The sequence below is a fragment of the Alistipes sp. CHKCI003 genome, from assembly GCF_900021155.1.
GTDB classification, from domain to species: domain Bacteria; phylum Bacteroidota; class Bacteroidia; order Bacteroidales; family Rikenellaceae; genus Alistipes; species Alistipes excrementavium.
Genome location: NZ_FCNT01000060.1, coordinates 1 through 57,671, shown reverse-complemented (window position 1 = coordinate 57,671; position 57,671 = coordinate 1). Strand labels below are relative to the sequence as shown.

General features: G+C 58.1%; 45 protein-coding genes (1 of these 45 running past the window's edge). 29 read left to right on the top strand and 16 right to left on the bottom strand.

Features of this window, described 5'->3' with window-relative positions; genetic code table 11:
• From BN3659_RS08430 to BN3659_RS08400, 7 genes are all read right to left on the bottom strand, one after another.
• A protein-coding gene (locus BN3659_RS08430) for an aldose epimerase family protein (protein ID WP_091536171.1) crosses the window boundary here: on the bottom strand, positions 1–35 show its beginning. It extends 1,180 nt beyond the left edge of the window; 35 of the gene's 1,215 nt are visible here — the first part of the coding sequence; the start codon lies at positions 33–35; its stop codon lies off the left edge, out of view.
• Positions 32–1,567, bottom strand: coding sequence for a glutamate--tRNA ligase (gene gltX, locus BN3659_RS08425; RefSeq protein ID WP_091536170.1), 1,536 nt, complete (start codon positions 1,565–1,567; stop codon positions 32–34). The genes BN3659_RS08430 and gltX overlap by 4 nt, the downstream gene beginning before the upstream one ends.
• Positions 1,568–2,142: 575 nt before the next feature.
• A complete protein-coding gene (locus BN3659_RS08420) occupies positions 2,143–2,415 on the bottom strand; it encodes a hypothetical protein (RefSeq protein ID WP_091536168.1) in 273 nt (90 codons plus the stop codon).
• A gap of 18 nt (positions 2,416–2,433) precedes the next feature.
• Positions 2,434–3,162: an SIMPL domain-containing protein gene (locus BN3659_RS08415; RefSeq protein WP_091536166.1), complete on the bottom strand. Its 729-nt coding sequence runs from the start codon at positions 3,160–3,162 to the stop codon at positions 2,434–2,436.
• Between the two features lie 28 nt (positions 3,163–3,190).
• On the bottom strand, positions 3,191–4,291 hold the full coding sequence (gene ychF, locus BN3659_RS08410) for a redox-regulated ATPase YchF (RefSeq protein ID WP_091536165.1): 1,101 nt from the start codon (positions 4,289–4,291) through the stop codon (positions 3,191–3,193).
• A 695-nt stretch (positions 4,292–4,986) separates the two neighbouring features.
• Positions 4,987–5,958, bottom strand: coding sequence for a type I phosphomannose isomerase catalytic subunit (locus BN3659_RS08405; protein ID WP_091536163.1), 972 nt, complete (start codon positions 5,956–5,958; stop codon positions 4,987–4,989).
• A gap of 192 nt (positions 5,959–6,150) precedes the next feature.
• On the bottom strand, positions 6,151–7,314 hold the full coding sequence (locus BN3659_RS08400) for an ROK family protein (RefSeq protein ID WP_091536161.1): 1,164 nt from the start codon (positions 7,312–7,314) through the stop codon (positions 6,151–6,153).
• A 536-nt stretch (positions 7,315–7,850) separates the two neighbouring features.
• Here BN3659_RS08400 and BN3659_RS08390 point away from each other — a divergent pair.
• From BN3659_RS08390 to BN3659_RS08360, 7 genes are all read left to right on the top strand, one after another.
• On the top strand, positions 7,851–9,443 hold the full coding sequence (locus BN3659_RS08390; protein WP_141682542.1) for a hypothetical protein: 1,593 nt from the start codon (positions 7,851–7,853) through the stop codon (positions 9,441–9,443).
• A 10-nt stretch (positions 9,444–9,453) separates the two neighbouring features.
• Positions 9,454–10,182 (top strand): 16S rRNA (cytidine(1402)-2'-O)-methyltransferase, encoded by a 729-nt coding sequence (rsmI, locus tag BN3659_RS08385; RefSeq protein WP_091536156.1) that lies wholly within the window; start codon positions 9,454–9,456, stop codon positions 10,180–10,182.
• A 7-nt stretch (positions 10,183–10,189) separates the two neighbouring features.
• Positions 10,190–11,584 (top strand): DUF389 domain-containing protein, encoded by a 1,395-nt coding sequence (locus BN3659_RS08380; RefSeq protein WP_091536155.1) that lies wholly within the window; start codon positions 10,190–10,192, stop codon positions 11,582–11,584.
• Entirely contained in the window at positions 11,574–12,473 is a 900-nt protein-coding gene (locus BN3659_RS08375; RefSeq protein WP_091536153.1) for a lysophospholipid acyltransferase family protein, read from the top strand. Before BN3659_RS08380 ends, BN3659_RS08375 begins: the two co-directional genes overlap by 11 nt.
• The gene (locus BN3659_RS08370; RefSeq protein WP_091536196.1) at positions 12,470–13,483 is read left to right on the top strand and encodes a glycosyltransferase family 2 protein; all 1,014 of its coding nucleotides are present in this window, start codon (positions 12,470–12,472) and stop codon (positions 13,481–13,483) included. The genes BN3659_RS08375 and BN3659_RS08370 overlap by 4 nt, the downstream gene beginning before the upstream one ends.
• A 72-nt stretch (positions 13,484–13,555) precedes the next feature.
• The gene (locus BN3659_RS08365; RefSeq protein ID WP_091536151.1) at positions 13,556–14,425 is read left to right on the top strand and encodes an AraC family transcriptional regulator; all 870 of its coding nucleotides are present in this window, start codon (positions 13,556–13,558) and stop codon (positions 14,423–14,425) included.
• Between the two features lie 460 nt (positions 14,426–14,885).
• Positions 14,886–15,266 carry a hypothetical protein gene (locus BN3659_RS08360; protein WP_091536150.1) on the top strand — a complete coding sequence of 127 codons (381 nt, stop codon included), beginning with the start codon at positions 14,886–14,888 and terminating at the stop codon, positions 15,264–15,266.
• Positions 15,267–15,514: 248 nt separating this feature from the next.
• Here BN3659_RS08360 and fbp read toward each other — a convergent pair whose 3' ends face one another.
• From fbp to BN3659_RS08340, 3 genes are all read right to left on the bottom strand, one after another.
• Entirely contained in the window at positions 15,515–16,528 is a 1,014-nt protein-coding gene (gene fbp, locus BN3659_RS08355; protein WP_091536148.1) for a class 1 fructose-bisphosphatase, read from the bottom strand.
• 626 nt (positions 16,529–17,154) lie between these two features.
• The gene (locus BN3659_RS08345) at positions 17,155–18,822 is read right to left on the bottom strand and encodes a glutamine--tRNA ligase/YqeY domain fusion protein (protein WP_091536144.1); all 1,668 of its coding nucleotides are present in this window, start codon (positions 18,820–18,822) and stop codon (positions 17,155–17,157) included.
• Positions 18,823–18,873: 51 nt separating this feature from the next.
• On the bottom strand, positions 18,874–19,923 hold the full coding sequence (locus BN3659_RS08340) for a hypothetical protein (protein WP_091536143.1): 1,050 nt from the start codon (positions 19,921–19,923) through the stop codon (positions 18,874–18,876).
• 95 nt (positions 19,924–20,018) lie between these two features.
• Here BN3659_RS08340 and BN3659_RS08335 point away from each other — a divergent pair, with 95 nt between their 5' ends.
• The gene (locus BN3659_RS08335; protein WP_091536141.1) at positions 20,019–20,555 is read left to right on the top strand and encodes a TrmH family RNA methyltransferase; all 537 of its coding nucleotides are present in this window, start codon (positions 20,019–20,021) and stop codon (positions 20,553–20,555) included.
• Positions 20,556–20,591: 36 nt separating this feature from the next.
• The gene (gene panB, locus BN3659_RS08330; RefSeq protein ID WP_091536139.1) at positions 20,592–21,407 is read left to right on the top strand and encodes a 3-methyl-2-oxobutanoate hydroxymethyltransferase; all 816 of its coding nucleotides are present in this window, start codon (positions 20,592–20,594) and stop codon (positions 21,405–21,407) included.
• A gap of 707 nt (positions 21,408–22,114) precedes the next feature.
• Here the strand turns inward: panB and BN3659_RS08325 are convergent.
• Positions 22,115–22,975, bottom strand: coding sequence for a bile acid:sodium symporter family protein (locus tag BN3659_RS08325; protein ID WP_091536138.1), 861 nt, complete (start codon positions 22,973–22,975; stop codon positions 22,115–22,117).
• A gap of 394 nt (positions 22,976–23,369) precedes the next feature.
• On the opposite strand from BN3659_RS08325, the gene guaB reads away from it, so the two are divergent.
• The 13 genes from guaB to BN3659_RS08260 all read left to right on the top strand — a co-directional run bounded on the left by guaB (position 23,370) and on the right by BN3659_RS08260 (position 40,096).
• On the top strand, positions 23,370–24,845 hold the full coding sequence (guaB, locus tag BN3659_RS08320) for an IMP dehydrogenase (protein WP_091536136.1): 1,476 nt from the start codon (positions 23,370–23,372) through the stop codon (positions 24,843–24,845).
• Positions 24,846–25,020: 175 nt separating this feature from the next.
• A complete protein-coding gene (guaA, locus tag BN3659_RS08315; RefSeq protein WP_091536135.1) occupies positions 25,021–26,547 on the top strand; it encodes a glutamine-hydrolyzing GMP synthase in 1,527 nt (508 codons plus the stop codon).
• A 553-nt stretch (positions 26,548–27,100) separates the two neighbouring features.
• On the top strand, positions 27,101–29,944 hold the full coding sequence (locus BN3659_RS08310; RefSeq protein WP_224757808.1) for a TonB-dependent receptor: 2,844 nt from the start codon (positions 27,101–27,103) through the stop codon (positions 29,942–29,944).
• A gap of 215 nt (positions 29,945–30,159) precedes the next feature.
• The gene (locus tag BN3659_RS08305; protein ID WP_191442012.1) at positions 30,160–31,914 is read left to right on the top strand and encodes a hypothetical protein; all 1,755 of its coding nucleotides are present in this window, start codon (positions 30,160–30,162) and stop codon (positions 31,912–31,914) included.
• A gap of 698 nt (positions 31,915–32,612) precedes the next feature.
• Positions 32,613–33,452, top strand: coding sequence for an MBL fold metallo-hydrolase (locus BN3659_RS08300; RefSeq protein ID WP_091536134.1), 840 nt, complete (start codon positions 32,613–32,615; stop codon positions 33,450–33,452).
• Positions 33,453–33,478: 26 nt separating this feature from the next.
• Positions 33,479–34,672: an esterase gene (locus BN3659_RS08295; RefSeq protein WP_091536132.1), complete on the top strand. Its 1,194-nt coding sequence runs from the start codon at positions 33,479–33,481 to the stop codon at positions 34,670–34,672.
• A gap of 487 nt (positions 34,673–35,159) precedes the next feature.
• On the top strand, positions 35,160–36,506 hold the full coding sequence (locus tag BN3659_RS08290; RefSeq protein WP_091536131.1) for a tyrosine-type recombinase/integrase: 1,347 nt from the start codon (positions 35,160–35,162) through the stop codon (positions 36,504–36,506).
• A 193-nt stretch (positions 36,507–36,699) separates the two neighbouring features.
• Positions 36,700–36,990, top strand: a complete 291-nt coding sequence (locus tag BN3659_RS08285; protein ID WP_091536129.1) for a hypothetical protein — start codon at positions 36,700–36,702, stop codon at positions 36,988–36,990.
• 21 nt (positions 36,991–37,011) lie between these two features.
• On the top strand, positions 37,012–37,278 hold the full coding sequence (locus BN3659_RS08280) for a hypothetical protein (protein ID WP_091536127.1): 267 nt from the start codon (positions 37,012–37,014) through the stop codon (positions 37,276–37,278).
• A 40-nt stretch (positions 37,279–37,318) separates the two neighbouring features.
• Positions 37,319–38,236 (top strand): DUF4373 domain-containing protein, encoded by a 918-nt coding sequence (locus tag BN3659_RS08275; RefSeq protein ID WP_171847738.1) that lies wholly within the window; start codon positions 37,319–37,321, stop codon positions 38,234–38,236.
• A gap of 45 nt (positions 38,237–38,281) precedes the next feature.
• Positions 38,282–38,563 carry an HU family DNA-binding protein gene (locus BN3659_RS08270; RefSeq protein WP_091536124.1) on the top strand — a complete coding sequence of 94 codons (282 nt, stop codon included), beginning with the start codon at positions 38,282–38,284 and terminating at the stop codon, positions 38,561–38,563.
• Positions 38,564–38,609: 46 nt separating this feature from the next.
• Entirely contained in the window at positions 38,610–39,461 is an 852-nt protein-coding gene (locus BN3659_RS08265; protein ID WP_091536122.1) for a phosphoadenosine phosphosulfate reductase family protein, read from the top strand.
• Positions 39,458–40,096, top strand: a complete 639-nt coding sequence (locus tag BN3659_RS08260; RefSeq protein ID WP_171847737.1) for a radical SAM protein — start codon at positions 39,458–39,460, stop codon at positions 40,094–40,096. The genes BN3659_RS08265 and BN3659_RS08260 overlap by 4 nt, the downstream gene beginning before the upstream one ends.
• 79 nt (positions 40,097–40,175) lie before the next feature.
• Here BN3659_RS08260 and BN3659_RS08255 read toward each other — a convergent pair whose 3' ends face one another.
• The 4 genes from BN3659_RS08255 to BN3659_RS08240 form a co-directional block, all read right to left on the bottom strand.
• Entirely contained in the window at positions 40,176–40,649 is a 474-nt protein-coding gene (locus BN3659_RS08255) for an AAA family ATPase (RefSeq protein WP_091536121.1), read from the bottom strand.
• Between the two features lie 116 nt (positions 40,650–40,765).
• Complete coding sequence (locus BN3659_RS08250) at positions 40,766–41,281, bottom strand: hypothetical protein (RefSeq protein WP_091536119.1); 516 nt, start codon at positions 41,279–41,281, stop codon at positions 40,766–40,768.
• A gap of 138 nt (positions 41,282–41,419) precedes the next feature.
• Positions 41,420–42,778, bottom strand: a complete 1,359-nt coding sequence (locus tag BN3659_RS08245; RefSeq protein ID WP_141682541.1) for a hypothetical protein — start codon at positions 42,776–42,778, stop codon at positions 41,420–41,422.
• 490 nt (positions 42,779–43,268) lie between these two features.
• Positions 43,269–43,727, bottom strand: coding sequence for a hypothetical protein (locus BN3659_RS08240; protein ID WP_141682540.1), 459 nt, complete (start codon positions 43,725–43,727; stop codon positions 43,269–43,271).
• A 140-nt stretch (positions 43,728–43,867) separates the two neighbouring features.
• On the opposite strand from BN3659_RS08240, the gene BN3659_RS08235 reads away from it, so the two are divergent.
• The 7 genes from BN3659_RS08235 to BN3659_RS08205 all read left to right on the top strand — a co-directional run bounded on the left by BN3659_RS08235 (position 43,868) and on the right by BN3659_RS08205 (position 56,019).
• Positions 43,868–44,137, top strand: coding sequence for a hypothetical protein (locus BN3659_RS08235; protein ID WP_091536114.1), 270 nt, complete (start codon positions 43,868–43,870; stop codon positions 44,135–44,137).
• On the top strand, positions 44,085–44,417 hold the full coding sequence (locus BN3659_RS12875; RefSeq protein ID WP_141682539.1) for a virion core protein, T7 gp14 family: 333 nt from the start codon (positions 44,085–44,087) through the stop codon (positions 44,415–44,417). The genes BN3659_RS08235 and BN3659_RS12875 overlap by 53 nt, the downstream gene beginning before the upstream one ends.
• Before the next feature lie 4 nt (positions 44,418–44,421).
• Entirely contained in the window at positions 44,422–45,507 is a 1,086-nt protein-coding gene (locus BN3659_RS08225) for a hypothetical protein (protein WP_091536111.1), read from the top strand.
• Entirely contained in the window at positions 45,500–47,722 is a 2,223-nt protein-coding gene (locus BN3659_RS08220) for a hypothetical protein (RefSeq protein ID WP_141682538.1), read from the top strand. Before BN3659_RS08225 ends, BN3659_RS08220 begins: the two co-directional genes overlap by 8 nt.
• A gap of 114 nt (positions 47,723–47,836) precedes the next feature.
• Positions 47,837–54,841: a hypothetical protein gene (locus BN3659_RS08215; protein ID WP_091536108.1), complete on the top strand. Its 7,005-nt coding sequence runs from the start codon at positions 47,837–47,839 to the stop codon at positions 54,839–54,841.
• Complete coding sequence (locus tag BN3659_RS08210; RefSeq protein ID WP_091536106.1) at positions 54,832–55,695, top strand: portal protein; 864 nt, start codon at positions 54,832–54,834, stop codon at positions 55,693–55,695. The genes BN3659_RS08215 and BN3659_RS08210 overlap by 10 nt, the downstream gene beginning before the upstream one ends.
• Positions 55,696–55,776: 81 nt before the next feature.
• The gene (locus tag BN3659_RS08205) at positions 55,777–56,019 is read left to right on the top strand and encodes a hypothetical protein (RefSeq protein ID WP_091536105.1); all 243 of its coding nucleotides are present in this window, start codon (positions 55,777–55,779) and stop codon (positions 56,017–56,019) included.
• Between the two features lie 97 nt (positions 56,020–56,116).
• On the opposite strand, the gene BN3659_RS08200 is transcribed toward BN3659_RS08205, so the two are convergent.
• A partial coding sequence (locus BN3659_RS08200) for an IS1182 family transposase (protein WP_091533665.1) occupies positions 56,117–57,671 on the bottom strand: 1,555 nt, incomplete at its 5' end.

Genomic DNA, 57,671 nt, shown 5'->3' with positions numbered 1-57,671 from the left:
GTCATGCCCCAGATGTGCTGTTCGATCTCCATCATTCGGCCGGTTCGAGCGCGTCGAAGAGGCGGTCGATGCGGCGCAGGGTCTCCTCCTTGCCGATGAACGACGTTACGTCGTACATGCCCGGTCCCTTGCCGGCGCCGACCAGCGCCAGACGCAGCGTGTTCATCACTTGCCCCATGGCATAGCCTTTCTCTGCGATCCATGCGTGCAGGATCCGCTCGGTGTTTTCGAGCGAGAAGTCGTCGATCCCGGCCAGCACCTCGCGTACTTCGCGCAGGATCGCGGGGTTGTCGCCTTTCCAGTATTTTTTGGTCTGCTTCTCCTCATATTCGGCCGGAGCCGTGAAGAAGAACGACGTGAGATCCCACAGGTCGGTCGTGAGCGTGGCCCGCTCCTTCATGAGCCCTGCCGCGCGGCCCGCCCGCTCGTCCGACACTTCGATGCCGTGGGCGCGGAGCACGGGTTGCAGCACCTCGGCAAGTTCGGCATCCGTCTTGCGGTGCATGTACTGGGCGTTGAACCACCGGGCTTTCTCGGGCTGGAACCGTGCGCCCGACTTCGACACTCGGTCGAGCGAGAAACCGTCGATGAGCTGCTGCATCGTGAAGAGCTCCTGCTCCGTGCCCGGGTTCCACCCGAGCAGGGCCAGCATGTTGACGAACGCCTCGGGAAAGTAGCCGTCTTCGCGGTAGCCGCGGGCCGTCTCGCCCGTGGCGGGCGACTTCCAGAAGAGCGGGAAGACGGGAAAGCCCATCTTGTCGCCGTCGCGCTTCGAAAGCTTGCCGCCGCCCGTGGGTTTGAGCAGCAGCGGCAGGTGGGCGAACGCGGGTCGCGCATCCTGCCATCCGAGGGCTTCGTAGAGCAGGTAGTGGAGCGGCAGCGAGGGAAGCCACTCCTCGCCGCGGATGACGTGCGAGATCTCCATCAGACGGTCGTCCACGATATTGGCCAGATGATACGTGGGCAGTGCGTCGGCCGACTTGTAGAGTACTTTGTCGTCGAGCGTCGAGGTATTGACCTCCACATGGCCGCGGATCAGGTCGTCCATCCCGACGATCCGGTTTTCGGGCATTTTGAAGCGGACGACCCACTGGTCGCCGCGGGCGATGCGGGCTTCGACTTCTGCGGCGGGCAGTGCGAGCGACGTGGCCAGCCGTTCGCGCACGGCGTGGTTGTAGGCGAACGTCTCGCCGCGAGCCTCGGCTTCGCGGCGCAGGACGTCGAGTTCTTCGGCCGTGTCGAATGCGTAGTAAGCCCAGCCCGCCTCGACGAGCCGAAGAGCGTATTCGAGGTAGATTTCGCGCCGTTCACTCTGGCGGTAGGGGGCGTGGGGGCCTCCGACGCCGACGCCTTCGTCGATTTCGATCCCGCACCATGCGAGCGAGTCCATGATGTAGGCTTCGGCACCCGGCACGAAGCGCTGCGAGTCGGTGTCCTCGATGCGGAGGATCATCGTGCCGCCGTGCTGGCGGGCGAAAAGATAGTTGTAGAGCGCCGTGCGGACGCCTCCGATATGCAACGGCCCCGTGGGGCTGGGTGCGAAGCGCACCCGTACAGGTCTGGACATGGTTTCCGTCTGATTTATTTTGAGTTATATGTAGGACGACGTATCCTTCGATACGGCTTGAGTTTGGATTCTGTGCGCACCGGTGCCGCCGTCTGTCATTGTCAGCCGCCGTCGTCTGCAGTCGGGCCGGAGTGCAGGACTGCCGGACTGGGCTTCTGCCTCGGTAGAGGGGCGTCTGTTTTGCCCCCCCCCGCTGCCGCAGCTTGCTGCCTTCGGGGCGGGTGCCGGGCTTCGCTCTTCCCTGTCTGAAGAAGGGGCGCCTGTATCCGCGGTCCCTCTCCGTCAGAACATGAGCGCGATCGGCGACGTTCCCCTTTGGGCGGGTTCTCCGCCCTCCCCCCCCCGGCGGTTGTTCCGTTCTTTGGAGACTGCTCCGGTTCCGGCCGTTTTCTGTTGGGGCGGTTACTCGGTTTTCAGCAGCTTCCCTCCGTCATGGAACCTGCACCGGACCGGGTATCCGCATCCGGCTATGCTGCTTTCCCGCTTTCGGCCTCGGCTTCGATTCCTGCCGTTACTCCGGTCCCTGCGGACGGTCCTGCTGCGGGGCGGGATTTTCCCGTCGGGACATCTTTTTATTATTTTTTACGTTCCTCATCGGATCGCTCCTTTTCGTCCCGTCCGGCATCGTATCCGCCGTATTGGGTCGCACCGGCGTCTTCTTCGCGGGTGCCGGGCTTGCGGAACGTGCGGTGCAGGAGTTTCGCCGCGATGGCGAGTATCACGAGTACCGCCAGTCCGATGGCCGTGAAGAGCAGCCACCGCTGGCGGAATTGCAGCGCGGCGAGCCAGAGGAGGATTACGGCGGCCTGCAGCCAGCGCGAGGAGAGGATTCCGAGCAGTTTGAACATAGGTATCGGTTCGATAGGTTATTTGATGCGGTATTCGATGCGCATGGTGATGCGGGCCTTCTTCTGGCGGCTCGACGTGTTGAACGATCCGCCGGCCGAGAACTCCTCGTTCGTGTTCGCGCCCGTGATCTGGAAAACGCCCATGCGGGCCGAGCGCACCTTGCCGATCTTAGCGCCGGCATTGGCGGCGATCTTCTCCGCACGGGTGCGGGCATCGGCCGAGGCCCGCTCGATGAGCGAGAGCTTCACGTCATCGAGCCGCGTGTAGTAATAATCGGGCTGATAGGCTTCGATCGAGACGCCCTGCGCGATGAGCGACGACATCTCGCGCGAGACGGCTTCGACCTTGTCCACCTCCTCCGATTCGACGGTGAAGCGCTGCCGCAGTTCGTAGCCCGTGAAACGCTGTCCGGCCCAGCTGCCGTTGGCGTTGTAGACGGGTGCGAACTGCTTGTTGACGTTCACGAAGTCGAACACCACGGCTTTGGCCGGGATGCCTTTGGCCGCCAGATACTCCTGCACTTTGCGTTTGCTCGTTTCGATCTGGGCGTAACCGGCGGCGGCATTGGCCGCTTCGGCCGTGATCGCGCCGCTCCAGACGATGAGGTCCGATGCGAACTCCGTTTCGCCCAACCCCGTTACCACGACGGTGTCCTGCGCACGGAATTTATAGGTGTAGGCGTTGCCCAGCACGAAGGCGCAGACGATGGCCGCGATGCCGGGAATGATGAATTTCGCACTTTTCATGGTCTTGCATATTTATTCGGTGTCGTCGTTACACGTTGAACAGGAAGTGCATGATGTCGCCGTCCTGCACGACGTACTCCTTGCCTTCGATCCCGATCTTGCCTGCGTCGCGGCACGCCTTCTCGGAACCGAGCGTTACGTAGTCGTCGTATTTGATCACCTCGGCGCGGATGAAGCCCCGTTCGAAGTCGGTGTGGATGATGCCTGCCGTCTGCGGGGCCTTCATCCCCCGCACGTAGGTCCATGCGCGGCTCTCGTCGGCGCCGGTGGTGAAGAACGTTTCGAGACATAGCAATTTATAGGCCGCTTTTATCAGACGCGCCACGCCCGACTCCCGCAGACCGAGCTCTTCGAGGAACATCTGCCGTTCCTCGTACTCCTCCAGCTCGGCGATCTCGGCCTCGGCCGCCGCGGCGACGACGAGCATTTCGGCCTTCTCGTCGGCGATGGCCGCCCGCACGGCCTCGGTGTAGGCGTTGCCCGCGGCGGCGCTCCGTTCGTCCACGTTGCAGACGTAGAGCACCGGTTTGTCGGTCAGCAGATTCAGGTCGGCGAGCAGCTTGCGGTCCTCCCTGTCGACCTCCACCGTGCGGGCGCTGCGGCCTTGTTCGAGGGCGGTTTTGTACTGTACGAGCAGTTCGGCCTGCCGCTTGGCGTTCTTGTCGCCGCCGACGGCCGCCTGTTTCTGGATCTTGCCCAGCCGCGCTTCGACGGTTTCGAGGTCCTTGAGCTGGAGTTCGGTGTCGATGATGCCCTTGTCGCGCACGGGGTCGATCGAACCGTCGACGTGGGTGATGTTGCCGTTGTCGAAGCAGCGCAGCACGTGGATGATGGCGTTCGTGTTGCGGATGTTGCCGAGGAACTTGTTGCCCAGCCCTTCGCCTTTCGACGCCCCCTTGACCAGTCCGGCGATGTCGACGATCTCGATCGTGGTCGGGATCACCTTCTTCGGGCGGTCGATCTCGGCCAGCCGGACGAGCCGCTCGTCCGGTACGGTGATGACGCCCACGTTGGGTTCGATGGTGCAGAAAGGGAAGTTGGCCGCCTGTGCCTTCGCGTTGGACAGACAGTTGAAAAGGGTCGATTTGCCGACGTTCGGCAGACCCACGATGCCGCATTGTAAAGCCATTCTATCTCGTTTGATCTAAATTCGTTATCCGGGGCGGCGGCCGCGCCGTGCGCTCCCGGCACGCAAAGATACGCAATCTTTCGCAATCTTCGCGCTCGGGCGGCGGGAGATTCTCCGATCTTCGGACGGCTCCCGCTTTCCGGCGGACGTTCGGCGGCCCGCACATGGCCCGGGCATTCGTCCGGCTTGGCGTTCGACGCGGCGACGACACGGTCCGAGACCACGGTGCGCGGACGTGCTTTGCGGATTGCGATCCCGTTGTTTGTTGCTAAAGTTCACAGGACTTTCGCCTCTTGTGCTCCCGGTCCGAAGAGGTCCGGAAAACAGCCGGATGTCGGGGATGCCCGGACCTGTCGGACCAATGCCCGAAACGGGCGGCCGCTGCGGGGGACGCATGCCCCGTCCCCGTTTCCCGTCGTTTTGGGGCCGGCGGTTGCCGGAGCGTCTTTTCCGACGGTTCGGGGAACGCAAGACGTTTCTGTCTTCGATTTATCCGCACATAATTATATCGTTTTCCTTTCGTTTTTTCCGCATCGCCGGCATTGCGAAAGCGATGCCGCGAACTCGCGCCGCCCGGGGGCGCTGCTGTGCGTCGTCCGAAAGGCCGGTGTCTGTCGGCCGATGGCGCCGGTCTGTCGGCAAAGTCTTCGGGAGAACCGGACGGTTCCGGTGCGGGCGCGAAGGGTTCGGGTATTCTATTCGATGCAGCTGGTCAGCAGCCGGATGCGCGGCGCGGGGTCGATGCGAAGGCTTCCGGCCGCTGCGGGTACGAGCACCGTCTCGCCCGCATGGATCGGCAGCCCTTCGCCGCCGTCGGCCGCGAGCGTTCCTGAGCCTTCGACGCAGATCGCTGCGACGAACGAATCGAGCTTCGTGCAGTCGAGCGTTAGCGGCCGGTCCAGATCGCAGAGCGACGTGGTGAAGTAAGGGCATGCGACCAGCCGCGTCGCGGCGTTCGGCTGCGGGGTGTAGCGGGTGCGGTAGTCGGGCAGAACCGTGTAGTCGATGGCTTCTTTGGCCAGCTCGGTGTGCAGTTCGCGCAGCTTGCCGTCGGCGCCGCGGCGGTTGAAGTCGTAGATGCGGTAGGTGATGTCGGAGGTCTGCTGGATCTCGGCGATCAGAGAGCCCGCGCCGATGCTGTGGATGCGCCCCGCGGGCAGGAAAAAGAGGTCGCCGCGGTGGATTTCGTATTCGCGGAGCAGCTCTGTCAGGGTGCCGTCGGCGACGCTGGCGGCATAACGGTCGGGCGTAACCTGCCGGGCGAAGCCCGAGCGCAGGCGGGCTCCCTCGTCCGCGTCGATCACATACCACATCTCGGTCTTGCCCTGCGAGCTGTGGCGTCTGCGGGCCAGCTCGTCGTTCGGGTGGACCTGAATCGAGAGGTCCTGCCGTGCGTCGATGAACTTGACGAGCAGCGGGAACTCCGTGCCGAACCGCTCGTAGATTTTGCGTCCGACCAGCCGTTCACGCTCTTCGGCGATGAGCTCGGGCAGCGCCGTGCCGGCCCACGGGCCGTCCGCCACGACCGATTCGCTGCCGCGCACGCCCGAGAGTTCCCAGCTCTCGCCGACGTTGTGCAGCGCCGATGCGATGCGTTTGTAAGGGATGATTTTCTCGCCGCCCCAGAGCGTCGTTTTCAGAATGGGTTCGAATTTGAGCAGATACATCGTAATCGTGTTTTTTCAGAAATCGGTATTTTCGTGTCGTTCCGTCGCTTCGCAGCCGCTTGCCCGTTTCGGCGGGAAAAGACCTGCGCTCCGCGATTTTCTCCCCGGGGCCCGGTGCCGCCGTGCGGCGAAGCCGGCTCCTTCCGACGGTTCGACGATCTCGTGTTTTGTCGATCGTTTCGCAGTATTTTCCTATCGTTGCGCGGCTGTGTCGACGGTCCCTGCGGCCCCTCGACCGTCCAGTTCGTTGAGCGCGAAGGCATAGGCGCCGGCCGCGATGGCCCGCTCGGCCCCCAGCTTCGAGACCGTTACGCCGATGCGTTTCTGCGGATCGTAGACGACCGTGCGCTCCGAGCCGTAGACCTTCAGCTCGCGCTCTTCGCCCCGTGCGAAGGCGGCGAATTCGATCTCGTCGTCCAGATCGTAGACCTTCATCCGCATCCGGTCGAGCGTGTCGCCCGCGAAGGTGCCGAGGCGGCCGCGCATCTCGTGCAGCAGTGCGGGCATGAAGTATTCGCGGGCCGCGGTGATGCCGCCGCCGATGACGATCAGCCCGTCAAAAAGCGTGGCGGCCGTGGCCATCGCATCGCCTGCCGTGCGGCCCAGCTCTTCGAAAGCCTGCCGGGCCGCCGCACGGTCGCCTGCGAGCCGGCCTTCGGCGATCTCGAAAATCTCTTTGGGTTCGAAGCGGTGCCCCGTGTCGCCCGACGCTTCGGCGTAGACCCGTTTCACGGCACGCACCGAGACGCCCTCTTCGACGATCATTCCGGAATAGCCTCCGTGGCGCAGGCACCACGTCTCGGCGCACGAGTTGTCGCCCGCGTGCAGGCGCGTCCCCTCGCTGACCAGTCCGAAGCCGAAGCCCGTGCCGAAGGTGTAGCCCAAGAGGTTGCGGTAACGCTTGGCGCTGCCGGTACGACGGAGCCGTTCGTTCACCTCGGGCAGCGCTCCGCAGAGCGCCTCCCCGTAGGCGAACAAGTCGCCGTCGTTGTTGATGAAGACCGGCAGACCGAACCGATCCTCCAGATAGGGACCCAGCGCCACGCCGTCGCGGAACGAGGGGAAGTTGGGCAGATAACCGCCGATGATCCCCCGCGGGTAGTCCGCCGGTCCGGGAAAGGCGAAGCTGATCGCCGCGGGCCGCTCGCCGAGGCGGCCGATGACGTCGGCGAATCCTTCGGTGAGGGTCGCCAGACAGAGGTCGAGGTCGTCCGCCCGGGAGGGCAGGGTGAGGGGTTGTACGATCGGTCTGCCGGCCTGCATCGCCCCGAATACGAAGTGGGTGCCTCCGGCATCGAGCGTGATGACGACGCGCGGGTCGGCGTCGCAGCCGGTTATTTTGTCGGTTCGGTTCATGCCGACAAAAATAGTTAAAAAAAGGAAATTGCGCACGTCCGTTCTGCAATCCGGCCGATCGCTCGGAGCGTTCCGGTCTTCCGGACGGATTATTTCGATCTCGGGATTCGGCGGCTTCGGTTTTCGGATCGGGTCGTTTCGGTTTTCCGGCGGAGCGGTTTTCGGGGCCGGTCGTTGCGATTTTCGGCGAAGGCCGCAGATCGGCGGCGCACCGGTCGTTCCCGTCCGGAGAAGGCTTCGCGGCTCTTGCGTCCCGATCGCCGCAGCGGGTGGTCTCGGTCCGCAGGCGGTGCGGCTTTCGCCTCCTTTTGCAGGGTGCCGCAATCTTTCCGGAACCTGCCTCTGGTCGCCGGATTTTCCGCGTCTTCGGGTGCGTTCGGGAGGTCTTCGCTCCGCAAAATCGAATTTATTTGTTTTCGCACCCGACTTTTTTTCGTATCTTTGATTCGCCTTAGATACTCCGTCCCGGCAAAAACGAATAAAATTCGGTTTTGCGCTTGGTTTTTCGTATCTTTGAGCGCAAAAGCGTATGCGTTATGGTACCATATGATATACAATCCGTGCTCCGACAACTCTCGGCGATGGCCGAAGGGTGGGCGCAGACGGGCCTGATTCCCTCCATCGAACGCGATCTGGCGCTCGAAAAACTGCGGCGGCTCTATGAGGAACTTTCGGGCGGTGCGCCCGCAGCACCCGCAGCGGCGGATGCCGTCTCCGTGTCGGCCGAAGAGCCCGTGAGCATCAATCTGGACGAGGTGCTTTCGGTCGAACTGCAGGTGTCGGAAGAGCCGGAGGCGCTGCCCGTTGCCGCCGCCGGGCAGGACGACGGGACCGTTGCGTCGGACAACTCCGAGGCGGAACGGAAGGAGACTTCGCCGGAAGCCGTCTCCGAACCGGCACGTCCGGTCGTCTCCGGCTCGGAGGTCCGGACCGAAGCAGAGGCTTCCGGACCGACTCTCGGACCGACTTCCGGACCGGCGCATGAGCCGGCGGGACGGGCGGGTTCGGGCCCCGAACCCGAAGCCCCCGGGGGCGTAACTCCCGCCATGGATTCCGGTGAGGCTTCCGAACCGGCGCATGGTCCGGAAGAACGGCAGGTTCCCGATTCTGCATCCGCTCCGGAAACCGGGTCTGCATCCGGTGCGGAAGCGATCCCTTTGCCGGACGGAAAGCCCGCGCCGGAACCTCGGCCTGCGCCGCAGCATCAGCCGTCGACGACGCAGTCCGCGAAGCCTGAGGCGGCCTCGCAGTCCGTGATCCCTTCGCTGTTCGGCCCCGAAGATCCCGAGGCGCTGCGGCGCCATCGGCAGAAACAGCGCATCCTGATGTCGCTGTACGACATGCCCGAACCGGAACCCCGCAAAAATCAGGGGCCGTCGGGCGGTCTGCGTGCGCAGAGCGGCGGCGGAGCGGATTATCCCGCGCTTCGGGCTGAGGTGTGTAGACCTGTTTCGGACGTTTCGGGATGCACCGCTGCGGAACCTCGTGAGGAGGCTTCGCATCCGAACGGGGTCCGGAACGACCCAGACACCCGTCCTTTCGGACATTCGTCGGAGGGCGCGGAGGCGGAAGCCCGGCCGGAATCGGCAGCCGTCGCGGCGGCGGCCGAAAAGATCGAAGTCCTTTCGGTCGCAGGCGGTAATCCGAATCCGGAGACGCAGTCGTCGGGCGGCGCATCGTCCGCGGGCTGCCCGGCGGCGGAGGGTGTGCAGGAGGCTCTTCGGCAAGAGACGCCGAAGGCTCCCGGGGCCGGCGCCGCCGCTCCGGAATCGGCTGCGGCCCGCTCGGACGACGCTCCGAAAGGAGCCGTACTGGGCGACGTAATCAACCGCGAGGTGCGGACGCTGGGCGACGAGCTGTCCGCGCCGGCACGCGGCCGGACTTCGGAAATAGGGTTCCGCGAGCCGGTAACGGACCTGCGCAAGGCGATCGGCATCAACGACCGGTTTCTGCTGATCCGCGACCTGTTCGGGGGCGATGCCGAAGCCTTCGAGACCGCGATCGCTGCGCTCAATGCTTTCGGCGATCTGGACGACTGCCTGATCTACATCGCCGAACACTACGCATGGAATCCCAACTCCGACGGCGCCAAACTGCTCATGGAGCTGATCGAACGCAAACTTTCCTGACACAGCGGACATGGCCAAACTCTATATCGTTCCCACGCCGATCGGCAATTTGGACGACATCACCCTTCGTGCGATCCACGTCCTCGGCGAGGCCGACCTGATCCTCGCCGAAGATACGCGCACCGCTTCGGTGCTGCTGCGGCATCTGGGGATCGAGCGTCCGTTGCGCTCGCACCACAAGTTCAACGAGCACGCCACCGTGCAGGCGGTCGCCGAGACGATCGCCGCGGGGCGCAGCGTTGCGCTGGTCTCCGATGCGGGCACGCCGGGCATTTCCGATCCGGGGTTTCTGCTGGTGCGCACCTGCCTCGAAAACGGCATCGAGGTCGAGACGCTTCCGGGGGCCACGGCCTTCGTGCCGGCGCTCGTGCAGAGCGGGCTCCCCTGCGACCGTTTCTGCTTCGAAGGTTTTCTGCCCCAGAAGAAGGGGCGGTCGAAACACCTCGCGTCGCTGGCGGACGAGGAGCGGACGATGGTCTTTTACGAGTCGCCCTACCGCGTGGTGAAGTGCCTCGAACAGTTGGCCGAAGTCTTCGGCGGGGAACGCCGCGTGGCCGTGTCGCGCGAGCTGACCAAGAAATTCGAACAGACCGTGCGCGGTTCGATCGACGAAGCGCTCGCCCATTTCCGGACGACGGAACCCAAGGGCGAATTCGTGATCGTCGTGGCGGGCAAACCCAAATCCAAACCCGTGCGGGGCGGCGAAGCGTCCGTCCGAGGGGTATATGAAGAAGAGTAAACGAAGCATGGAAAACAATTCGGATACGAAGAAAGTGAAAAATTCGTTCTCCGCGTGGTTCGAGGACCTCAAGGAGTTCATGAGCGGCCGTTTCAGTCTCGAGGAGGACAAGGCCCAGCGCGACGAAGTGGTCGCCACGGTCGAAAAGGGCGTCGTGTTCCGCGGCGTCAACCTTTGGGTACTGATCTTCGCCACGATGATCGCCTCGCTGGGGCTGAACGTCAATTCGGCCGCGGTGATCATCGGCGCCATGCTCATTTCGCCGATCATGGGTCCGATCATGGGCGTGGGGCTGTCGTTGGGCATCAACGACTTCGACCTGTTGAAAAAGTCGCTCCGCAACTTCACGCTGATGTTCATCGTGGCGATCATCACCTCCACGGTCTATTTTTTCATCTCGCCGCTCGGCGATGCCCGGAGCGAGCTGCTGGCGCGGACCGTGCCCACGACCTACGACGTGCTGATCGCCCTCTTCGGCGGTCTGGCGGGGATCGTGGCGCAGTCGCGCCGGGATCGCACCTCGACCGTGATTCCGGGCGTGGCGATAGCCACGGCGCTCATCCCGCCTCTCTGTACGGCCGGCTACGGACTGGCCACGGGGCAGTTCCGCTATTTCCTCGGGGCGTTCTACCTCTTTTTCATCAATTCGGTGTTCATCGCGCTGGCCACCTACCTGATGGTGCGTTTTCTCAAATACGAGAAGAAAGCGTTCCTCGATCCGGTCAAGGAGCGGAACGTGCGGCGCACGATGCTGCTCATCACGCTCGTAACGTTCATCCCGAGCGTCGTCATCGGATTCCACATGGTGCGCGTTTCGCTCTTCGAAGCGACGGCCGACAAATACGTGTCGCAGGTCTTCGAGTTCCCGCATACGCGCGTGATCGAGTGTGAGAAGAGCTATGCGCAGGGCAAGAATCCCTCGCGGATCGAGGTGGTGCTGCTGGGCGAACCTCTCGCCGAAGAGATCATCGAGAATGCCCGGGCGCAGTTGATCCGCTTCGGATTGAAGGATACGGAGCTCGTGGTGCGTCAGGGTGCCGCGACGGACAAGCTCGATCTGGAGACGCTCCAGAAGAACTATGCCGATCTGCTCGACGAGAAGAACCGCCGGATCGCCGAGTTGCAGGCGCTCATGAGCCGCTATCGCGTGGTCGACGTCGGTGTGGACGGCATTTCGCAGGAGTTGGGCGTGCTGATGCCCTCGGTGGGGACGATCGCCCTCACGAAAGGCATCCGCTTCGACATGAAGGGACGTTCGCGGGATACGCTGTTGCTTTGCCTCGTAACGCCCCGCGATGCCGAGACGGCGATCGACGCCGAGACGCTCCGGCAGTGGTTGCGCGTGCGGACGAAGATCGCCGATGTCAAACTTTATATCGAGACGCCCGCCGATGAGGAGTAGCGTGAAGATGACCTTCGTCCGGCGGTTGCAGGTCGAGGTGCTGTGGGCCCTGTGCCGCGGTTTCGCGGCGCTGCCCTACTGGTTCCGCTACTATGTCGTCGAGAATATCGTTTTTTTCGTGCTCTACTACTGTCTGCGCTACCGCATGAGGGTCGTGAAGGAGAATTTGCGGAATTCGTTCCCCGAGAAGAGCCGGCTGGAACTGCTCCGCATCCGGCGCAGATTCTACCGCACGCTTTCGGAAATTTTCGTCGACACGGTGAGCCTCGCGCGGGCCCGCGCGCAGGAGATGATCCGCTTCCCCAATGCCGCCGAGCAGAGCGCCGCCACCGCAGGCCGCGACTGGATCGCCATGATGGCGCATTTCGGCTGTTGGGAATACGGTTCGTTCTGGGGCCTGTGCGATCCCACGCAGGTGATCGTGGCGGTCTACCACCCGCTGCGGAGCGCAGTGATGGAGGAGCTCTATCAGCGGCTCCGCCGCCGGCACAATACGATGACCGTGGCCATGAACGATTGCCTGCGGTTCTACCTCCGCCACCGCGAGCAGGGCATCGACGGCAAGAACATAGCGATCGGACTGATCGCCGACCAGAATCCGCCGCGGCGGCCCGACAGCCATTGGTTCCGTTTCCTCGATCAGGATACGCTCTTTTTCGACGGGGGCGAGAAACTGGCCGTCAAATGCGGACTGCCCGTCTACTTCGCCCGTGTGGACCGCATCCGCCGCGGATCTTACGAAATGACTTTCGAGCAGATTTACGACGGAACGGAACAGGTCGCCGAGTACGAAATCACGGAGCGTTACGTTCGTCGTCTGGAGGCGATGATCCGCAACCGTCCCGAGCTGTGGATGTGGTCGCACCGCCGCTGGAAGCACAAACGCTGATGTCCGCCGAAATCGTCATACTCAATTGGAACGGGGAGAAACACCTGCGGAGGTTTCTGCCGGGTGTCGTGGCCGCCGCTCCCGAGGGGGTGGGGGTTACTGTCGCCGACAACGGTTCGACGGACGGCTCGGTGGCGCTGCTCCGGCGCGAGTTCCCTGCGGTCCGCGTGGTGTCGCTCGACCGCAACTACGGCTTCGCCGAAGGGTATAACCGGGCGATCGACGAGATCGAGGCCGACTACTGCATCCTGCTCAACTCCGATGTCGAAACGCCCCGCGGCTGGCTCGAACCGATCCTGCGCGTGCTCGACGAACATCCCGACGTGGCCGCCGCAGCACCCAAGCTTCGTTCGTGCGAGCGGCGCGAGCGGTTCGAATACGCCGGTGCCGCCGGCGGTTATATCGACTTTCTGGGCTATCCGTTCTGTCGGGGCCGTATCCTGAAGTGCGTGGAGCGCGACGAGGGACAGTACGACGACGAGCGGGATGTCTTCTGGGTGAGCGGTGCGGCGTTCTGCTGCCGCCGCGACGTGTTCCGGCAGCTGGGCGGCTTCGATGCCTCGTTTTTCGCCCACATGGAGGAGATCGACCTCTGCTGGCGGATGCAGTTGGCGGGGTACAGGGTGAGGATCGTGCCGCAAAGCTGCGTCTACCACCTCGGCGGAGGTACGTTGGCGGCGGAATCCCCGGCGAAAGTGTTTTACAACCACCGGAACAATCTGGTCATGCTCTTCAAATGCGCGCCGCCCGTGCAGCGTGCGGCGGTCGCCGTGTTGCGTCCGCCGCTCGATTTCGTCGCGGCCGTCTCCTACCTCATCAAGGGACAGACCGCGAATTTCATGGCCGTGGGGCGGGCATGGCGCGACTTCCTGCGCCGGCACGACCGCCTGCCCGCGCAGCGGAGGCGGATCCGCCGCTCGCGCCGTGCCGAAGCGACCCGCACGGTCTACCGGTTTTCGATCGTGGTCCGTTATTTCTTCGGCCGCAAGCGGTTCGGCCGTCTCATGTGATTGCGCGCGCCGGACGGAATCCGCAAAACGGGACAAGTGCATGCATCCGCAAACCGCTATCTTTGCTGCGGGATGAAAAACAAACCGACGACAACGGACGATTACGAGCGACGGATCACGAGAGCCGTCGAATGGATCCGGCAGCATCTGGCCGAGAAGATCGACCTGAAGACGCTTGCCGGTATTTCGGCCTTTTCGCCCTATCACTTCCACCGGATCCTGACGGCCCGTCTCGGCGAACCCGTCGGCGAGTTCATCGTGCGGACCCGACTGGAGGCGGCTGCGCGGATGCTCCGCTACACGGAACTCAGCGTGTCGGAGATTGCGTACAGGGTGGGGTACGACGCCCCGTCGTCGCTGTCGAAAGCCTTCCGGAAGTCGTTCGGAGTATCGCCCCGAACATTCAAAACACATAAAACTCTTCCGTCTATGATCGAAAAAAAAGTGGAGCCCGAAGAGGCGCTCGGACGGCTCTCGAAGCCGAAAATCCTCGAAGTCCCCGAAAAAAACGCTGCCTATGTGCGTGCGCAGGGCAGCTACGGCTCGGTCGATTACGGCGCTTGTTTCCTCCGTCTGTGGGAATGGGTGAAGTCGCGCAAACTCTTTTCGGCGGGCATCGAACACATCGTCGTCTACCACAACGATCCTGATATTTCGGCTGCGGAGCATTTGCGCTGCGACGTGTGCCTCGTGCTGCCCAAAGGCCCTGTGCCCGAGGCCGGGATCGGCGTGAAAACCATCGGCGGCGGCCGTTATGCCGTCTTCCGGTATACGGGCCCCTATACCGGTCTGGGGCGGGCTTATCGCCGCATATGGGGCGAGTGGCTGCCGCGGAGCGGATGCACGCTTCGGGATGCGCCGTGCTTCGAGAAATACCTCAACCGGCCCGGCAGAGTGCCGCCCGAAAAACTGAAAACGGAGATTTTTCTGCCTGTGGAATGAGGGAGCCGGCCTGTGGGCCGGCTTTTCGTTTGCGGCAGCGTCGGTTGCGGTCCTGCCGGCCGGTGGGGGCTGCCGATGCTTCGGCCGCGCGGTTTTCTCAGCGCCGGGTGTGCGTATGATGGGTTTTTGTGTAAACTCGTGCTGTGAAATTTGTAAATTACGAATTCATATTTTGCCTTCGGGAAGAAAAAAATCATGAAGAATGAACATTGATCGTTTTTTGAAAACCGGAAAATCACAAAAGTGATGCTTGCCGAACGACCCGGAATCAGCAGAGAGTACTTATACCGCATGCTCGACAATCCGACGGATGCTTTTATTGCCAAACTCGCCGATGCGCTGGGGGCGCCGCGGGCGTTGCAGCAGGCGGGACCGTCCGGTCCGCCCGGGGTGTGCGCCATCGAACTGCTTCCGCTTGACAGGTGGCGGCTTCTCGAACGGATCGGGGGCTTTGTGCCCTATGGTCCGGGCCCGCGATCCGGAGGCGGGATACATACTCTACGAACGGCCATTCGGCGCGGGCTATGAGATGCGTCGTCGCAGAGCGGACGAATCCGAACCGTACTGTCTGCTGACCTTCGACGGGAACGGGAATTTTCCGCACGACCAGCTGGACGACATCATTCTGAAAGGCATCCCGAGGGATTATCCGTCCTCTTGTGTTTCCGACTACCGGATCGCGGCCGACAGCGACCTGAAAAGTGTGGAGCTGCTCCAGCAGCAGCCCCGCTGGGAGTTTACGTTCGCGTTTCACGGATCGGGTCCGCAGGAGTTGCTGATCGCGGATGTCCGCAGGGGGATTCCGCACTACTCATCCGCCGGCAGGTGCCGTTCTGTCTGACCTCTTTCGCTTCGTTCGCCGGTCACGTCGTGAGTGCGGCGGTGTTTTTCGGTTTCGAACACGAGCAGGAGGTGTGCGACCGGTTCGACCGCCGGGAGATCGTTTTCCTCTTGGCGGCGGAAAACGGATGAAACGAACGGACCGTTCCGCATGTTGCCCGTTTGCGGGAGAATACGTTTAGGCTGCGAAACAAGAGGGTGTCGGCCGGTTCGGACGTACACCCTCTCTGCGATATTTGCCCCTACGGTTCAGACGTTGTCGAAGAAACGGAGGAATTCGGTTACTTTGCCGACCATGTTCCGCGAGCCGACGTAAAGGGGCGTGCGCTCGTGCACGTCCTGCGGCTCGATGTCGAGGATGCGCTTGCCGCCGTCCGTGGCTGTGCCCCCGGCCTGTTCGACGATGAAAGCCACCGGATTGCACTCGTACTGCAAGCGCAGTTTGCCGTGGGGATGGCTGTCGGTTTCGGGATAGATGTAGATGCCGCCCTTGAGCATGTTGCGGTGGAAATCGGCCACCAGCGATCCGATGTAGCGCGAGGTGTAGGGACGGCCGTGCCGCGTGTCCTTTTCCTGACAATATTTGATGTACTTTTTCACTCCCACGGGGAACTTCTCGTAGTTGCCCTCGTTGATCGAATAGATCTTGCCGCTGACCGGGATCTTCACATCCGCATGCGAAAGGCAGAACTCGCCGATCGAGGGGTCGAGCGTGAAGCCGTTGACGCCGTTGCCCGACGTATAGACCAGCATCGTCGACGAACCGTAGATTACGTATCCCGCAGCCAGCAGCGCCGAGCCGGGTTGCAGAAAGTCCGTTTTTTCCGCCGGGCTGCCTTCGGGCGAAAGCCGCTTGTAGATCGAGAAGATGGTGCCGACCGAGACATTCACGTCGATGTTCGACGAACCGTCGAGCGGGTCCATGCAGACGATATAGCGGGCGTTCTTGCAGAGACCTTCGTTGAAAATGACGATGTCCTCGTTCTCCTCGGAAGCCACGCCGCAGCACTCGCCGCTGGCTTTCAGCTCTTCGAGAAAGGTTTCGTTGGCATAAACGTCGAGCTTCTGCTGCTCCTCGCCCTGCACGTTTTCCGAGCCGGCCTGTCCCAGAATGTCCACCAGTCCGGCCTTGTTGACTTCGCGGTTGACTTTCTTGGCCGCGATGCCGATGTGGTGCAGCAGCCGCGAGAATCCCCCGGTCGCACTCGGGAACTCGGCTTGCTGTTCGATGATGAATTGGTTTAATGTCGTAACCTTATTCATAAAAATTTATTTCTGTTCGTTATTAAATACAAATTTAAGATAATAAAATTAAATAATCCAAAGAAAATGATCGAAAAATTGATTAAATGAGGCGGTCGAACATGGGGAATTTGTATTTTTACCGAACATTCGAAGACGGCGTTCGCCGGTTTCGACGCCGGCGCACGTTTCGTGCGCGGTCCGTCGCCGCGCCGATCCCCGTATTCCGCGTCGTCGGTCCGGCGGGAGTCCGGCCGGAGGGAACGGTTTCGCGCCGAACGGATTTTCCGCTGCGGCGTCAGCGGCGGTTTCGGTAGCGGCGGTCGGAGCGACGGCGATGAACCGTGTACTGCGTGGTGCGGCGGAAAACCGCCTGCGTCGCCGAAGCGTTGCCGCCTATTCGCTCCTCTGCCCGCACGTTCCGGCCGGATGAAAGGGGCGGCTGGCCGGATCGTATCGGTTCGTGCGGGGCGGGACTGTGCATCCGCTCTTTCCGCAAGCCGTTTCCGCCGGGCGAAACGGATCGGCACGGGGCACTGCGGCGGCATTCGTGAGGTCGGTATCGTGCAAGCCGTTTTCGCCGAACGAAGCAGGCCGGCTCCGAGAGCCGGCCTGCTGCTGTGCTGCAATTTGGATAAATCGACTGTCTACTTATTGATCTTGGCCCACGAATCCTTGAGCGTAACCGTCCGGTTGAAGACGAGATGCTCCGGCGTGGAATCGGTGTCGGGGCAGAAGTAGCCTACGCGCTCGAATTGCACAGCCTGTCCCACGGGAATGTTTCGCAGCGAAGGTTCGAGATAACCCGTGATGCGGACCATCGACTCGGGGTTGAGGTTGTCTTCCCACGTCCGGCCCTCGTCCGCGTCGTCGGGATTCTCTTTCGTGAAGAGCGGGTTGAACAGCCGCACCTCGGCTTCCACCGCATCGGGGACCGACACCCAGTGGATCACGCCCTTCACGCGGCGTCCGTCGCTCGACGAACCGCCGCCCGACATCGGGTCGTGGGTGCAGCGCAGTTCGATGATGTTGCCCTCGGCGTCCTTCACCACCTGCTCGCATCGGATGAGGTAGGAGTAGCGCAGGCGCACCTCGCCGCCCGGCTGGAGACGGAAAAATTTCTTGGGCGGATTCTCCATGAAATCGTCGCGTTCGATGTAGATCGTGCGCGAGAAGGGCACCTGTCGCGTGCCGGCCGATTCGTCTTCGGGGTTGTTGATCGCCGTGAACATCTCGGTCTTACCCTCGTCGTAGTCGGTGATGACCACCTTGAGCGGGTTGAGCACGGCCATGCGGCGCTCGGCCACCCGGTTGAGGTCTTCGCGCACGCAGTATTCGAGTTTGGCGAGGTCGATCACGTTGTCGCGCTTGGCGACGCCCACCATCTCGGCGAAGTTGCGCACCGAGGCGGGCGTGTAACCCTTGCGGCGCAGGGCGCAGATGGTCGGCATGCGCGGATCGTCCCAGCCCATCACGGCTCCCTCCTGCACGAGTTTGAGCAGCTTGCGCTTGGACATCATCGTGTAGGTGAGGTTGAGCCGCGCGAATTCGTACTGATGCGACGGGTAGATGCCCAGCGCCTCGATGAACCAGTCGTAAAGCGGACGGTGCACGTCGAATTCGAGCGTGCAGATCGAGTGGGTGATCCGTTCGATCGAGTCGCACTGGCCGTGGGCGTAGTCGTACATCGGATAGATGCACCACTTGTTGCCCGTGCGGTGGTGTTCGGCGTGGAGGATGCGGTACATGATCGGGTCGCGGAAGAGCATGTTGGGATGCGCCATGTCGATCTTGGCGCGCAGCACCTTTTCGCCGTCGGCGAACTCGCCTTCGCGCATCCGCCGGAACAGGTCGAGGTTCTCCTCCACCGAACGGTTGCGCCACGGCGACGGCGTGCCTGCGACGGAGACCGTGCCGCGGTTCGCGCGGATCTCTTCCTGCGTCTGATCGTCCACGTAGGCCAATCCCTTGCGGATCAGTTCGAGGGCCCACTCGTAGAGCTGATCGAAGTAGTCCGAGGCGTAGCGCTCCTCGGCCCATTGGAACCCCAGCCATTGAATGTCGCGTTTGATCGAGTCGACGTACTCCACGTCCTCCTTCACGGGATTCGTATCGTCGAAGCGGAGGTTGCATTTGCCGCCGTATTTTCGGGCCAGTCCGAAGTTGATGCAGATACTCTTGGCGTGGCCTATGTGGAGGTAGCCGTTGGGTTCGGGCGGGAAACGGGTCTGTACGCGCGTTTCGCCCTCGGCGATGGATTTTTCGATGATCTCTTCGAGGAAATTGAGCGACTTCTCTTTGGTTTCGTCTGCCATGGTGCGGGGAGTGTTATTATATATAGTGTACAAAGGTAACGTTTTTGCGGGCTATTTCGCCTGTCGCCCGAAGATTTTTTCCAGCTTCACGCTCAGTGTGAGCACCTGCTGCGTGCCCAGCCCCACGCCGTCGTAGTGGAAGAGGATGCCGGCGCGGATGTCCAGCGTGCCGCCGAAGAAGCTGTTTCCGTAGCTCAGGTCGGTACGGTTGTAGATGTGGTCGCGCGTGCCGAAAAAGGCGCAACCCGAGTAGAGCGCGCCGCCGTAGCGGTCGTAGAAAGGCATCTGGTTTTCGCCCGCATAGAGCATGTTGCCCAGCGAGAGACCCCAGCGGCTGAACCGGATGTCGAGCACGCCGCCTTTCGGGGCTTCCCAGCCGCCTTCGGCGATGCGGTCGCGCTGGAGGCTTTGCAGATAGCCCAGCCGGATGTCGAAGTCGAAGAAGGCGCTGAAACGGAGACCGGCGTAGGGGTTGACGAGGATGTGGTCGACGATCCCCTCGTCCGCAGCCGGCGCGGAGGTCTTGGCGAAGTGGAGCACCGAGAGCGCATAGCCGCCGTAGAAGCGGTGACCGTGCAATTCGCCGGCCGAGAGGAGGCGGAAGCGTTCGCGCCGTTCGGCGGACTGCATGCCCTCCCAGTCGATGGCCAATTCGACGAAGCCCCCCCCCTCGCTGCGGTATTGGCCCATCACGCCTTGCAGGCGGTTGTTGTAGAACGCATAGGCGCGGTCGAAAAAGGCTTCGCCGTAGTCTCCGCGCAGCTTCGTGCGCGAGAAGATGCCTGCGGCGGCCAGTACCCGCGGCGTTTCGTATTGATACCAGATCTGCGGCTTGGCTTCGGTGAGAAACGTCGAACCGTCTCCGAAGTCCTGCATGAGGTCCACGGCCGCCATGAGGCGGTTGCACTCCGCCCAGCGCAGACCGGCCTCGGGCGTGAGACGGGCGGCGAAGAAGGTCTTCGAGCCGTCGAAGCCCATGCCCGAATATTCGCGGTTGTCGAAGAAGGTCCGGAAACCGATGCCTGCGATCCACTCCTGTGCGGAGGCGGTCGCGGCGCCGAGTGCGGCGAGGCAGGCGAGCGTGCAGGTGCGCAATGACATAGGGCGTTACGTGTGCGTTGGTGAATTAGCGGCCTCAAAATTAGGGATAATTCTCCGAAATAACTACTTTTGACCCCGAAATATCGGAACGGACTATGCGTAAGATCACGAACGAAGAGTTGGGGCGTCCCACGCCCGAGGAGTTCGCCCGCATGGAGCGCATGCCTCTGACGGTGGTGCTCGACAACGTGCGGTCGGCGCAGAACGTCGGCGCCTTTTTCCGCACGGGCGACGCCTTCGCCGTCGAGCGGATCTGTCTGTGCGGGATCACCCCCGCGCCGCCGGCGCGCGAGATCCACAAGACGGCGCTCGGCGCCGAGCTGACGGTGGCGTGGTGCCGCGAGCGGAGCGCCGCCGAATGCGTCCGCCGTCTCAGCGGGGAGGGGTGCTGCGTGCTGGCCGTCGAGCAGGTCGAGGGGGCCGTCCGGCTCGACGCATTCCGCGCCGAACCCGGGCGGCGTTATGCGCTCGTCTTCGGCAACGAGGTCGAGGGTGTGGCGCAGGAGGTCGTGGACCTCTGCGACGGCGCCGTGGAGATCCCGCAGGCCGGTACGAAACACTCGCTCAACGTTTCGGTCTCGGCCGGAGTCGTTTTGTGGGATTTCTTTTGCCGAATCGGACCGAAACGCTAACTTTGCCGCATTCGAAACCTCAAAAACGAAACGATTATGTCTGTTGAAAGCACGGTGCGGGCCGTTACGACCTACCGCCTGACGGAGATGAAACAGCGGGGCGAGAAGATCGCCATGCTCACCTCCTACGACTATTCGATGGCCCGTATCGTCGACGCCGCCGGCGTGGACGTGATCCTCGTGGGCGATTCGGCCGCCAACGTCATGGCCGGCTACGAAACCACGGTGCCCATCACGCTCGATATGATGATCTACCATGCCCGCTCGGTGGTGCGCGCCGTGGAGCGTGCGCTGGTGGTGGTCGACCTGCCGTTCGGGACCTATCAGGGCAACTCGAAGGTGGCGCTCGACTCGGCCGTGCGGATCATGAAGGAGACCGAGGCCGATGCCGTGAAGATGGAGGGCGGCGAGGAGATTCTCGAATCCGTGCAGCGCATCCTCTCGGCCGGCATCCCCGTCATGGGCCATCTGGGGCTGACGCCGCAGTCGATCCATAAGTTCGGCACCTATGCCGTGCGTGCGCGCGAAGAGGCCGAGGCGGCCAAGCTCGTGCGCGATGCGCGTCTGCTGAGCGAAGCGGGGTGCTTCGGCATCGTGCTGGAGAAGATACCGGCGTCGCTCGCCGCGCAGGTTACGCGCGAGATACCGGTCCCGACGATCGGCATCGGCGCCGGCGGCGGATGCGACGGGCAGGTGCTCGTGATCCACGACATGCTGGGCATCAACAAGGGCTTCTCGCCCCGCTTTCTGCGCCGCTATGCCGATCTGCACGCGGTGATGACCGATGCCGTAACCCGCTACGTGGGCGACGTCAAGACGGGCGGTTTTCCCGGCGAACAGGAGCAGTATTGAGAGTGGGGCGGGCCGCGCAGGCCGCGATCCCGTCTTTCGATGCCGGGGATGGGCGCAGCATTTTTCTTTTCGACCCTTTTGTCCTGCCGAAACGTATCCGAAACGGCCGAATGCCGGAAAAAACGGGGCCGCCGGCCCAACGCCCGAGACGGGCGACAGCGTGGGGCCGAAGGCGGGCGGGCTGCGGACAGCTCGCTGCTCGCCGGGGCGTCGCCATACCCTTGTCCCGCTGCGCGAGCGGCTCGGGTCTCAGGGCCGTGAACCGATCCCGTTACCTATCGGTTCCCGGTCCGAAGGGTTGCGCGGCGTCTTTTCCGACGTCCGGAGGGAAGAGGGTTGTGCGGAATGACAGTTCGCTGCGCCCGGGTCCCTGCTCCTTGCGCGGAAATGAGAGTTTGGGGTTTTCGCGTTTGTGCTGCGGGGCGTCGGGCGGGGACCCTTCGGCACTGAAAGGTCCCGGAAAAATTTTCGTCGTCTCGTCCGAACCGCTTTGGCGATGTCGCCGGTTCGCCGCCCTCCGTCTGCGGCGGATCGTATTTCGTTCCGAAAGATCGTGCTCGTCCTGCCGCCGGCGCTTCGGTCTGGCGGACGATGCGTCGTCTCCGGGCCGTGCATTTCAACCGCCCGTGCCGGACGGCGAATGCCTCCGGACCGGGCGGAACGGGCTTCGGCGTCGTGCGAAGGTCGTGCGTAAGGGGGCTGAGCGCTCAGGCGCAGTCCCGCCGGCGGAGCAGCCGGAGATAGGTCAGCAGGACGACGTTCATCGCCAGCGCGTAGATGATGGCCGGAATGGCCATTTCGCCGCTGCCGTAGAGGAAAGGCGAGGTGGCTATTGCGATCGCCTGTGCGGCGTTCTGCATGCCGACTTCGATCACGATCGTGCGGCGCACGGCACGGCCGAGCCGGAACATGCGTGCCAGTACTCCGCCCGCGGACATGGCCGTGAGAAGCAGCACGACAGTCGCTCCTCCCAGCAGCCCGAGGTTCCGGAGGATCGTGCGGGCGTACTGGAGGAAAAAGACGGCGGCGAGCAGCATGAGTGCCGGAAAGGCGAATCGTTTGAGCAGCGCGGCGCAGCGTGCTGCCGCGGCGGGTCTGAGGTGGCGGAAGAGAGCGCCGGCAGCCATCGGCAGAAACAGCAGCACGATGTTCTGCACGAGCAGTTTGCCTGCCGGCAGGTCGATCGCCAGATCGGTGTGCAGCGAGACGAATCGCGCCGCGAACTCCATGACGACGGGGATCGTGAAGAGCGTGATGACGCTGCTCAGCGCCGTGAGCGTAACGGAGAGAGCCACGTCGCCTTTGGCCAGCAGCGAGAAGACGTTGGACGAGCTGCCGCCCGGACAGCAGGCCACGAGCACCAGCCCCAGAAAGAAGTGGGGCGGCAGACGGAACACCGAGGCTATGCCGAAAGCGAGCAGCGGCAGCAGCACGAGTTGGCCTGCGAGGCCGACCGCCACGGCGGCGGGGCGGTGCAGAACGCGGGCGAATGCCTCGCGGTCGAGTTCGATGCCCAGTTGGAACATCAGTACGAGGAGAATGGGCAGTACGATCCAGATCGTGTTCATCGTAGGTTTCGAGTTGTCTGTTTTTGACTTATGTCGTTCGTTCTATTGAATGTGCCGAAAATTCCGGTCGCGGTCTCAGTTTCGGACAGTTCGTTTTTCGCCTCGTCGAAGTCCATGGGGAGTGCCTCTCCGCGTGCGATTCGACGAAAATGGGTCGTATGATCTTCGTCGTCCTCCGGATTGCGGCTCTTTAGGGATCATGGCCGATGCGGCGATACGGCGGTGCAAAGATAATCGTTTTGCGTCCGATCCGGCTGCATAAAGGGCGGATCGGGCGCAAGTCGGGGCGGAAGAGGATGCCGTACCGGAATTTTTTTTGACAACATCGGTCCCGTTTGTCGGCAGTTCGGAAAAAAATGCTTACTTTTGCAGGCAACAAAAATCCGCGTTCATTATGTCATTTATCAATGAAAGGGTGCAGCCCGAAGGACTTACGTTCGACGACGTGCTGCTCGTGCCCGCCTATTCGGAAGTGTTGCCGCGCGAAGTCTCCGTCGAGACGCATTTTTCGCGCAATATCCCGCTCAACATCCCCGTCGTGTCCGCGGCCATGGACACCGTTACCGAGGCGCCGCTGGCGATCGCGCTGGCCCGCGAAGGGGGGATCGGCGTGATCCACAAGAATATGACGATCGCCGAACAGGCCGCTCATGTCCGCCGAGTGAAGCGTGCCGAGAACGGCATGATCTACGATCCGATCACCATCTCGAAAGAGCACACCGTGGGCGACGCCCTGCACCTGATGCAGGAGAACCGGATCGGCGGCATTCCCGTGGTGGACGGGCGCAACCGGCTGATCGGCATCGTTACGAACCGCGACCTGCGCTTCCAGCGCGACATGGGCCGCCGCATCGAGGACGTGATGACCAAGGAGGGGCTCGTTACGACCCACAGCTCCGAGCTGGAGCATGCCGCCGGCGTGCTGCTCGCCAACAAGATCGAGAAGCTCCCCGTGGTGGACGACGACGGACGGCTGGTGGGGTTGATTACCTATAAGGACATAACGAAGGTGCAGGATCATCCCAATGCCTGCAAGGACGCCAAGGGCCGTCTGCGCGTGGCGGCCGGCATCGGCATCACGCCCGATGCGATGGACCGCGTGCGGGCGCTGGTCGAGGAGGACGTGGACGCCGTGGTGCTCGACTCGGCGCACGGACATTCGGCCAACATCGCCGCGAAGCTCCGCGAGATCAAGGCGGCGTTCCCGGGTCTCGACGTGGTGGCGGGAAACATCGCCACGGCCGAAGCCGCGAAGTTCCTCATCGAAGCGGGCGCCGACGGCGTGAAGGTCGGCATAGGTCCGGGGTCGATCTGCACCACGCGCATCATCGCCGGCGTCGGCGTGCCGCAGCTGTCGGCCATCTACGCCGCGGCCTCCGAGGCGAAGAAGGCCGGCGTGCCGGTGATCGCCGACGGCGGACTGCGCTACTCGGGCGACATCGTGAAGGCGCTGGCCGCGGGCGGCGACTGCGTGATGATCGGTTCGATGTTCGCCGGCACCGAAGAGGCTCCGGGCGAGACGATCATCTACAACGGCCGCAAGTTCAAGTCCTACCGCGGCATGGGGTCGATCGACGCCATGAAGGCCGGCTCGGCCGACCGCTACTTCCAGAAAGGTTGCGAGGGCAACATCAACAAGCTCGTACCCGAGGGGATCGTGGCTCGCGTGCCCTACAAGGGGACGCTGAGCGAGACGGTCTACCAGCTCATCGGCGGCATCCGCGCCGGCATGGGCTATTGCGGCGCGCCCGACATCGCGGCCTTGCAGCGGGCGAAGTTCATCCGCATCACCGCATCGGGCATGAACGAGAGCCATCCGCACGACGTGGCCATCACGCGCGAGGCCCCCAACTACAGCAGCGAGCGCTGATGCATCGGAGGCTGCGACGAACTGCCGAGCTGCCGACCCTGCGGAGGCAACGTCGAACTCGTTGCGCGCAGATTTCCGTACAGGGCCGGACCGGACTGAACTCGGGACCGGAATTTCCGGTGCACGCGGACGCATGGAGTCGCCGGTCGAAAACAAGATACTGAATATAACAGATATGGAAAAAATCCTGATTCTCGACTTCGGTTCGCAGTACACGCAGCTCATCGCGCGGCGTGTGCGCGAGCTGAACGTCTATTGCGAGATCCACCCCTTCGACAAGATACCGGCCATAGACGCTTCGGTGCGGGGGGTGATCCTCTCGGGCAGTCCCTATTCGGTGCGGGACGAGCATGCCCCTGATCCCGATCTGTCGGCCATCAAGGGGCGGCTTCCGCTGCTGGGCGTCTGCTACGGCGCACAATACCTCGCCCACGCTTTCGGCGGCGAGGTGAACCCTGCGCCGAGCCGCGAGTACGGCCGTGCGATGCTGACGGTGGGCGATGCGCAGGACCCGCTGATGCATGGCCTGCCCCGCACCACGCAGGTCTGGATGTCGCACGGGGATACGATCACCTCCGTGCCGGTTTCCTACCGGCTCATCGCCGGAACGGAGGATGTCCGCGTGGCCGCCTTCCGCGTGGAGGGCGAGCGGACGTGGGGCATCCAGTTCCATCCCGAGGTCTACCACTCGACCGACGGCACGCAGCTGCTCCGGAACTTCGTGGTCGGCATCTGCGGATGCGCGCAGACGTGGACGCCGGAGAGCTTCGTCGAAGCGACCGTGCGCGATCTGCGCGCGAAGCTGGGCGACGACCGGGTGGTGCTGGGCCTTTCGGGCGGCGTGGACTCCACGGTGGCCGCCGTGCTGCTCCACAAGGCCGTCGGCCGGAATCTCTATTGTATTTTCGTCGATTCGGGTCTGCTGCGCAAGGGCGAGTTCGACGAGGTGCTCGAATCCTATAAGGATATGGGGCTCAACGTCAAGGGTGTCAAAGCGGGTGCGAAGTTCCTCGGCGACCTCGCGGGCGTGAGCGACCCGGAGCGCAAGCGCAAGATCATCGGCCGCGACTTCGTGGAGGTCTTCAACGACGAGGCGCAGCGGATCGAGCACGTGCGCTGGCTGGGGCAGGGGACGATCTATCCCGACGTGATCGAGTCGTGCTCGGTGAACGGCCCCTCGGCCACGATCAAGTCGCACCACAACGTCGGCGGCCTGCCCGAGAAGATGCACCTCGGGATCGTCGAGCCGCTGCGGCTGCTCTTCAAGGACGAGGTGCGCCGCGTGGGTCGTTCGCTCGGCATCTCCGAACGGCTGATCGGACGCCATCCCTTTCCGGGGCCGGGTCTTGCGATCCGCATCCTTGGAGAGATCACGCCCGAGAAGGTCGAAATCCTGCAGAATGTGGACAAGATCTACATCGACGCGCTGCGTGCTGCGGGACTTTACGACAAGGTCTGGCAGGCCGGAGCGATCCTGCTGCCCGTGCGGAGCGTGGGCGTGATGGGCGACGAGCGGACCTACGAGAGCTGCGTGGCGCTGCGTGCCGTCGCTTCGACCGACGGCATGACGGCCGATTGGGTGCATCTGCCCTACGAGTTTCTCTCCGACGTGTCGAACGAGATCATCAACAAGGTGCGCGGCGTGAACCGCGTCGTTTACGACATCTCCTCGAAACCGCCCGCAACGATCGAGTGGGAGTAGCCGAAGCGCCGCATCGTGGCGGTGTTCGAACAGGGATTCGCGTTCGTGCGCGGGTCCCTGTTTTTTTTGCACGGACGATCTCGCCCCCGCCTCCATTGCGGCTTCGTCGTCTCTGTCGCCTCGGACATGTATGCCCGTCGCCTCCTTGTCCTCCCCGGTGCTTAGGGGCGCGGTCTGTCTCCGCACGGCCGAACCGTTCGCAGCGTTGCATGCCGTGCAGGCGTTGAATCCTGCCGGTCGTCCTATCGTCGAACGTTTGATAGGCGTCGTAGCCTGCAAGTGGTTGCGCGAAGCGCGAGGGCGGAGAACCCGCCCGATGAAGAAGGGGTGTCCGTATCGTCCGGACGACCCCGTTGCGCATGCGTGGGGCGGATCCGGACCTACTTTCGCGGTTTTCTGCAATACCCGAAACCTCGAAAAACGTTCCTGCGGATCGCCGCGGGGCGGTTTGTCATGGAGGTGCAACCGAGAGGTCTTGCGATCGTAACGGAGCCTTTACGGGCGTGAAACAGTCGGCGGGTACTTTTGCGGCGTAAACAAACAGTGATACGACGTGAAGAGAATTTTACCTAAGACCCGATTCATCCGATCCGTCTTGACGACGGTCCTGCTGTGCGCCGCTCAGACGCTCGCCGCTCAGATGCTTCCCGCCCGGACATCCATCGTGGGCACAGTAACCGACGCCGCCACGGGACAGCCCGTCGTCGGAGCGACGATCCTCGTCTCGGGCACGACCCAAGGCACCGCCAGCGGCCCCGACGGCAGCTATGCGCTGCGCGGTCTGGCGACCGGGAGCTATACGCTCGACGTCTCGATGATCGCTTACGAACCGCAGCGGATCGAAGTCGTCGGGGCCGCCGCCGGCGAGGTGCGGATCGACATCGCACTCCGGGAACAGAGCGAACAGATCGGCGATGTGGTGGTAACGGCCGTGCGCCGCACGGGTTCCGAGGTGGCCGTGAACCGCGACGTGCGCGAGGCCATGACGGTCATGAGCGGCGTTTCGGGTCAGACGATCCGCAAAACGCAGGACCGCGACGCGGGAGAGGTCGTGCGCCGCATCCCGGGCATCTCGCTCGTCGACGACAAGTTCATCATCGCCCGCGGGCTCTCGCAGCGTTATAACAACGTGTGGGTGAACGGCGCGGCCGTCCCCAGCTCCGAGGCCGATTCGCGTGCCTTTTCGTTCGACATCATCCCTGCGGGGCAGATCGAGAACATCATGATCCTCAAGTCTCCCGCGCCGGAAGTCCCCGCCGATTTCTCGGGCGGCTTCATCCGTATCGCCACGAAAGACATGCCCGCCGACGAAACGGTGTCGCTGAGCTACTCCACAGGCGTCAATACGGCCACGCATTTCCGGGGCTTTCTCTACAACCGCGGCACCGCCGCCGACATCGTCGGCTTCGGCAGCGGCAGCCGCATGATGCGGGGCGGTATGACGGGCCGTTTCGACAACGGCGACGCCGCCGTCGTGAACTATATGACCCGCCACGGTTTCCGCAACGACTGGCGCGTCCGCCGGCGGAGCGCCGTCCCCGACCAGCGCTTCACGGCGTCGTTCGGCCGTGCGTGGAACCTGCGCGAGGGCGAACGGTTCGCACTCACGGGGGCGTTGAATTACAGCTACACCGAGCGCACCTGCACCGATATGGAGAATTCGCGCTTCGGCATCTACAACAAGAAGGAGGACAAACCCGAATACCTCTACAAATATACCGACGACCAGTACCGCACCGACGTGAAGGTGGGCGCCATGCTCAACTTGGCCTACGTGCGGCGTTCGAGCCGCTACTATTTTCGCAACCTCTTCAACCGGATCGGACAGAACCGCTACACCTTCCGCGAGGGGTGGCAGAACATCTCGTCGCTCTACAATCAGGAGAAATCCGAATACTACTACTCGGGCCGCAGCTCCTACAACGGACAGTTCGCCGGCGTGCACGATCTGGGCCGCGGACGGCTCGACTGGAACGCCGGCTACGCCTATGCCGACCGGCAGCTGCCCGACCGCCGGATCATCAATCGCCAGCAGAACGACATCTACGGCGACCCCCGCTACGGTCAGATGCAGATCGACCAGAACCAGATGCAGCGCGACTTCACCCGATTGGCCGAGCACATCGTTTCGGCGGCCGTGAACTACGAGCACACCTTCCGCGAAGGCCGTCCCTTCGCCCCGAAGCTCCGCGCGGGCCTCTACGGCGAATACCGCACCCGCTCGTACCGCGCCCGTTCGTTCTACTACCGCTTCGACCCGTCGAATCTGCCGGACGACTTCGCCTACGGCGATCCCGTAACGCAAATCCTCACGCCCGGGAATTTCGGCGCCGACAAACTCTACCTCTACGACGACAGCGACAACCGCAACAGCTACGAGGGCGGCAACGTGCTGTCCGCGGCTTATGCCGCCGTCAGTCTGCCGCTGGGCCGTCTGAACGTCTATGCCGGCGTGCGGTTCGAACACAGCGACATGACTCTGACGAGCTACACACGCACCGACGCATGGACCTCGAAAGACCGCAGCTACACCTACGACGACTTTTTCCCCTCGGTGAACGCCACGCTCTCTCTGGCCGAGAATCACCTCCTGCGCGGCGCCTACGGCATGTCGACCAACCGTCCCGAGTTCCGCGAGGTGTCGGCTTCGACCTTCTACGATTTCGACCTCTTCTCGATGATCATGGGCAATCCCGATCTCACGGCCGCTTATGTCCACAACGCCGACCTGCGCTACGAGTGGTATCCGTCGGCCGGCGAGTGCATCTCGCTCTCGGTTTTCTACAAACACTTCCGCCACCCGATCGAAACCACGATCCGCGATGCGGGCGGCAGTTACACCTACACCTTCGAAAACGCCGACCGGGCCCGTGCCTACGGCGTGGAGCTCGATGTGCGCAAGAACTTAGACTTCATGGGGATGCCCTGCGTCTCTCTGTCGCTCAACGTCTCGCTCATCGAGAGCCGGGTGTTTTTCGACTCTTCGTCGATGGAGCACGACCGCCCGATGCAGGGACAGTCGCCCTACATCGTCAACTGCGGACTTTTCTATCAGCCGCAGCGGGCGGGGCTGACCGTAGGCGTGCTCTACAACCGCATAGGCAAACGCATCATCGGCATCGGCCGCACGGATCTCTCGTCGGGCGGCAGCGTGGACAACGACATTCCCGACATGTACGAGATGCCGCGCAACGCCCTCGATTTCGTGCTCGCCAAACGGCTGGGCAAACGCTGGGAGCTGCGGCTGAGCGCCAAGGACCTCATCTGCGACCGGGTGGAGCTGTGCCAGTTCCCCCAGTTCACGGACGACGGCGGCACGCTCCACGAACGCAAGGAAGTAACCAAAACGTACGATCCGGGCCGCAGTTTCACGATCGGCGCTTCGGTGAAATTCTGAACATGCATCCGCAAGAAGGCTCCGCATGCCGGCCGACGCCGGCGGCACGACGGACACGAACTTCAGGACGAAGTCCGGCCCGCTGCCGAGGAGCGGCGACGAACTGCCGGCATCGCGCCGCGATGTCGCCGGCGGACCGTAAACCGGTTGCACGAGGGGATTGCGGGATGGAGAGAAATTGAACGACATGACCTTTTTATCCAATAAAAAAAAGTATGAAAAAGTTTTTTTATGCAGCCCTTTTGGCTGCTGCGGCCCTTGCGACGGCGGCCTGCGACGATGACAACAACGAAGGCGGCGGCGCCGTGCGGCTCGCCAAACCCGTGCTCTCCTCGGCCGATGTAAGCGAAGAGGCGTTTACGGTGCGGTGGAATGCCGTGGACAATGCGGATTCCTATTCCTATGCGGTCAACGGCGGTAAGGCCGAAAAGACCTCTTCGACCTCGGTTACGGTCGAAGCCGACGAAGGCGTCGCGACTTATGAGGTCGCCGTTACGGCCCTTTCGGCCGATCCGGCGAAGTGGCTCGATTCCGAGACCGCCACGATCCGCGTTTCGCTCGGCGGCGGCCAACCCGGGACGGACAACCTCGACGACATCCTCTTCGAGAACCGCACCCAGATCGGCAACGGCGATCAGGAGTTCGAGATCCGGGGCGACTACACGCTCCCGAAGGGCACTTACCTGCTCAAGGGATGGGTCTACATCTGCGACGGCGCGACGCTGACCATCGAACCCGGCACCGTCATCAAGGGCGACAAGGGCACCAAGGCGGCTCTCATAGCCGAGCGGGGCGGACGTCTCGTGGCGCAGGGCACGGCTGCGGAGCCGATCGTCTTCACCTCGGCGCAGCCTGCGGGCGAGCGCCGGCCGGGCGACTGGGGCGGCATCATCCTCTGCGGCCGCGCCCGCAACAACCAGACCGAGATGACCATCGAGGGCGGACCGCGTTCCAAGCACGGCGGCGACGACGATGCCGACGATTCGGGCGTGCTGAGCTACGTGCGCTGCGAGTTCGCAGGTTATCCCTTCCAGACCGATATGGAGATCAACGGCATCACGTTCGGTTCGGTGGGCTCGGGGACCAAGCTCGACCACATTCAGGTCTCCTACTCGAACGACGACTCCTACGAGTGGTTCGGCGGCACGGCGAACGCCGAGTATCTTGTGGCCTACCACGGTTGGGACGACGACTTCGACACCGACAACGGCTTCTCGGGCAAGGTGCAGTTCTGTCTGGCCGTCCGCAATCCCAAATTGGCCGACCAGTCCGTCTCGAACGGTTTCGAGAGCGACAACTGCTCGACGGGCGCCGACATGCAGCCCTTCACCTCGTGCGTCTTCTCCAACGTAACGTTCGTCGGTCCGATCGGACAGGATCCCGCGTTCGCCAACACGACCCAATACATCGACGGCGGAGCGCTCAATCCGGCCAACGGATCGAAGCTCGGCCAGTTTCAGGCGGCCATGCAGATCCGTCGCAATTCCCGCCTATCGTGCTTCAACTCGGTGGCCATGGGCTATCCCGTAGGATTGATCGTGGAAAACGACAAGGGCTCCGACACGCAGGCGGCGGCCTCCGACGGCAATCTGAAGATCGCCAACGTCTTCTTCGCGCAGATGACCGTGCTGGGCAGCGATAAGAACAAGAATTTTCAGGATGCTTTCACCGACGACTCGGGCGAGCCCGATCCGTCGCGCGCCTCGTTTTCTTCGACATATTTCAAGAGCATCGCGTCGAACAGATACTTCGAGACGATCGACGCCCTGATGCTCGCGCAGCCCAACAGTCTGGCCGCCGGTGCCGACTATCGTCCGCTGGCCGGCAGCCCGCTGCTCGGCGCCGCATCGTTCGACGATGCGATGGTCGCCTCGGGATTCGAAAAAGTGAATTACATCGGCGCTTTTGCCGAGGGCGACGACTGGCTCGACGGCTGGACCGAGTTCGACCCCCAGAACAAGACCTATTGATCCGTTCGCGGGACAGGATTTGCAAAGGGGCCGTCTAATAGGTTTTAGACGCCCCTTTTTTATTCGTCCTGCTGTCGGGAACTTTTCCGAATACGCAATTCTCGGAGGGTAAAAAGACTTGTTGGACAGCTCCTCTTTTTTCGGCATATCCGCAAACCGTTTCCGGTCCCGAGGTCCGTTGTCCCGGCGGTGCGGTTCGGGCATTTTGACCGCTGGGGCGCTTCGAACTTCGTGTCTCCTGTTTCTGAATTTCGGTTCCCTCGCTCCCGTCCCTCTCGGCGCGCTTCGCCGCAGATGTGTCTGCCTGTGCCGAACCGGATTTTTCCGCCTGCGCCGCGCCTGCGAGCGGTGCGTTTGTCTGCCGGCCTCTCCTGCGCCGATCCTGCCGCACCGCTTCTCGTGCCGTACCCGCATGGGTCGGGCCTGCGTGTTCGGTCTCCGCCCGTACCGATTCTTTCCGTTCCGTATCTGCGTGCGCCGGAGCGGGTACGCGACCGCGGCACGGGGCAGCGGCGAACGGGCGATGGACGGCCCGGGCGACGACGCCGGCGGGCGGGGAAAGCAGTCGGGGAGGCTGAATGCCGATGCGGCATCCGGTGTCCGCAGGCCGGATTTTCGGCTGAAAAACGGACCGCGGCTGTGTGTTTTGACGCGAAATGTGTTATCTTTGTCCGTACGATCCTTCAAGTTGAGCGACCATGAAAAGATTGCTGCTGCTGATTTGCTTTCTGTTGCCGGTGCTGACGGCTGCTGCGCAGGAGGGGCTTTCCGAGCCTCCGCGCCCGCCGGTCTATACGGCGGCCGACCTCGCGGTTACGCCGCTCGAAGAGGGCGTGTGGGTGATCGAGACCGACGACCGGACGACGATGTATCTGGTCGAGGGCACGGAGCGCGCCCTGCTGATCGACACCGGCACCCATCCCGCGGAGCTCGACCGTGTGGTGCGCCGCTTCACGCGCAAGCCCCTGTTCGTGGTGCTGACCCATGCCCACTACGACCACGCGGGCGGCATCGGTTTCTTCGGCGAGATATACATGCACCCCGCCGACACCGTGCTGCTGGACCGCCTGCCGAAGTACGAAGGCCGCATCCGCTTCATCGGCGGGGGCGACCGGTTCGATCTGGGCGGGCGGGTGCTCGAAGTGGTCGAGATGCCGGGCCACACGCCGGGATCGGTCGTCCTGATGGACCGTGCCGCAGGCATTTGTTTCTCGGGCGACGCCTTCGGCTCGGGACAGGTGTGGTTGCAGGTGGTGCCCACGGCTCCCGTGTCGCTCTATCTGTCCGCGGTGCGCCGCATGCAGCGCGAGACGGCGGGCGGCATCGAGAAGATCTACTGCGGACACTATCCCTATCAGCGCCGCCCGCTCGGTGCCGATTATCTGGCCGATATGGCTGCGCTGGCGCAGTCGATTCTCGACGGCCGGCCGACGGACGACGCGCCGTTCGAGGTGGAGTCTGCGCTCAACTGCGCCGCGCCTCGCGTCGCATACGGCGGAGAGGTCTCGATTGTCTACGATCCCGCGCAGGCCCGATGAACGATCCGAAAAATTCTGATTTTACCATGAAAAGATTCATTCTGTTCGCCGCACTCCTCGCCGGAGGCTTCGCGGCTTCCGCTCAAGAGGCGATCTGGGGCGGCGGAGAGGTCGTCTCTCCGGAAATCCTGCCCGACAACCGGGTTACGATCCGCGTCTTGGCGCCCGAAGCCCGCAAGGTGGAGGTTACGGGCGATTTCCTGCCTGCACAGCGCGTGGAAACCCCCTTCGGACAGGCCGATGCTGCCGGTGTGGCGGCGCTCGTTCCGGTCGGGAACGGTCTGTGGAAGTACACGACGCCTGCGCCGCTGGCGCCCGAGCTTTACAGCTATACGATTCTCGTAGACGGGTTCCGGACGACGGATCCCTCCAACGTCTACGCGATCCGCGACGTGGCGTCGGTATCCAACGTCTTTCTGATCGAAGGCGGTCGGGCCGACCTTTACCGGGTGGACGATGTGCCGCACGGCACCGTGTCGCACGTGTGGTACCCATCGTCCGTGCTCGGAGAGGATCGTCGGATGACGGTCTACACGCCTGCGGGCTATGAAAATTCGGGGCGTAAATATCCCGTTCTCTACCTGCTGCACGGTATGGGCGGCGACGAGGAGGCGTGGGTGTCGCTGGGGCGTGCGGCCCAGATTCTCGACAATCTGATCGCTGCGGGCGAAGCCGTGCCGATGATCGTGGTGATGCCCAACGGCAACGTGGCCCGTCAGGCCGCCCCGGGCGCTTCGCCGCTCGGGTTGGAGCGGCCTACGCCGCAGCTGCCCCACACGATGGACGGCGTGATGGAGACCCACTTCCCCGACGTGGTGAAATTCGTCGACACCCACTACCGCACCGTCCGCCGCAAGGAGGCGCGGGCCATCGCGGGGCTTTCGATGGGCGGTTTCCATGCGCTCCACATCTCGAAGCAATACCCCGATTTATTCGACTACGTGGGTCTTTTCTCCGCGGCCGTCGAACCCGACGCTTCGGTGTCGTCGCCCGTATACGCCGATTCGGACGGGAAACTGGCCTTGCAGTTCTCGAAGGCGCCGAAACTCTACTGGATCGGCATCGGCTCGGAGGATTTTCTCTATAAGGCCAACGAGGAGTATCGCTGCAAGCTCGATGGGATGGGGTACCCCTATACCTATTACGAGACCGGCGGCGGCCACACATGGCGCAATTGGCGCATCTATCTATCGGAGTTCGTGCGGTTGATTTTCAAATAGCGCGGGCGGGATTTGCCGGCAGGGCGGGTCGTGCCGGCGTCATTGCCGGCGCCTCGTCGCATCCGCTCCGCCGCATCGTACCTGTCGTTTCCGGTTCGTCGTGCTTTTCCTGCCGTGCTCGCCCTGCCGTATCCGGTCGGAGGTGCGGGCCGCACGGGACACCGACCCGAGAGGGATTCGAATGAATTTTGCGGAATTTATTTGGTAGTTCGGCATTTTTGACTTACTCTTGCTCCGCAATCGAGGGCAGGGCCCTTTGTTTTAGTTTCTCCGGAGAGGTGGGTGAGTGGCTTATACCACCGGTTTGCTAAACGGCATAAAAACGGGAACGGCGAAATTTACATAAATAATTCATTTGCACTGAATTTTAACTAATTATCGGTGTCTGAACGTAAGTCAGACACCGTTTTTTTATTGCATTTTCAGCATTTGGAAGGTACATTTGAAGTAAAAAGTTTTCTAATAGTTTTCCAAAATTTTTAGCCGTATGCCGACTTTTAAGACCGTTATCCATCCCCGCTACAAAAAAGCGGACGGAGTTTTCAGAGTAAAGATTCGGGTTACCCACAACAAACAATCCCGGTATATCCCGACCTGCTATTACGCGAGTTCTTCCGAGGTAAACGAAAAATTCGATTTCAAGCGGGGCACCTCCTATGTCCGGGATACGATGCCTATTATCGACGAATACCGGAAAATCTGCAATAAGTGCGCAGACAAAATCGAGACGATGAATGTAGATCAGATCGTAGAACTTATCAAGAATTATAAGGAGGATGAAAATTTCAAATTGGATTTTATCGCTTTTGGAAGGCGGCATATTCAACAATTACGAGATAACGACCATGAAGGCAATGCGGAGATGTATCAATGTGCGCTTAACGCATTTGTGCGATTTCTTCGGCGGAATAATATTGATATTAACGAAATAACATCCAAAGTCATAAAACAGTTTATCACTTTCCTTGAAAACGAAAAGCCCCGCGCAGGCCATAAAAAAGGCCGACGCGCTCCGTCGTTGTACTGTGCCACATTGAAGGCATTGCACAATGCAGCCAAAGCCGAGTATAACGATGAGGACATCGGAGTTATCCGCATTCCTCTCTCTCCATTCTCTCGAACCAAAGTTCCCCCGATTCCTCGGACTGAAAAAAAGCCGATGACATTGGAGCAATTACGAGCCGTTTTCAATGTTCCAGACGACGATACATTCCAGCGCCGAGGCGATTATAACATTAGAAATTTAGGTAGAGACATCGGCTTGCTATCATTCTTCTTGATCGGGATAAACACGGTGGATTTATATAACTGTACCGGCATCCGAAACGGACGCTTAATTTATAACCGTACCAAAACAAAAAATCGGCGACAGGATAAAGCAAAAATCGACATTCGAATCGAACCGGAGGCATTGGCGTTAATTGAAAAATACCGCGATCCTACGGGAGTACGCCTGTTTGAATTTCATCGTAAATATGCAAACAGCGATATATTCAATGCACAGGTGAACAAAGGACTGAAACGGGTAGGAAAAGTAATCAACTTTCCGGATTTGGAAACTTATACCTTCCGGCGTACATGGGCATCCATTGCATGGAATCATTGCGGCATCCGCGATGATATTGTCGATTTCGCCCTCGGACATTCTCCACGAGAAGAGAAGAAGTTGGCACACATTTATATCATCGAAGATTGGAATATCGTCGATAAAGCCAATCGCGCCGTTATTGATTTTGTAAAAAGCAATCAAACCGAAGTTTCATTGACTGATTCAAAATATATTTTCAATGAAACAGCACCGGAAAAGTCCGTACAAAATCTTGTCGCATCGTAGAAATACATAATCGACGGCATTATGCGCCCTCCGATAAATATACGGAAGGGCGCATTTTATTTATTTGTCAGTCCGTCAGATACGCCCAAACAGTAAATCCCCTCTTTCTTATTCACGTCCCATTTTGTAACTTGTATTCACCGTAAACGTGTGATTTTTACATATTTCACTCACTTGAAAAGAGATATACAAAATGGACGATAACGGCAAGACACCTTCGATCAAAACGGAACAATTACCCCGAACATGGAGTGAAATTTTGGGTAGTTTCAGCGTGCGTGAAATTCGCAAATTTCCGCTGGAAGGTCAGGCTTTGACCAATGCCCGCCACGCAATTCCACGCATGGAACGACGGGGCCTGACATTCCGCACCCGTTCCAAAGATAACCATTTTTACATCCTCTGCACCTCGGCTCCTAACGAATCGAAGCTCACTCGAACCGAAATTCTGCGATTATTCAAGAGTATCGGCATACAAAAATAGTTGAGGAATACTTTAAAGATTATGGACGATTTACACGAACAAAAGACCCTAATCATGGAAAGTGCTGCACTCGGAGCCTCGATAGCCTTAAATCGGCTGGGATTGATTAAGGATGAAATATCCCAACGCGAGGCGTATCGGATCTATGGTGAAAGTTACGTGCGCACATGGCTCAATCGCGGCTGGGTACATCGGGTCAAGCCGGGAACGGGAAATTCCAAAGCGACCTACTCCCGTATCGAATTGGACACGGTAAAACGCCTTATTGAATTGGGGAAGTTACGCTAACTGAAATCCGATGGCCGGGCGAAATGTAAAAAGAGGACTTATGTATTTCCGGTTGGACTGCGGCCTGTTCCAAGACCGGAAATTAAAACGGCTGATGCGTCGTTGGCAAAACGACGGACTGGCCGTTTACCTCGCCTTGCTTTGTGAAATTTATCGGGATAAAGGATATTATATCGTTGCCGACCAAGACCTGATCGCCGACATTGCCGATACATGCCTGTTGGACGATGACCGTACTTCCAGCATTTTTCACGATTGTATCGAATTGGGCCTATTCGATCGTCAGCTCTACGAACACAGCGAATTATTGACCTCACGGGGGATTCAAGCCCGTTATCTCGATATTATGGCGGTTCTGCGGCGTAAAGCCGGAATAGATGCCGAATACTCGCTTATTTCTTCGGAAGAAATAGGCGATAATTCGGCAACAATAGACGATGATTCCGAAAGAATCGCCGATTCCTCCGTGAAAATCCGAAAGAATACGCAGAAATGCCGGTTTATGCAGAATGATTCGGAAGATATACCGCAATCTGCCGAAGAAACGGCTATTCCTTCCGATAAGAAAGAAAAGAAGAATAGAGAGAATAATGGCAAAACAGATACACATACACACGGTATTGAAGAAAGGGAAGGGGGTGCGGGGGAAACCATGCCGGAAAACGACCGGCTCGCTCTTGCCTCATTCGGCCGTCGATGGAATGAATTGGCCCGACATGAAAAAATGTTTTTATGGACACGATGCAATTATCCCATCATGTTCGAATTCGAGCGTCCTCTGATATTGGCGAATTGTCGGAGCATTGCGGAAAGAATATCGGATTGGCGCGACATAGAGCGGCTTATGGAGAGCATCGCCAACCGTCGGAACGTATTGGCCACCCATACCAGCGCGATTGCGACCTTCAATTCTTTTGCCCGAATGGATCACATCTTAAAACGCAAGCAAAACATTTAGTAGGGCTCCAAACCTCCATAAATCATTAACTAAAAACTAAATCGTATGACTAAAAAAGAATTAGTAGATCAGATCGCGGAAAAACGTGGTATGAGCGCACAGGAAGTCCTTTTAGTTGTTGAGGACGTAATGAAATTCATCAAAAAGAGTGTCGCCTCGGGAAACTATGTTTACCTTCGAGGATTCGGTGTATTCCAAGCGAAGCTCCGTAGAGCAAAAGTCGGTCGGAACATCACCAAAGGTGAACAAATGGCTGTTCCGGCCAAACGGGTACCGCAATTTCGACCGTATCCAAACTTCAAAAAAGCTGTTGAAAGGAACAACTAACTTAACCCCTGCCTTATAAGGCAGGGCATTTTGCGCAGAAAAGAAAATGGGAGCACTCGAACATAAAATCGCTTACTCGATAGCACTCCTACGACGTGCAGAAACGTTGGCCTTACGCATGTCGCCGGACGGGTATCACTTGGCTTTTTCGGGAGGGAAAGACAGCGTGGCATTATACCATCTCGCAAAGATGGCCGAAGTGAAATTCAAGGCCCACATGCAAATTACGACCATCGACCCGCCGGAACTGATGCGTTTCGTCCGCTTACAATATCCCGATGTCGTATTGCATCGTCCCGAAATCAACTTTTACAAATTGATCGAAAAGAAAAAAATGCTCCCGATACGCACCAAACGCTATTGTTGCGCCTATCTGAAAGAACAGGCCGGAGGCGGAACCGTAACTTTGCTGGGTATCCGAGCCGCCGAAAGTCCACGCCGAGCGGCACGGAACGAAGTGCAAATCGGCAATCATCGTTTTTCCGGCAGCTTCGACCAATTCAACCGCAATAAAGAGCGGGATTTCGCGTGTGTGGGAGGCAAAGATAAAATCATGCTCTTGCCAATTTACCGCTGGCAGGATTCCGATGTATGGAATTTCATTCGGAAAAATAACCTATCCTATTGCCGATTATACGACGAGGGATACCGACGTATAGGCTGTATCTTCTGTCCGATGTCGTCGGTTAAAAACAAAGCAAGAGACCGCCGCCGTTATCCCGCCGTAGAACGGGCCATAAAACGCAGTATTCAATATCTGATCGACACGAACGGCTACATGGAGCGTTTCCACGCCACAGCCGACGAAATTTTCGATTGGTGGGTATCGAATCTTCCGGCCGACCAATATTTCGCCACGTTGAGGTTGCAACAAAAAATAGATTTCGACACACTATGAAACGGATTATCCGAGTGTTTCCCGTGCGTACAAACGCTACGCCCGACGACGAACTGGTGCGTATCGCTACGACACCTTCACTCTTCGACGAAGCAGACGAAGTGCATATTTCCGTCGCATTTACTTGGCATAGACGATGGGCAGAATGGGCTGCGAAACAATGGGCACACATTGCTCCGGTAAAGATCGGAGGCCCAGCATACAACGAACCCTGTGGAGAATTTATCCCCGGAATGTATCTAAAAAAAGGTTATACGATTACTTCCCGAGGTTGCCCTAACCGATGTTGGTTTTGTGCCGTTCCTAAACGAGAAGGAGGCCAGCTCCGCGAGTTGCCAATTGCAGATGGTTGGAATGTTCTCGACGATAATCTTCTCGCATGTAGTCCCGAGCACATTGACGAAGTATTTACCATGTTGGCCAGACAACCGCAACGGCCACATTTCACCGGTGGACTGGAAGCCGCATTGATTACATCAGAAATTGCCAAACGATTAAAAGAACTGCGCCCTCGTTCGTTATTTTTGCTTATGATACACCGAGCGATTTGCCTCCGCTCGTTGAGGCTGGAAAAATCCTTCGTGAAGCAGGCTTCACTACACCCGATCATATCTTACAATGTTATGTTTTGGTAGGCTACAAAGGTGATACAATGGATAAAGCAATGAAACGACTGGGCGAGGCATGGATAGCCGGATTTTACCGTTCGCCATGCTATTTCGGGATGAACAGGGGAAATATTCTGCGGAATGGCGGCGTTTTCAAAGAGAATTTGCCAGTCCGAAAAAGTCCCGCCCGAATTGCATCAAATATTTCGGGAAATCTCAATTCAATGATTAACTCCCAGCCGGCTATATTCTGTATTTCGTCGATGAAAAGCCGGATTTTCCCTTCCGGTTTAAGACGCTCCCTATGAAGCTGCAAGAGCGCCTCCAAATCCTTCTCGATAAACTCCTTGTTGATACAAAGGATATTCCGAGGCTCGACGCCTTGTTCGATCAGACGATGTGCGATTTGCTGCAAAATATAGCTCTTACCGGATCGACGTTGCCCGACCAATACCTTCACCAGCTTATTACCGATATAATCGGCAATTTCATCCGTATAATGCTTTCGCAAATACCCCAAAACCGGAATATTGCCGTCCCAAAAATTATACTTTTCCAGCGCTGCGAATTTTTCGTCCATACTCTAAGATTTAACACAGAAATACATTTTTTTCAGGCACAAACGAAAATTTCGATAAATAATTTTTAATCGGGCGCACTGCGATTCGTAACGTTTCGGAACGGAATGTAACACCCCTACCGCAACCGTTTCGTAAAACGGGGATACCACTCGACATCCACGCCGGTCATCGACAGCCGCTCGTTAGCTGTCAAATGCAGTTTGAACCGCAAGAATTTGAACGACGTAGAGGTACGCCGAAACCGTGCGTCCATATCGCTGACACGACACCAAACGTCGCGCAAGGTTATCCATGTACGGCAGTCGTTCGCCCCTTCGGCGATCACATGCACGAAACAGTCCTGCGACATGATGCGCACGACGGCTGTTTCGAGACGCTTGAAATCGGTCGTTCCGAATTTCAAGGGGCGCGTTACGATGCGGCAATCGACGGAACAGGACATCGTTTCGTCGCCAAATAAGGCGATCGCGCTGCACATGACAATCTGTCCGTTATTAAGTATCCGTCCGTCCATATCGCGCGACGACCACAGGCCGGAGGCCAGCGAATAGACATAGGCATACGGATATTCAGGGTTATAGACGACCAAATCCCCGTATTTGAACCGAAAGCAGATCTGCGCCGTTTTCAAATATTCGGTCAGCTCTCCGGCGTATCGCTCGATCTGTCGGGAAATAAGCTGCGAAGAACGTCCTCGGAGGCTATGTACGCCCCGTGAAGTGATATAAAAGACCGTTTCCAACGCCGTGCAGGTGTTCGGGTTGATAATCTAATCGTGATTGACGGGCAGAATATTGGAGTAGAGAACCTCGCCTGTTCCGCTTTCCAGCGACCACACGCCCCGATCCGTAAAGACATAGAGCGGGAAAGCGCCGAAACGGGTTGCGGAAAGCTCGTCCACGACCGTCGCTATGGCGATGATCCGCTCCTCGCTTACTCCGAAACGGTACGAATTGGCAAAAGGCAGGGAAAACATATTGTTCGTCGCGGATGCCTGTACGCGGTTCGTCTCGATATAGGTATCGTCGTCGTCCGTCTGTTCATATTCTACTGAGGATCGGGACATTCTAAGACAGGGGTATTTCGCATTGCCGGATGGAGTGCCGATGGCATAAGCATAATTATTACCCTCGCAGGCATCGAGTTTGACATTCAGCAGACATTTTCCGCCGTAAGAGCCGGGGTCATCGACCGTAACGGCAAACTGCACGGCCCGATAATCGGGATATGATGCAACCCTGCGGATTTTCGTCGGACGGAACGCGGCCACCGAACGACAAACCTGCTTGCGGGTATTGTCTATATCCAATCGACAAATCAATTTCGTCGTCATCCCCTCTTCCGTCTCTCCTAAACAGAAGCGGGAATAACCGGCAAAGAGGCGGGTACGGATATTTCCCTTGTGTAACCGCCCGTTATATTCATAGTAACACCCGGCAACCTGCGTGTGGAGCGACTGCGTAGGCTCGAAAACCGGCTGGCTCTCCGCATTTTTCAGAAGTGTATAGGTGAGTTTCTCTTTATGGCAGTTTTCGACAAAATCCCGAATCTTGATCTCCTTGATCCGGTATAACGGCTCTTGCAATAAATCCACATCCTTTGTAAACAGTTTTCTGAAATCCGCTGTCCACGTATAGCTATTATCATCCCCGCTTCCCCGATCCGACAGGCTCCATTTGCCATTCCACGTCTGCTCGAAATCGTAAATAGGGATAATACGGGTAGAGTAAATTGCGACGCTCTCGATGATGCGCGTATCTATCCCTTCCGGAATATTGATAACGATTTCCGGCAGGATATAAAAATTATTGGTGCAGGTCGTGTGTTTGTATTTCGTCCCGATGAAAACCCCGTATCTGATACTCTCCGGGACTTTCGACGGCATTCCGTCCGCCACATAATCGACATACTCCCCGTCCTCGCTTTCCCCGCCGTCCGAGGCGAAAATCTCCAATTCGGAATTGGCGACCGTAGAACCGTCCACCATGCGATAGGCGACCATTACGGCTATGGCTCCGAGCCAATATTCGCCATCGACCGCAGGCAGCAACAAGGTTTTGTTTTTCTTATCGGTGATACGAGTAAAGAAATACCCGCCGTCCGGTGCGATACTATCCACACGTGCCAAGTCATCGCCGGCGATATAATCATACGTGGTACTCCCTAAACTATGATGTATCGCTGCGTAAAAATCGGTCTTGAACCGCGATCTGTTTTCTTTCGATTCGCTTATATCCGGCGGTTCCGGCATATTGAAAGCGACATATTCGCTACCGTAGAGGACGTAATACAACTCCCGACCGTCGGTAATAAACACCAAGACATTCCCGAACGAAAAAGTCTGCCGCAGTTCCGACACCCCGCGCATAAGTATCTGCGTCGATAACAGCCGACCGCCGGAAACGCGCACCTCGTGAATCGTGCCGCTTTCGTCCGAGGCGATATAGAGGTCATCGGCCGTCGCGGGATGTTTATACAACAGCGTAAAACCTCCGAAATCGGTTATTTCCGCCACCTGCCGGAAAGTTTCCACGTTCCGCCATGCCCCCGCGTCATATCGTAGGTTGTGCAGGGTTTCGCAACAGCCGTCCTGCACCGTCAAATCATTTTCCGCACGGTTAATTCCCGCTATCGGAATCGTCTGTCTCTATCGTTCCATGCTCTTGTATGTAATAGTTGTGATTGATTTCGTTGTGAATACGCTGGTTCAACACCATGAACAGGTCGTTCGGTTCGGATTGTCGCTTTTCGGCCCCGCTGCTCATATCGTACAACGTTTTGCAGGCGGCGATCAAATTCTTATCGGACATGGCCCTACGCAGCTTTACATCCGACAACCGCGCCCATAATTCGGCAATAGCCGCATCCCGTGCCTTAATGACCCGTTCAAGATAGTCGCCTGTCAGCTCGTTGCGAACGATCTTCGTCTCGACCTCTTGCCTTAAATCCTCGACCGATGCCCGCAGCACTTGTTGCTGCTGCTCGCCGAGAGCCTCCCACAAACGCTTTACACGCATGGGACTGATACCGTATTCGGAGGCTACGGCCCGCAGACTTCCCGTCTGCGCGTATCTCACGCAGACTGCGTTTTTTTCGTCGTCTTGAAGGGTCTTTCGAGGCATTAAGTATCTGATTTATTGATATATTCCGATCAAAAATAAGGATATTTTCTCACCTGCGGCCGCTAATTTTACAAAGTGATAAAGATTAGACAATTATGTTTCCCGTTGCATTAGCCATAGGAGCCGGAATTTCGGCCCTCTCCTCCATCGCAGGCGGCGTCTCGGCCAATAAACGCCGCAAGAAGGCCGACCAGATGCTCGAAGACCGTCGGCGACGGCTCGACGAATGGTACCAATCGGAAATGAACCGACCGTACCTCGACCGCGCCGATTCGCGGGCGATGCTCAAACGTATTCGGGACTATAACGAGGATGAACTCAAAGCGCTCAACACAAAACGCCATCAAGAGCGGAGCGACGGATGAAGCGAAGGTCGCAGCCGCCAACAAACTCAATAAGAACTATTCGCAGGTCGTCGCCCAAATCGCCGGATTGGGCGAACAGCACAAAGACCAGATAAAACAACAATACCAAGCCCGCCTCGACAACCTCGACAATGCCCGCTACGAAGCCGAATCGGGTAAAATCAGCGGTATGCAAAACATGGTTAGCGGTGTAGGCGATGCGTTCGGGCAACTCGCCATGCTTTATGGCTTGGGAGGGTTCGGCAAATCGGGACTTGCCGGAATCACGGGCAACAATTAGCGATATGGAACCGCAAGAGCAACCGACAAAAGCGATTTTCTCCTTTGCGGATGAACTGCAACGGCGGCAACAGCGTGCCGAGGAACAGAAAGCCGTATGGGAGCAGAAACAGCAACGGGCCGCAGAACTATACCGCAGCGGCCAAAATCCGATTCTCGCCTACATCGAGACGATGAAACCGGAAGCCGATCCCGCACGCACCAAACGCGCCGAAACAGCGGCAAAGATCACCGCATGGAGCAATATGCTTACGGCCCTCGGTACGGGAATCGTCGGTATGGCAACGGAAGGTTATGTGCCGAAAACCGGTACCGATGCTCCGCTGCGGATGCTCGGCCGGATCAATGAGTGGGAGAAATTATACGACAGTCAGAACCGCGAATACCGACAACTGAAACTCCGCGCCCTCTTGGGACAGCAGGAAGGCGAGCAGCAGGCCGCGAACATGGAAGCCTCGGCCGCCGGCCAAGCCTATAACCTCGCGCAGAAACAATACGACGCTTTACTGGGAAATGTATGGAAAGCCAGACAGGAAAGGCAAAAACGCACCGACGATCTCCGCGATAAGAAAGAAATCGAAAAAATACGGGGTGAAAACAACCTCAAAGTGGCCCGTACACGAGCCGTAGCGTCGGCTTCAACCGCCAGCACACGTGCATCCGCAGCGGCCAACAAACCGGCCGTGCAATTTCTCGACCGCGACGAAAAGACCGTCGTAAACCTTTCGCCGGCACAGGAAAGTCTGCTTTACGAAAAGGGCCGCGATATGGGTATTATTCCCGAAGACGGAACCCCGACCAAGAAACCGGCCTACACAGGCGAAAAAGTTCCGCAGTTCTCGTATGGCAAACTCAAACCGGCGCAGAAAGCACAACTTTTACGCACTGTTTATCTGAAACTTACAGGCGAACAAGAGCCATCGAAACCGCCCGTCGATTTGGGTCTGCTATTCCGACAACCCAAACGCTATGTTACCGGCCCTTACTCGACCGAAGCGCTGAATCTGCTCGAAACAGAACAGGCCGAACAGATGCGCGAGGCCGGTTTCTCCGACCGACAAATCATGGACTACTATCTGAATTATGAATAACTCACTTCCCGACCTCACTCCCGAACAGCTTCGGCAGCTCAATGCCATATCCGGCCTGCAAAAGACCCGCAGACGTGGAGCCGACGCCTCGGTACCATCCGCTCTGGCTGACGAATCCGAATCGGCCGAAGCTCCCGATACGTCTGCATCGTATGCACTTCCGAAACCGGTTCCGAACATGTCCGAAGAGGATTACGAGCGGCAAATTAAAGAGGGTCTTGCCGAACATATCGGAGCGATCTACGATCGTGCCCGCCAGCGTGCCGATGCCCGACGACGGGAAACGCTGGCGCTCGTGGATAAAGGTACGGAAAACGCCTCCTTATGGCAGCAGGCATGGGCTTCTTATGCAAAATCGCAAATGTTACGCAGCCCCTCGGCTCTCGGCGGCGAAGATACGCAACTCATGCAGGCCGCAGAGCGGGCCTTGAAAATCCTCAATCAAAAAACCGAAAAGGACAAGCAGGCAGGGGATACCGCATCGGGACTTGCACGTGAAATTTTCGACTGGCAGACGTTGGCGGACTTTGCCTCGCTCGGAACCCGCGAGCTGGCCGAAAATGTCGTAACGACACGGGCGCTGAAAAAGGCAGCCCGAGGCGAACGGCTGACCCCGACCGAAAAAGATATAGTCGAATTGTTCCGCACGTCAGGGTTAATAAACGAGTATATCGCCCGGCGAGGCGGCCCTACCACCGGCGCGAAAGTCGGCAGCGGCGTCGCGGCATCGCTGCCCTACATGGCCGGCTTCGCCACGACGAGCGGGTTAGGCAGTGGAGCCGCAAAAACCGTCGGACGCGCCCTTATCAAGAAAGAGGCGAAAAGTCTTGCAGGGCGGGGTCTGCGTAAATTGGGTGAATATACCGTCAGCGCAGCCGCTATGACGCCTTTACAGGCCGGAACCCATACGAACTATCAACAACGGGCGCAACAACAATACGAGGTCAAAGACGACGGCGAGGTTATAGAACATCCCTTACCGAAATACGAACTCATGTATAAAGCCGCCGCCGATTCATTTACGGACGTATTCACAGAACACATCGGCGGAGAACTCGGTAAGGGCGTACAGAAAGTACTGAAATGGCCCGTCGAGCAGCTCGGCCGGCGTATGGGCGTAAAACTGTCGTTCGACAAGCTATTGCCGGGATATTCTCGGAGCAGGTATCTTACCGACTTCCGCAATCGAACCCTATGGAACGGCCCGGTCGATGAATGGCTGGAAGAGGTCGCCGGAGGCATCATGTCGCCCCTTCTGACCGGAGAGCACGAACAATGGCGGGAGAATCTTTCGGGTGAAAACCTCTGGACGACGTTTCTCACCACGTCGCTCATGGGGGCGGGTTTTTCGGCGCTGGAACTTCCGAGTGTCGCAGCATACGTCCACAAAACGCACGTCCTGCAAACGGAGGAGAAGAAAGCGCTCGCCAAAATCGAAAATGAAGAACTGCGCAAACAGGTTTTCGAAGCGATGCACAAGCCGACGATGGCTCAGCAGTCGCAGGCGATGGCTGCAATCGACTGGCAGGCAACCGGCATCGGGAAAATGGACGCCGCACACGCGGCCGACTATGCCCGCTTCCGTCTCCAACGACAGATTCTCGACGGCATGGAGACGGGCGACGCCGAGGGCGAAGCGCTCCGCACCGCCGTACAAACCGCCGAGCGGTGGGCCTACAAAGGACTTGACGGCAAAACGGCGACCGAAGAAATCATAACGGCCCGGCGTGCGGACGGGAAAACCTACGTCGTACTTTCGGGCGACATCGACGAAGCGGCTACGGACGGGACTTTATTCGTCCTCGACCTCGAAACCGACCAGCCCGTACAGATCGACCGGGCGGAACTCGAACATATCGAACGAACGCCGCTGGCGGAATTTTCGGCACAACAGGCTCAAATCATCGAACAGCAGGCCGAAGCCGAGAATCGGGCCAAGCAGGAACAATACGACATGGAAACCGGCACTGAGACGGGCATTGCTTCGGAGGAGGTCGCACGGATCGTTACACCCGAAGCCGTACAATATGCCAACGGCGACGAAGTAATCACCGCAGACGGCGTACAAGGACGCATCACAGGGAAACAAGGCGGCAATTACGTCGTACAGTTGGATACCGGACAATTCGTCCTTACACCGTCCCATGCGCTCACCCCGAAATCCGAGGCGACACCACCACCGACCGAAACGACCACCGCCATCGCACCTGCGTAGCACAATGAAGCCACGGATACCGACACGACGAACAATGAACCGATCGCCCGGCAACTCGCCGAAGCGATTCGGGCAGCCGTAGGAGAGCAGGATGCACAACGAATCATACAACGTATGCTCGACGGGGCGGCCGACGTCGGACAACAGCAAATGTATTCGGACGCCTTGCAGTTTTTACAGCAGCACGCCCCTGCAACGGTTCCCGTCGAAGAACGTCCTACACCGGTTTCGGCCGTACCTTCCCCTGCGGCTCCCGCCCGCATAGAAATACCCAAAATCCGCAAAGAGCGAACGACGCCCTATGCCAAACCTGCGGCCGAATTAGGTGATTTCGTATCTATTGAGGACGTGATTCTACGCGATATTGCCAGCGGGTTGAAATTCACATGGAAAGACAACGGAAACCGACGGGGATTGGCCCATGAGCTCGGATTTACAGGGAAAGAAAACGAACGCCGCTCGCGGTTCAGCATCCTATCTTCGGACGGTATCACCCCCGAACAATACGCCGAGCGGCTTTATTTCCAATACGGCAACGGGAATACGGAGCAGGCGCATTGGGACATGGACGACTTGACGATCAAAGATACCGTGCTGGATGTACTTTCTCGGATACATTCACCCCGACAAGCATACAAGGCCGCTGTAACGCTGCATAACGGAGAGCAGCAGCCATACGACAATATGGACGACGAGGACTATACCCGAATGCAGGAGTATGAAGCCGAACAAGAGCGCGTCCGCACAGAATTATTATATGATGACGCCTTCGCACAATGGGTCGGACAGACGTCGCAGGATCAATGGGCAGAAATAGATAATTTATTCATCGAGGATGCTTCCGAATCTTCAAAAAACACTAACTTTGGAGCGACAGAGACAGCACCTCTCAATCCAGAAAATTATGACGACGAAACCGAAACCGGAAACGGGATTGACACCTCAGCGTTTGGAACGAATGGCAACGATCGTAGCGAGACTGTCGATGGAGAACAACGTAACGCCGCAGCAGGTGATGATGCGTATCTCGGACAACAGGGCGGCGGGTCGGCCGCAGTTCGACATGGAGGCGGACTGGATGCAATATCCGGCCCCCTCACCGACGACGAACGACGAATAGCGTCCGAGACCGCCGCCGAGGTCGAAGCCCAACTCGACCAATACAGGGCCGAACTACACACGCTTCGCACCCGCTATGCCGCCAAAAAGCGCAATATCGGAACCGCCTACGAAGAGGACAATCAAGCGACATTGTTCGAGCTGTCGCACAAGTCCTCCGATGGCGATCTGTTCGATGCGCCGCGCGATTTCTCCGACCGTAATCTCAACGACATTTTAGCACCTCTGCAAGCGGAAATAGGCCGTTTGCAGGAACGTATTGCCCGTATCGAAGCCTCGAAAAGCAAAGTTATTGCCGAGGCGGTGGAGGCTTATCGTGCACAGGGGACTTTACCGCTCCGAGAAGAACGGCAAAAGGAAATCCCGCAAAACAGCACGTCCGCTGAGGACACGTTCCCACCTGCAATTACCCAAGAATACAATAGATACCTGTATTATACCGTCGCGTCGTTCCCCGACAAGATTCTCAGCGTACTGAACAATGACCTTATAAAAGCCGGATTCGTCCGCGATGTGCGACGGTTGGCCAAGAAAGACGCTCGCGCCGCAATCAAATTGGTCGCGGAAGCCAACGCTGCGGCTCAAAAATATGCGGGCAAACCGATCCTTACGCCTCGCCACAGCATCCATGCGGAGCTGGCAGCTCTTGCCGAAAGTCAGCATCGAACGAAAACCGCGACATCCGACACATCGGTCGAAACCGGACTTTTCAGCCCTACGGAACAAACCCACCACTCCAAGACCGGCGCTACTCTCTACTCTGTCAGATTGGCAGAACGGATCGAACGAGACGCATTTCAAAGTTTGAAAAAGAGGGCCAAAGAACACGGCGGATATTACAGCTCCTTCACTCGCAGTTTTCTGTTCGACACCCCGGAAGACGCCGAGGCATTTCGGGGGACAGCACCAACATCCGACACCACCCGCCCGACATCAGAAGAACCGCCCGCCAGCCGACATCCGCTGTTCGATAAAGCGGCATTGGCTCCGGTAGATTCATACCCTCCGAAGGCATATAATATGTACCGTTTTTATTCGGCAAGGGCCCGTGAGGGACTGGGATATAAAAAACGAAGTATCGTTCAAAATAACGAAGCCCGCGAACGATTCATCGACCATATCCGCAAATTGGCCGAACAAAGTGCAGACGCCGCTATCCGGTTAGTGGTGGAAATCAATAAGGCAGCAGAACAAGAGGAAGGGAAACCCGTATTTCCACCCCAACACAGCATCTATGCGGAATTAGAGGAGGTACACGCCCGACAGATAGTGGAAAAACAACAGTCGAAAACAGCCGACGATTCCGCTTCATCGGCCGGCACAGCGCCCGAATACGGGGCGCAGAACAAATTGGTAACGACCGAGCAATACGAGGAACTGAAACGACGGATGCGCGAGAAACTCGGACAGCTCAATGCCGGTTTCGACCCCGAAATACTCTCCATAGGTGCGCAAATGGCCGCTTACCATGTTGAGGCCGGAGCGCGTCGATTCGCCGACTTCTCCCGCCGGATGATCGCCGATCTGGGCGACGTGATCCGCCCCTATCTGAAACCTATTTACACCGCCGCCCGCCAAATGCCCGGCATGGAGGAATATGCCGTGCAAATGGATAGCTACGAGCAGGTGGAGGCGTTCGACATGGCCGATCTCGACAAGGCCGAGAAAATATCCCAGCCGACAGGAATGGGAGCACAATACCAATTGGCAGGAATATACGACATAACGGGGGCTGTCGGGAAAGACACGGACGAGACAATCAATCTGCGTCCCGAAAAGAATTTCCGCAGAGATTTGGAGCGATTCAGCCGTACTTTGGCCGATGAATTGGGCTGGGAGCATAAAACGGATCGCAAGGGTAAAATCATCTTTGCCCAGACCAATATAGCACCGGCCGGTGGCAACGGTTCGTTTACACTTTGGGCACCCGAAACGGATTTGGGTATCTATGTCAGTGTACCCGTCTCACCGCAAAGTTACAATGACCGCGATGGATACTCGCATGACTTGCAGATAACGGATGTCATGGGTTTCGGGGAGCCGATATTATGGCGGCTCCGAAACAAAGAACAAACCTTTTTACCCAATGGACATAATCGTTATGCCACGGCAGATATTACCGTCGGCGAGCTGGCCGAACTTGTAAAAAAGAAATTAAATGCGTATCTTCGTGTAAATTCGGTCGAAACATCCAGCCGCGAACTACAAAACAACCTAAATTCATACAATGATGGACGACGAGAAGACAGTAACGACGGAAATCATTTCCCTCATGGAGACGGAAGCCGCAAAGACGGCGCTTTGGGAACTGGCGTTCTATCAGCCGAGAAGCCTGTTACAACAGTATCGGGAGAATCCGGCGGAATTACTCGATTCGATAGACCAGACCGTAACACGGGCGATGCGGTGGCGACAGGCAGCACTCGAACGGGACGAAGACCCGGTAGTAGTGGACGAGTATTACTATCAACTTCTCCGGCCGTGTTATTGCCCGGAGGAGCCGGAGCAAATACCGATCAGCGAGAAAATGATGCGGGAGATTATCGCAACGTTGAAAAAAGTGGAAAAAACGAACGGGCGAAAAAAGACAAAAACCATGTAATCGAACGAGGACACGACCTTGCTCCGAGAGGCGAGGTTGGCAAGATCAAAGCCAACCTCGCCGCAATCCGGCTCATTAAAGAAATCGAAGCCGAAGGCCGCGAAGCCACCTCGGAAGAAAAAGCTGTATTGAAGCAATTCTTCGGCTGGGGCGGTCTTTCGGCAATCTTCAAAATAGCCCATCCCTACCACAACGAACTGCGCGAACTACTGACAGCCGATGAATACGAAGCGGCTCGCGCATCCACGACCACCGCATTTTATACTCCACCCGAAGTCATATCGTCGATATGGGATATGGTGGAACGCCTCGGATTCGACGGTGGCCGCATCCTCGAACCATCGGCCGGCATCGGACATTTTTTCGGCCTGATGCCTCTTTCGATACGGTCAAAATCGGATTTGACGGGAATCGAACTCGACGATCTGTCCGGCCACATCCTCCGTGCGCTCTATCCCGAAGCTCATATCCGCATCGAAGGTTTCGAGCAGCAGCGCATCCCTAACAACAGCTATTCGCTGGTGATAACCAACGTTCCATTCGGAACGTTCAAAGTACACGATACGTTCGACCGCGATTTATCCTCACGTTTCGAGATTCACGACTATTTCATTGCCAAAAGCATTCGCAAACTTAAACCCGGAGGATTGGGCGTATTCATTACCTCGACAGCAACGCTCGATCGGAGTGCAAATTTACGGAATTGGGTCGTAAACGACGGTAATGCCGACTTCATCGGGGCAGTACGTCTGAATACCGGCACATTCAAAAATACGGCCGGCACCGAAACCTCGGCCGACATCATCATCGTCCGCAAACGCGACGAAGCAGGGCCGGCACCCTATGCCGCAAATATGCAATCGACAATAACTGAGCGCGAGGCACCCTACGAACGAATCGTTAAACTGCCAAACGGAAAGATAAAGACCGAAGCGGCAACGGCACGCATGAACTATAATAAGTATTTCCACGACAATCCGCAGTTCATGGCCGGCCAGATGCGCTTCGGATTCGAAAGCGGCGTGGAAATACGCCCCACGGAACAACGCTGCGTCCCCACAAGCGACATAGACCAGTCCCGCACGCTCGACAGTTTCATATCCGCACTCCCCAAAAATATCTACACATCGGCCCCTGCACCCGCAATGGAGCGAATACCGCAAGCGGTCGAGGCCCCTAACAGTACGAAAGAGGGAGGACTTACGATCATCAACGGAAAGCCCTATATCGTGCGGTTCGGACAAGCCGTACCCGCCGAATGGAACTCGTTGAAAATCCGCAACCGCAGTAAAGTCGAAGCGTTAGGCGACTACCTGCGGCTGAAAAGTGCGATCACAGAACTGCTCGATGCCGAACGCAATGATCTGCCGAACATCGAGCAACTACGAGCCGAGCTTAACGATGCCTATGCGACCTTCACCCGTCGTTACGGAACATTATCAAGAAACGCGCGTATTTCATTCCTGCGCGACGACGTGGATTTTCCCTCCATTGCAGCTATCGAAAACGACAAGGAAATCGTAACTCCCGACGGAAAGAAACGACATGACATCCAAAGGTCGGACATCTTCTTTCGCCGAATGCTGGAACCGACACGCGAACTGAAAGCCGATACGCCGAAAGACGCGATTGCCGTCTCGCTCTATCGCTACGGACGGCTCGATATGCCCTACATCGCAGAATTGCTTCATATACCGCAGGAGGAGACAGAAAAAGAACTGCTTGCACAGGAACTTATCTATGTCAATCCGGTAACGGGTCTTTATGAGGAGCGCAACGAATACCTTTCGGGAAATGTCCGCGAGAAACTCGAACAGGCTGAACAAGCCAACGAAAACGGACTATTCGATGCCAACATCCGTGCATTGACAAAAATTATCCCGATGGACATTCCGTTACCGTTGATTAAAATATCGCTCGGCAGCACATGGATACCCACCGCACTATATGAACAGTTTTTCAATGAGACGTTCAACGTAACAGCTCATATCACCAAAACATCAGCCAACAAGTATATCGCCAGAATCTCGAACGAAGGGAATACGGTCGATACCAGTATGGGGATTCCGCAAGCGCCGGGGAGCAAACTCGCACTCGACCGGATGAACAAGACGCAGACCTACATCAGTCGCAGCGAATACGACCCTTTGGCTCAAAAAGAAAAGCGTGTCAAAGACCCCGAAGCGATGGCGCAGGCCGCCATGAAACAGACCGAGCTGGAAGAACGATTCGAACAATGGATCAAAGGACAAGATAAAACAACGACCGATAAGCTCGTCGAAATATATAACAGAACCTTCAATAGCACCGTCGAAAGACAGATCGACGTTTCAACGTTCGACTATTTTCCGAATGCCGTACACACAAAGAAACCGCGCGAGCATCAGAAAATCGGTGTCATGCGAGGTCTGCAAGGTGCAACGCTGCTGGCACACGAAGTCGGCACGGGCAAAACCCTGACCCTCATAACTACGGCAATGGAGATGCGCCGGCTCGGTATCGCCCAGAAGCCGTGCATCGTCGTGCAGCGCTCGACATTCAACCAATTCGCCTCCGAAATAAAATCCCTCTATCCGGCCGCCCGTGTCCTCGTTCCATCCGAAAAAGACCTCACGGCATCGCAGCGGCAGGAATTATTCGCAAAGATCGCCTATAACGATTGGGATATTGTCGTACTCTATCACAGCTATCTGGATGCCATACCGGATGCCCCGGAGCGTGTCAATGAATATATCGACGCGCTGATCGCAGAGAAGCTGCAACAGCTCGAAGAAATCGAAGTCAACTCTCCGGACAATGCCAAACGGCAGGCTTATGCAATTAAGAAACAGATCGAGGGACTGGAAAACAAGAAAATAACGGATAAAACAGTCAAAGAGGAAGAAAAACTCAAAACACAGGCCCGTACTCGTGCATTACGCCTGCTCGACCGCCGCACGGACGAAACGATGACCTTCGAGCAATTAGGAATCGACGCCTTGCTGGTGGACGAGGCACATGCCTACAAGAAACTCGGTTTTACCACCAACCTGCAAAATATCAAAGGCATAGACCCTGCGGCATCGCAACGGGCGCAAAGCATGAGGTTGAAAACCTCTTACATTCTGGCAAATAAACAGAACAAAAACGTCGTATTCGCCACCGGAACACCCATATCCTATACAATGGCCGAGATGTGGACGTTCCTACGCTATCTGCTGCCCAAACACGAACTCGAACAATACGAAATTGCCGATTTCGATTCTTTTGCAAACAATTTCGGAAATATCGAGGAATCGGCCGAGTTTGCCACAAACGGCAAGTTCCGCGTAGTCGAACGCTTCGCCAGTTACTCCAACGTGCCGGAGCTGCTGGTAATCTGGAAGAAAGTCGCGCACACCTTGCGGCCATGCCCGTAATCGACGGGCGGTTCAAAGCCGTACTGTCGGACGTGATCGACATTCAGCGTTACATCAACCGGCTATTGACCCTTTTGGATTTCATCATCGGAGCTTCGGCAAAGGGACTGTTGATGGTACCGCAAGAGTGCATACCCGACGATATGGATATTCGGGATTTCGCACGCGAATACGTCAAAACGAACGGCGTTATCCTTATCAAAAAGGGAGCCTACGACAAACTTCCGAAGCAAATATCCATGAACGGCACCAATATCGGCGCATGGGAAATGTTCGCGCAGGAAATGAACATCATGCAGCAGATCAGCGGCCTGAGCGGAGCGGTACAGGGGCAGACGCCGCGAGCGAACACTCCGTCGAGCCTTTATGCCCAGCAAGCGCAGAACTCGATGATGAATTTCGTCGTGCTGTTCGAGAATTACAACATGTTCAGCGAGGAACGCGACGAAAAACTGCTTAAAGTCCTCATGCAATACTACACCACCCGCCGATACATCGGCACCAACGGCAAGGCCGTCGGTGCGCTGGCGAAATTCTACGAACCGGAAATGGCGCAGAAAATCGAGGATTTCAACCTCACGGCCGCAAAATCGAACGATACGCCCGTATTCCGGCAAATGACCGACGACCTATTGATGAAACTGCTCGAAAGCGGACGCATACCGCTCGAAATATTCCTCAATAATTGTTCGCTGCCGGGGGCCGACAAACTGCTCTCCGAGGTCAAGTCTTTCAACGAACAGGCCGCAGCCGGTCAAATCGACCCCGAAGCCCTTACGCAGTTGCAACAGGCGGCACAACAGAACGCCGACCCGCAAGCTATGGCCATGATGCAACAATATATGGACAAATGAATCCGATTTTTAGCATCATCAAATAAAGCACTATTTTTACTACATAGCTAACTAATGTTAGCTACAAAAATTTAAGGTGCGATGGCAACTATGATTATTAACATCAGCGACAACGGCGATATGAAAAAAATCGCGGAAGCTGTAAGTATGATAAAAGGCATTGAGAAAGTTGCGCTACAAGGCGAGCTCTTCGAGCGTATCCCCGATCTTCCCTATATCGAAGAAGAGTGCATCGCATCTGTTCGCAGATCAATGGAAGATCATCGGTCAAACGGAATAGTTTTCTCGATGGATGAAATGAGAATCAAGCATCCGAAAGCATGAAGATATTTGATAGGCCCCGAATATAACGGCAGTTATTTTAATAAGGGGCTGTCTAACAATAAAATGTTAGTCAGCCCCCTTTGGGTTTTTTCAGAGTTCATGCCGCAGCCATGAGATTTTGGTTAAGCGATAAAATGCGTTCCTTCGATGTGCGTTTATGTTCACAATGAGCATATCCATCTAATAAATCACCTTTTAATGTTATTAGCTTTCGTAAGTTGTGTGCGAGTGCTACGAGGCCGAATTCGACGTTTACTTTCTGTAATGACCTGAGGTGGAATCTCCGGAATATATGATTGGCTTTTATCTGTCCGAACACAGCTTCGGGTTCTATGGGTCTGATGGATCGGTGATAGATTCCCCGTTGAGATGTCAGCAGTTCACGGACTTTTTTCTTATATTCGTTCAGTCGGTAATTCACCCTTATGATTCTGTTCCCTTCGGCATTGTGGCACTCTTTGCGTAATGGACACTCGGTGCAGTCCGTCGCCTGATATAGTCTGGATATTGTTTCATATCCCAAATCGGTTTTGAGCTTTTGTATGGATATATGCACAAGTTTTCTTTGGGCCGGGCATGTATATTCGTCGTTTCGGGGATCGTATCTGAGATTGTGTTGTAAGAAGGGATTGTTGCGAAACTCCCGTGTCAGCTCCTTATGGAAATAATTGTACTTGACGTAAGGAATCATTCCGTTAGAAAACATGTACTCGTAGTTCTGCAGGCTTCCGTATCCGGCATCGGCGACGATCTCGCGGCTTTGCAGACCGTATTTCTTATGAAAAGATTCGAGAAAATCGATGAGCGTACCCGTATCCGTAGGTCTCTGAAAGATCCCGTAGTTTGTGATGAATTGATTCTCGGTAGCGATCTGCACGTTGTATCCGGGTTTTAGTTGCCCGTTGAGCATGGCATCCTCTTTCATGCGCATAAACGTGGCATCCGGATCGCTCTTGGCGTATGAATTACGCTCGCCCATGAGGGCGATATGGCGCTCATACTCTTTCATCTTGGGTAGAGACTTGCGCTCCACGTCTCTGACGGCTCGGCGTTGCTCTTTGGAGAGATTTTCCGTATCCATCCGCTCCTTGATACGCTCCACGCGGGATGCAAACTCTTCGCTCGAAAGCGTCTGCTCCGTATCCGGCTCGCGGTTCTCCTCGCAGATAACCTGCTCTATCTCCCGCAATACGGCATCGGTCTTTTCCCGCAGACGTTTGTCATACTTTTCCACAGAGCCCCGCCATACGAAACCGTATTTGTTCGCAGCCGATTCGAGCTTCGTACCATCGATATATTGTACTTCGAGCGATACGAAGCCCTCCTTGTGAAGCAACTCCACGACTTGACGGAACAAATCATCGAAGATACCCTTCAGGCGTTTGCCTCGAAAATAGTTGATCGTCCGAAAATCGGGCTTCGCACCGCCTGAAAGCCACATGTAGTGGATGTTCTCAGAGAGTTGTTGTGCTATGCGGCGCGACGAATAGATGTTGTTCAGGTAGGCATAAACCAGAATCTTGAGCATCTGACGAGGATGGAAACAGCTGTTACCGCCTCCGCGATAAGTATGAAGAATATCGTCTACATCCAGACAGTCGATAATGGCGTTAACCACTCGCACGCTATGCGTAAGAGGTATTAATTCGTCC

Coding starts and splice junctions, on each gene's coding strand:
- BN3659_RS08400 (WP_091536161.1), bottom strand. CDS start 7,314: ATGAACCGAACCGACAAAATAACCGGCTGCGACGCCGACCCGCGCGTC.
- BN3659_RS08345 (WP_091536144.1), bottom strand. CDS start 18,822: ATGGCAGACGAAACCAAAGAGAAGTCGCTCAATTTCCTCGAAGAGATC.
- BN3659_RS08360 (WP_091536150.1), top strand. CDS start 14,886: ATGGTCCGGGCCCGCGATCCGGAGGCGGGATACATACTCTACGAACGG.
- BN3659_RS08260 (WP_171847737.1), top strand. CDS start 39,458: ATGAAACGGATTATCCGAGTGTTTCCCGTGCGTACAAACGCTACGCCC.
- BN3659_RS08340 (WP_091536143.1), bottom strand. CDS start 19,923: ATGTCATTGCGCACCTGCACGCTCGCCTGCCTCGCCGCACTCGGCGCC.
- BN3659_RS08225 (WP_091536111.1), top strand. CDS start 44,422: ATGGAACCGCAAGAGCAACCGACAAAAGCGATTTTCTCCTTTGCGGAT.
- BN3659_RS08335 (WP_091536141.1), top strand. CDS start 20,019: ATGCGTAAGATCACGAACGAAGAGTTGGGGCGTCCCACGCCCGAGGAG.
- BN3659_RS08220 (WP_141682538.1), top strand. CDS start 45,500: ATGAATAACTCACTTCCCGACCTCACTCCCGAACAGCTTCGGCAGCTC.
- guaA (WP_091536135.1), top strand. CDS start 25,021: ATGGAAAAAATCCTGATTCTCGACTTCGGTTCGCAGTACACGCAGCTC.
- BN3659_RS08420 (WP_091536168.1), bottom strand. CDS start 2,415: ATGTTCAAACTGCTCGGAATCCTCTCCTCGCGCTGGCTGCAGGCCGCC.
- BN3659_RS08405 (WP_091536163.1), bottom strand. CDS start 5,958: ATGTATCTGCTCAAATTCGAACCCATTCTGAAAACGACGCTCTGGGGC.
- BN3659_RS08305 (WP_191442012.1), top strand. CDS start 30,160: ATGAAAAAGTTTTTTTATGCAGCCCTTTTGGCTGCTGCGGCCCTTGCG.
- rsmI (WP_091536156.1), top strand. CDS start 9,454: ATGGCCAAACTCTATATCGTTCCCACGCCGATCGGCAATTTGGACGAC.
- gltX (WP_091536170.1), bottom strand. CDS start 1,567: ATGTCCAGACCTGTACGGGTGCGCTTCGCACCCAGCCCCACGGGGCCG.
- BN3659_RS08210 (WP_091536106.1), top strand. CDS start 54,832: ATGCCCGTAATCGACGGGCGGTTCAAAGCCGTACTGTCGGACGTGATC.
- ychF (WP_091536165.1), bottom strand. CDS start 4,291: ATGGCTTTACAATGCGGCATCGTGGGTCTGCCGAACGTCGGCAAATCG.
- BN3659_RS08270 (WP_091536124.1), top strand. CDS start 38,282: ATGACTAAAAAAGAATTAGTAGATCAGATCGCGGAAAAACGTGGTATG.
- BN3659_RS08285 (WP_091536129.1), top strand. CDS start 36,700: ATGGACGATAACGGCAAGACACCTTCGATCAAAACGGAACAATTACCC.
- BN3659_RS08415 (WP_091536166.1), bottom strand. CDS start 3,162: ATGAAAAGTGCGAAATTCATCATTCCCGGCATCGCGGCCATCGTCTGC.
- guaB (WP_091536136.1), top strand. CDS start 23,370: ATGTCATTTATCAATGAAAGGGTGCAGCCCGAAGGACTTACGTTCGAC.
- BN3659_RS08295 (WP_091536132.1), top strand. CDS start 33,479: ATGAAAAGATTCATTCTGTTCGCCGCACTCCTCGCCGGAGGCTTCGCG.
- BN3659_RS08290 (WP_091536131.1), top strand. CDS start 35,160: ATGCCGACTTTTAAGACCGTTATCCATCCCCGCTACAAAAAAGCGGAC.
- BN3659_RS08325 (WP_091536138.1), bottom strand. CDS start 22,975: ATGAACACGATCTGGATCGTACTGCCCATTCTCCTCGTACTGATGTTC.
- BN3659_RS08275 (WP_171847738.1), top strand. CDS start 37,319: ATGTATTTCCGGTTGGACTGCGGCCTGTTCCAAGACCGGAAATTAAAA.
- BN3659_RS08215 (WP_091536108.1), top strand. CDS start 47,837: ATGCTCGACGGGGCGGCCGACGTCGGACAACAGCAAATGTATTCGGAC.
- BN3659_RS08365 (WP_091536151.1), top strand. CDS start 13,556: ATGAAAAACAAACCGACGACAACGGACGATTACGAGCGACGGATCACG.
- BN3659_RS08380 (WP_091536155.1), top strand. CDS start 10,190: ATGGAAAACAATTCGGATACGAAGAAAGTGAAAAATTCGTTCTCCGCG.
- BN3659_RS08205 (WP_091536105.1), top strand. CDS start 55,777: ATGGCAACTATGATTATTAACATCAGCGACAACGGCGATATGAAAAAA.
- BN3659_RS08390 (WP_141682542.1), top strand. CDS start 7,851: ATGGTACCATATGATATACAATCCGTGCTCCGACAACTCTCGGCGATG.
- fbp (WP_091536148.1), bottom strand. CDS start 16,528: ATGAATAAGGTTACGACATTAAACCAATTCATCATCGAACAGCAAGCC.
- BN3659_RS08280 (WP_091536127.1), top strand. CDS start 37,012: ATGGACGATTTACACGAACAAAAGACCCTAATCATGGAAAGTGCTGCA.
- panB (WP_091536139.1), top strand. CDS start 20,592: ATGTCTGTTGAAAGCACGGTGCGGGCCGTTACGACCTACCGCCTGACG.
- BN3659_RS08235 (WP_091536114.1), top strand. CDS start 43,868: ATGTTTCCCGTTGCATTAGCCATAGGAGCCGGAATTTCGGCCCTCTCC.
- BN3659_RS08375 (WP_091536153.1), top strand. CDS start 11,574: ATGAGGAGTAGCGTGAAGATGACCTTCGTCCGGCGGTTGCAGGTCGAG.
- BN3659_RS08300 (WP_091536134.1), top strand. CDS start 32,613: ATGAAAAGATTGCTGCTGCTGATTTGCTTTCTGTTGCCGGTGCTGACG.
- BN3659_RS12875 (WP_141682539.1), top strand. CDS start 44,085: ATGAACTCAAAGCGCTCAACACAAAACGCCATCAAGAGCGGAGCGACG.
- BN3659_RS08255 (WP_091536121.1), bottom strand. CDS start 40,649: ATGGACGAAAAATTCGCAGCGCTGGAAAAGTATAATTTTTGGGACGGC.
- BN3659_RS08265 (WP_091536122.1), top strand. CDS start 38,610: ATGGGAGCACTCGAACATAAAATCGCTTACTCGATAGCACTCCTACGA.